Here is a 54708-nt window from a genome sequence, read left to right on the forward strand (position 1 = left end):
ATTTCGACAAGGCCCGCCCCTATCTGAGGGATCACTGATGGCGCTGGATGTGCTGTATTTCGCCTGGCTGCGCGAACGCATCGGCCAGCCCCGCGAACGCATCGAAACCCGGGCCGCCACCGTGCGCGAGCTGGTGGACGAACTGGCCGCGCTGGATGAATGGCACGCGGCGGCGCTGGCGGACCTGTCGGCGGTGCGCGTCGCCGTCGATCAGGAACTGGCCGATCTGGACGCGCCGCTGGCCGGCGCGCGCGAGGTCGCCTTTTTCCCGCCGATGACCGGGGGCTAGCGCAGACCATGCAGGTGCGTGTCGAGACCCGGCCCTTTGACCTGGCGGCGGAACTGGACGGCTTCGGCCGCGGCGCCGGCGCCGTCGTCACCTTCACCGGCCTGGTTCGCGACGAAGGCGGCCGGCTGCTGGCGCTGGAAATCGAACATTACCCCGGCATGACCGAAAAGGCTCTGCTGGCCTATGGCCAGGCCGCCGCCGCCCGCTTCGATCTGGACGACTGGCGCATCATCCACCGCCATGGCCGGCTGCAGGCGGGCGAGGCGATCATGATGGTCGCCACCGCCGCCCGCCACCGCAAGGCCGCCTTCGAGGCCGCCGAATATCTGATGGACTGGCTGAAATCGCGTGCCCCGTTCTGGAAGCGCGAGATCGGCCCCGACGGCCCCGGCGCCTGGGTCGATGCCCGCGACGAGGATGAGGACGCGCTGCGCCGCTGGTAAGGCAAAAGTTGCAATCCCGCCGCACGGCGATCATATAGACGCCGAAACCGGACCGATGACACAGCGGAGCCCTGCATGACCTACCTCGAGTTCGAGAAACCCCTTGCCGACCTGGAAGGCAAGGCCGAAGAACTGCGCGCCCTGGCGCGGCAGGGCGAAGGGGTCGATCTGGAAAAAGAGGCGGCGGCCCTGGACAAGAAGGCCGAGGACATGCTGCGCGATCTTTACAAGCAGCTCGATCCCTGGCGCAAGACGCAGGTGGCGCGCCACCCGGAACGGCCGCATTGCCGCGATTACATCGACCAGTTGTTCACCGAATACACGCCCCTGGCCGGCGACCGCGCCTTTGGCGAGGATCACGCCGTCATGGGCGGGCTGGCGCGGTTCCGCGATCAGCCCTGCGTGGTCATCGGCCATGAAAAGGGCAATGACACCAAGTCGCGCATCTTTCACAATTTCGGCATGGCCCGGCCCGAAGGCTATCGCAAGGCGATCCGGCTGATGGACCTGGCACATCGCTTTCGCTTGCCGGTCATCACCCTGGTCGACACCCCCGGCGCATACCCCGGCAAGGGCGCCGAAGAACGCGGCCAGTCCGAGGCCATCGCCCGCTCGACCGAGAAATGCCTGCAGATCGGGGTGCCGCTGGTGTCGGTCATCATCGGCGAGGGCGGCTCGGGCGGCGCGGTCGCCTTTGCCACCGCCAACCGCATCGCCATGCTGGAACATTCGATCTATTCGGTGATCTCGCCCGAAGGCTGCGCCTCGATCCTGTGGAAGGATGCCGAAAAGATGCGCGAGGCCGCGCATGCGCTGAAACTGACCGCGCAGGATCTGAAGAAGCTGGGCGTGATCGACGAAATCATCCTGGAACCGGTGGGCGGGGCCCAGCGCGCGCCCGGCGAGGCGATCGCCGCAGTGGGCGAGGCCATCGCCGTCATGCTGGCCGAACTCAAGGATCGCAAGCCCGCGGAACTGATCCGCGAACGGCGGCAGAAATTCCTGGACATGGGCGCCAAGGCGCTGGCCTGAAGCGGCATCAACGGGCGCCGGCCGACCGGCGCCCGGTTGGATCTAGCGCGCGGCGCGGATCGAGTCCTCGAGCTTGTCCAGCGCCTCGTCAAACACCGCGTCGGGGATGGTCAGCGGCGCCAGAAAGCGGATGACATTGCCGTAAACGCCGCAGGTCAGCAGGATCAGGTTGCGTTTCAGCGCCTCTTCGCGGACCCGGTTGGTCATCTCGGGGTTCGGCTTGTCGCTGCCCGCCTGGTTGAACTCGACCGCATTCATGAAGCCGGGGCCGCGAATATCGGCGATTTCGGGCACCTCGTCGCGCAGGCTGGCCAGGCGCTGTTTCAGCCGCTGGCCCAGGCGGGTGGCGCGGTCGCAAAGCTGTTCATCGGCAATCACGTCCAGGACCGCATGCGCGGCCGCCACCGCCAGCGGATTGCCGGCATAGGTGCCGCCAAGGCCCCCCGGGGCGGGGCTGTCCATCACTTCGGCGCGGCCGGTCACGGCACTGATCGGCAGCCCGCCGCCCAGCCCCTTGGCCATGGTGGTCAGATCGGCGGCAACGCCGTGATGCTCCATGGCGAAGAGCTTGCCGGTGCGGGCAAATCCGGTCTGCACCTCGTCGGCGATCAAAAGGATCGAATACTGGTCGCATATCTGGCGCAGGCGTTGCAGGAAGCCGGCCGGCGCCTCGTAAAAGCCGCCTTCGCCCTGGACCGGCTCGACGATGATGGCGGCGACGCGGGCGGGGTCGACATCGGCCTTGAACAGCCGGTCCAGCGCCGCCAGCGCGTCCTCCTGGCTGATGCCGTGCAGTTCGACCGGGAAGGGCAGGTGCCAGACATCGTTCATCATCGGGCCGAAACCCGCCTTGTAGGGCTGAACCTTGCCGGTCAGCGACATGCCCAGGAAGGTGCGGCCGTGAAAGCCGCCGGAAAAGGCCACCACCCCGGCGCGGCCGGTATAATGGCGGGCGATCTTGATGGCGTTTTCCACCGCCTCGGCGCCGGTGGTGTAAAAGGCGGTCTTTTTCGGCCAGTCGCCCGGCACGCTGTCGTTCAGCCGCTCGGCCAGGGCGACATAGTTTTCATAGGGCACGACCTGGTGGCAGGTATGGGTAAAGCGGTCCAGCTGCGCCTTGACCGCCGCGATCACCCGCGGATGGCGATGGCCGGTGTTCACCACCGCGATGCCGGCGGCGAAATCGATGTAACGGTTGCCCTCGCCATCCCATATTTCGGCGTTCTCGGCGCGTTCGGCATAGATCTGCGTGGTCATGCCGACGCCGCGGGAAATGGCGGCATTCTTGCGGTCGGTCAGGCTGGTCATGGCCCCTCCTCGAGACGATTCGCCGCCGATGCTATACGGCGGCTGCCGTGTCGAACAGGCCGCTTGCGCGCAGCCGGCACATGCTTCACGCTGGCCCGACAGCCCCGAGGCCAGAGATGTTCCCGATCCGTGACCACAATCCGTCCGAGCGCACGCCGCATGTGCGCAATGCCCTGATCCTGCTGAACCTGGCGATGTTCCTGCTGACCATGCCCTGGGCCGGGGGGCAGGTCCAGCTGTGGGACCGGCTGGCGCTGTATCCGGTGGCGATCAGCCACGGCCAATGGCTGTGGGGGCTGGTCACGCATATGTTCCTGCACGCCGGCATCCTGCATATCGCCGGCAACATGCTGTTCCTGTGGGTGTTTGGCGACAATCTGGAAGACCAGATGGGCCATGCGGGATTTCTGGTATTCTATCTGGCCTGCGGTCTGGCGGCGGCCGCCGGGCAGATCGCCATGGACCCCGCCAGCGGCATCCCGATGGTCGGGGCCTCGGGCGCGATCGCCGGGGTGATGGGCGGCTATCTGCTGCTGTTTCCGCGTGCCCGCGTCGATGTCATCGCCATCATCATCGTCATCATCAAGCGCTTTACCATACCGGCCTGGGTGCTGCTGATGGTCTGGTTCGGGCTGCAGATATTCTCGGGGCTCAGCGGGGTCGACGACGGCGTGGCCTATGTCGCCCATGCGGCGGGGTTCGTGGCCGGGGTGGTGCTGGCGCTGCCGCTGTTCCTGCGCCGCGGCGGCCCCGCCTTCTGGAGTCGCACCCACGGCCAGCCCCCGCACAAGCCCATCGACTACGCGCCTTCGCGGATTCCGCCGGTCAGGCGCTGACCGCGGCTCATGTGGCGCTTGCCGGCAAAGCCGGGGGCGCGGCTCACCGCAAATCCCGCCTCGGCCAGCGCGCGGCGCACATGGCCGGCGGCGGTATAGGTGGCAAAGCTGCCGCCCGGGCGGGTGTGGCGCCCGACCTCGGCCATCAGCTCGGGCCCCCACATCTCGGGGTTGCGGGCGGGCGAGAAGCCGTCGAGAAACCAGGCATCGGCGCTGTCCTGCCACAGCGGCAGCGCCTGGCGGGCGTCGGCGCGGATCACCCGCGCCTCGACCAGACCGACGCGAAAGCGTTCTGCGGGCCAGCCGGCGCGCAGTTCGGCCGCCAGATCGGCCAGCTCGGGAAAGGCGGCATGGGCGCGTGCCAGTTCCTCGCCGCTCATCGGAAAGGCCTCGAAACTGGTGAAGCGGACCGGCACCCGCGCCACCTGGGCCAGCGCCAGCAGGTTCAACCCGGTGCCAAAGCCCAGTTCGGCGACGTGAAATCCGGCGACCAGCCGCGCCGGCAGGTCGTTTCCGGCCAGAAACACATGCCGGGTTTCCGCAAGGCCGCCGTTCAGGCTGAAATAGGGATCGTCAAAGCGGCGCGACACCGGAATGGCGCCATCGCGCCAATCGAGGTCCGCCGCGCTCTGGTCTGGCTGGCCCATCCGCGCTAACTCCTGTCCGTCGACGGGCAGATGCGGCAGGGACAAGGCAATGGCAAGCGCGAATCCGGGGGAAATCACCGTGGCGGGCGCCGGCATCTTCGGCCTTGCCTGCGCCTGGGAACTGACCCGCCGCGGCCGGCGGGTGCGGGTGGTGGAACGGGCGCGGATCGCGGCCGGCGCCTCGGGCGGGCATGTGGGGGCGCTGGCGCCGCATGCGCCGGAAAACTGGAACGACAAGAAACAGGTGCAGTTGCAGGCGCTGATTACCGCCGCGGACTGGTGGGCCGAGGTGGCGCTGACCGGTGGTATCGATCCGGGCTATGCCCGCACCGGTCGCATCCAGCCGCTGCCGCAAGGCGCCCGGGATCGCATCCAGGACCGCATCGCGGCGGCGCGCGCGCATTGGCCCGACTGGGCGCGGATGGAACTGACCGACGCGCCGGACACGCCCTTGCCGCCCGAATCGCCCTCGGGCCTGTGGCTGGTCGATCGGCTGACGGCGCGCATCAACCCGCGGCAGGCCTGCGCGGCGCTGGCGGCGGCGATCCGCGCCGGCGGCGGCCGGATCGAGGAAGGCGCGACCACCGAAGGCCCGGCGATCTGGGCCACCGGGGTCGCTGGCCTGGCGGCCTTTGGCGGCGGCGGGGTCAAGGGCCAGTCGGCGCTGCTGGCCCATGACGCCGCCACGGCCCCGCAGGTCTTTGCCGAGGGGCTGCACATCGTGCCCCATGCCGATGGCACCGTCGCCATCGGCTCGACCTCGGAGCCGGGGGTGCAGGACACCGCCACCGACGCCCAGATCGAGGCGTTGATCGAGCGGGCGCGACGGCTGTGCCCGGCGCTGGCCACGGCGACGGTGATCGACCGCTGGGCCGGCATCCGCCCCCGCGCCCGGTCAAGGGCGCCGCTTGTGGGGCCCTGGCCGGGTCGGCCGGGCGACTATGTGGCCAATGGCGGCTTCAAGATCGGGCTGGCGATGGCGCCCGCCTGCGCCGGGATGCTGGCCGACCTGATCCTGGACGGCCGCGACCGCATCCCCGCGGGCTTCAGGGTGCCGGGCTGACGCCGGCGAACCACGGGTGCAGATGGTAAAGCGCGGCCCAGATCGCCAGCGCCGCCAGCCCCGACCGCCAACCCGGCCGCAGCCGCAATGGCCGCTGCAGCCGCGCAAGGCCCAGACCGGCATAGCCGCCCAGGCCCCCGAACAGGATCGCATGCGCCAGATCGCCATTGGCCAGCAGATGTGCCCCCGCCCAGGCCAGAAACGCCAGCAGCAGGCCCGCCATGCCGCCCCACAGTGCCACCAGCACCGCCAGCGGCATCACCAGGTTGACCAGCCAGCGCATCCATGGCTCTTGCGGCCACAAGGGGATATGGGGCGCGCGCCCCGCCGCCACGATCAGCCACAACAGCAGCGCAAACGACAGCAGGCTGAACCCGGCGATATAGCCGCGCCGGCCCAGTCGCGCCACCAGCGGCGCGCGGGCGCGCGCGGGGATCACATGCGCGGCGACAAACACCGCCAGCGCCAGCAGAAATTCCACCCAGGCCATGCATCCAGGCTAACCCCGCAGCCTGGCGGCGGCAATCGCATTGACCCCGGCCCGGCCTGCGGCATGATGGCGCAAAGCACAAGGACCAGCCCATGACCCGCCTTCAAACCGCCTTCGACGCCATCGACCGCGCCAACAGCGCCGACCCGCATCTGGACCCCCAGGGCCGCCCCGAGGCGCTGCTATACGGCCAGCGCATGAGCGCCGAACAGCAGGCGCTGTATCCCGATGCCTCGGAGGTGCTGCGCATCGCCTGCCGTGGCCAGCATATCGAACGCTGGCTGCTGCCGCGCGATGCCTATCCGATGGACCGCGCCGGCTATCTGGCCTGGCGCAGCGAACAGGGCCGCCGCCACGCCGCCCGCATCGCCGGCATCATGCGCGACGCCGGCTATGATGATGACCAGATCGCGCAGGCCGGCAAGATGCTGACGAAACAGGGGATCAAGCGCGACCCCGAGGTGCAGGCGCTCGAGGACGTGATCTGTTTCACCTTCATCCGCTGGTATATGGGCCCCTTTGCCGCCGGCCGCGACCCGCAGGAAATGCAGCGCATCGTCGAAAAGACCGCGCGCAAGATGTCGGCCCGGGCACGCGCGCTGGCCTTGCAGGAATTCGAGATTCCCGAACCCTATGCCGCAGCCTTCCGTGACTAGGGCGCTGATCGTCGGCCATGGCCAGCCCGGCGATCCCGGCCCGCAGCAACGGGCGATCGAGGATCTGGCCCGGCGCGTCGCTGCCGAATTGCCCGGGATGAGCGTGCGCGGCGCGACGCTGGCCATGCCGGGGGCGCTGGACATCGCCGATGACGCCACGCTGATCTATCCGATGTTCATGGCCACCGGCTGGTTCACCCGCAGCGAATTGCCGCGCCGTCTGGCACTGGCCGGGGCGGGCGGGGCGCGCATCCTGCCGCCCTTTGGCAGCGATGCCGGCCTGCCGGACCTGTGTCTTGAGCTGCTGCGGGCGGCGGCCTTGGCGCAGGGCTGGCGGCTGGCCGACTGTCATCTGATGATCGCCGCGCATGGCTCGGGGCGGTCGCGCGCTCCGGCACAGGCCGCGCAGGACATGGCCCGAGCCCTGGCGCCGCATCTGGCCGAAGTGCGCTGCGGCTTTGTCGAAGAGGCGCCCTTTCTGGCCGAGGCCGCCCGCGGCCTGCCCGTCCAAAGCCTGTGCCTGCCGCTGTTTGCCAGCCGGGCCGAACATGTGACCGACGACCTGCCGCAGGCCCTGGCCCAGGCCGGCTATGCCGGCATCACCCTGCCGCCGGTGGGGCTTGCCCCCCAGGTGCCGCGGATGATCGCCGCAGCGCTGGCCCGGGCAATCAGGGCTTCATGAACCGGCGGCGCGCCTCGATGGCGATGGCACGCCGCATTTCCAGATCGGCGATCCGGGCCAGGGCGGCATCGCGTGCCGCCCCCTCGGGCAGGCTGGCCAGTTCGGCGCGGGCGGCATCGATGCGTTTCTTCAGCACGATTTCCTCGGGCAGGACGCCGGCACGCGCCATGATTCGATAGCCCACAGCCTCGGCGCTGTCTGGCTCGTGGCGCTGGGGCAAAGGTTTGCCCTCGCCCTCCAGTCCGGACAACTTGCCCTCGGCCCGGGCCTTCAGCATCATGCGTTCCGCGATCCGTTCCAGCCAGCGCATCAGCCCTGTCCCTGCCATGGCAAGGCGAGATGGTCACCCGCCCCGCCTGCCGCATCGCCCCGGTTCACATCGCCGCCAGCTGCTCCAGCGCCCCGCGCAGGCGGGCGATGTCATCGTCCAGCGCCGCCAGCTTGTCGCGGGTTTCGTCGATCACCTCGGCTTCGGCATGTTCGACGAACCGCGGGTTGGCCAGGCGGCCGCGCAGGCCGGCGGCATCCTTTTCGGCCTTGGCGACCGCCTTTTGCAGGCGCGCGGTTTCGGCGGCGACATCGATCATCTCGCCCACCGGTAGCGCCAGGCTGGCGCCCGGCACTGCCACCGCGATCATGCCCTGGCCCATGGCGCCGTCGCGCGGCGGGTTCACGCGCGCCAGGCGCTCGATCAGCGGCGCGTTCGCCGCCAGCGCGTCCCGCGCGGCGGCATCGGCCTGGGTCACGATCAGGTCCGGGCGGGCCCCGGCGGGCACGCCGATCTGCGCCCGGGCCGAGCGGATGTTCTCGATCAGCTGGATCACCCAGTTCATCTGCCGGTCGGCTTCGGCATCGATCAGTTCTTCGCCATATTCGGGCCAGGCGCCATGCACCAGCATGCGGTCGCGCTGGCCGGTCAGCGCCCACAGCTCTTCGGTGACAAAGGGCATGATCGGGTGCAGCAGCGTATAGCACTGATCCAGAACCCAGCCCATGGTGTCGCGGGTTTCCTGGCTGTAATCGCCATCGAACAGCGGCTTGGAAAATTCCACATACCAGTCGCAGACCTTGCCCCAGACAAAGGCGTAAAGCCCGGCGGCGGCATCGTTGAAGCGATAGCCGGCCAGGGCCTCGTCGGTGGCGATACGGATGCGCGCCACCTCGCCGATGATCCAGCGGTTGACGACATGGCGCGGCTGCGGCCGGGCGCCACCGCCCCGCACGCCGTTCATTTCGGCGAATCGGCTGGCGTTCCACAGCTTGGTGACGAAGTTGCGGTTGGCCTCGACATGCTTGGGGCCCAGCTTGGGGTCGCGGCCCATTGCCGCCATGCTGGTCAGGGTAAAGCGCAGCGCATCGGCGCCGTATTGGTCGATCAGCGTCAGCGGGTCGATGACATTGCCTTTCGACTTCGACATCTTGGCGCCTTTTTCGTCGCGCACCAGGCCGTGGACATAGACGTCGCGGAACGGCACCTGCCCGACCACCGCCAGCTGCATCATCATCATCCGCGCCACCCAGAAGAAGATGATGTCAAAGCCGGTGACCAGCGTCGAGGTCGGGAAATAGCGCGCCAGTTCCGGCGTCCTGTCGGGCCAGCCCAGCGTGCCGATCGGCCACAGGCCGGAACTGAACCAGGTGTCCAGCACATCGGGGTCGCGCCAGACCGGATAGACCAGCCGCGTGGGGTCTTGGGTCAGGTTGTATTCGGCCAGCCCCTGGGAAAAGGCGTGGATGGCCGCCGCACGGTCGGCGACCTCGATCACCCGCGCCACCTCCAGCGGCTGCGGCAGTTCGACCATGCTGTCGCGGAACCGGCGCGCCACCTCGGTGAAATTCGCCGCGCAATGCAGGATCTCGTCGCGGTGGACCAGACCTTCCTCGAGCAGGGCAAAGATTTCCACCTCGTCCAGGGCGCCGTCGTGGTCATCATCGACCTGGCCTTCCAGCCGCAAGTCCAGCCCATACCAGACCGGGATCTGATGGCCCCACCACAGTTGGCGCGAGATCGTCCAGGGCTCGATGTTTTCCAGCCAGTTGAAATAGACCTTGCGGTGCTGTTCGGGCAGGATCCGGGTCTGGCCGTTGCGCACGGCATCGATGGCGGGCTGCACGATCCGGGGGGTATCGACGAACCATTGATCGGTCAGCATCGGCTCGATCACCACGCCCGAACGGTCGCCAAAGGGCTGCATGATCGGTTTGTTTTCGATCAGCGGGCGGCGTTCCAGATGTTCGGCGCCCGTCTCGGGGTCGATTTCGCGGTGCAGATAGGTGACGGCCAGCCCCTCGGCGGTGATCGCCTCGATCACGGCCTTGCGCGCCTGATAGCGGTCAAGGCCGCGCAGCTCTTCGGGGACCAGGTTGACCTCGGACACGTCGCCAACATCCTCGCCGCGGGCGGCGCGGCTGGCGATCTCGGCGCTTTCGGCATAGGACAGCCCGTCGGCGCGCATCCGCGCCTTGCCGTCCATCAGCGTATACAGCGGGATGTTGTTGCGGATCGCCACCGCATAATCGTTGAAGTCATGCGCGCCGGTGATCTTGACCGCGCCCGAGCCGAAGTCCGGGTCGGGGTATTCGTCGGTGATGATCGGGATCAGGCGGCGGTATTCGCGCGGCCCGACCGGGATTTCGACCAGCTTGCCCACGATCGGGGCATAGCGGGCATCATCGGGATGCACGGCCACCGCCCCGTCGCCCAGCATGGTTTCGGGCCGGGTGGTGGCGATCGCGATATAGTCGCGGGTCTCGCGCAGCGTCACATTGCCGTCGGCGTCGCGTTCGACATATTCATAGGTTTCCCCCCCGGCGAGCGGATACTTGAAATGCCACATCTGGCCGGGCACCTCGCGGTTTTCCACCTCGAGATCCGAAATCGCGGTTTCGAAATGCGGATCCCAGTTGACCAGCCGCTTGCCGCGATAGATCAGCCCCTTGTCATACATGTCGACAAAGACCTTGATCACCGCATCGTGGAAATTGCCCTCTTCCCCCGCCGGGGCGCCGGGGGCGCCGGACATGGTGAAGGCGTTCCTGGACCAGTCGCAGCTGGCACCCAGCCGCTTGAGCTGGCCGATGATGGTGTCGCCCGACTCCTGCTTCCAGGCCCAGACCTTCTGCAGGAAGGCCTCGCGCCCGATCTCGCGTCGGCCGGGCTCCTGGCGTTCGGCCATCTGGCGTTCCACCACCATCTGGGTGGCGATGCCGGCATGGTCCTGGCCGGGCTGCCACAGCGTGTCAAAGCCGCGCATCCGGTGCCAGCGCACCAGGATATCCTGCAGCGTATTGTTCAGGGCGTGACCGATATGCAGGCTGCCGGTGACATTCGGCGGCGGGATCACCACCGAGAACGCCGGCGCGCCGGGTCTGGCATTGGCGCCCGCCGCAAAGGCGTTCTGCGCAGCCCACAGGGCCGCGATCCGGGCCTCGGCGGCGGTGGCGTCGAAAGTCTTGTCCATGGCCATGTCTGTCACCCCTTGAATTGCCACTGGGGATAGACAAAACGCCGTCAAAGGCCAAGAGGCGCTGAAGCCGGTTCCCCCGCCCGTGACCGGGCGACGGTCGGCGGGGGCCGGCCAGCAGGTCAGGCGCTGTGTTCGGCCGGACCGACCAGGGCGAAATGCGCGCCCTGCGGGTCGCGCACGGCGATGATGACCGCACCGCCCGGCACCTCGGCCGGGCCATAAAGCACCTGCCCGCCGCTCTCGGTGATGCGGGCCATGGCGGCATTGACGCCATTGACCCCGAAATAGGGCAGCCAGCACGGCTGCGGCGCATTACCCAGCCCCATCATGCCGCCGATCTCGGCCCCCTGCCAGCGAAACAGCTGGTAGGTGCCGGCCGCACCCATGTCCAGACTGTCGCCCCGGTCCCAGCCCATGATCGCGGCATAGAAATCAAGGCCTGCCGTCGGGTCGGTGGTCATCAGCTCGATCCAGTTGCCATGGCTTTCGCGGTTCTGGTTCCAGGCGCCGGCATCGGCCGGCGGCTGCGGGTCCATCGGCGAAGGCTGCAACAGGCCAAAGACCGCGCCCTGCGGATCGGCGGCGACGGCAAAACGGCCCGTTCCCGGGATGTCCGCGGGCGATCGCAGCACCTTGCCGCCCAGTTCGGCGACCCGCCGGACGGTGGCGTCGACATCGTCCACGTCCAGATAGATCATCCAGTTCGGCGGCGCCTCGGCGCAGACGGGCGAGGTTTCCATCAACCCCGCCACCGGATGTTCGTCATGGCTGGCCAGATGATAGGTGAACCCTTCCATGCCGGAATCGGCGATGTCCCAGCCCAGCACGCGGTTGTAGAAGGCGCCGGCCGCAGCCAGCTGCCCGGGGGCGGTGGTCAGTTCGAACCAGCAGGGCTTGCCGTGATACATCCCCGGCCCTCACGATACATCGACGATGGGCTCGAAACCGCCCCACATCATCCGCATCCCGTCAAAGGGCATCTCGGGCGGTCTGGGCGTGTCGGGATCGGCCATCATGCGTTCAAAGGCGGCATCGGCGGTGGCCCGGTCGGGCCATTCGATCCAGGAAAAGACGATGGTTTCGTCCTCCTTGGCCTGGGTGGACATGTAGAAATCCGTGACCTTGCCATGCGGCACGTCCACCCCCCAGGCCTCGACCATCCGCAGCGCACCGTATTGCTTGAACATGGGCCAGTGATCGCGCGCCAGTTCGATGTATTTCTGCTTGTTGGCGGTCGGCACCGCCAGCAGGAAGCCGGAATAGTAGCTCATCGCTTGCTCCTTATGGGCGCGAAAGGCGCCGGCGACTCGCAGCCTGTCGCTTGCAGTAGCAAAAAGCAACCAATATTCTGCCGCCATGAAACACATCGGCCAGAACCCGCGCCTGCGCTATGACGAAGGCTGCCTTGGCGCCCATGCGCTGAACCTGGTGGGTGATCGCTGGGCGCTGCTGGTGGCGCGCGAACTGATGTTCCAGCCCAAACGCTTCCAGATGCTGCGCGCCGGGCTGCCGGGGGTGACGGCCAGCGTGCTGAGCCAGCGGCTGGCACAAATGATCGCGGCCGGTGTGGTGCAGCACGCGCCCGAGCCGGGGCTATACGCGCTGACACCGGCCGGGCGGGCGCTGCACCCGGTGCTGCGCGAGCTGTGCCGATGGGCGCTGCTGATGCCGGGGCACGATCCGCAACGGTTCATCAGTATTTCGGCGCTGATGATCTCGATTTCGGCCACGGTCGATGCCGGACGCGCGGCCGGATCGCCGCTGCGCGGCGGTTTCGTCAGCGGGCCGGAAGGGTTCGTGGTCACGCTGGACGCCGCCGGCGCGCCACTGGTGCGCGCCGATCCGGCGCCGCGGGCCGATTTCGTGCTGACCGGCAGCGGCAATGCCCTGGCCGCCGCGATCTATGGCCCCGGTCCGGCGGTGCTGGCGCAATCCGGACGCATCGCTCTGCACGGCGACAGTGCCGCCGCGCAGGATTTCGCCGCGCTGTTCAGCCTGCGGCCTCAGAGCCGCGACAGAAGCGCATCGCCGGACGAGACCGAGCAGCTGCCGGGCGATTCCTCGACCTCCAGCTCGGTCACCACGCCATCCTCGGCCAGCAGCGCATAGCGTTTCGAGCGGCCGTTGACCCAGCCATCGGCCTGGATGTCCATGCCCAGCGCCTTGGTATAGCTGCCATCGGCATCGGCCAGCACCTCGATGCCGGCGGCATCGGCGCCGGTATCCTTGGCCCATTGCCCGGCCACGAAGGGGTCGTTGACGGCGATGCAGACCACGCGCGCCACGCCCTTGCCGCGGATCTGGTCGGCATTTCGCACAAAGCTGGGCATATGGGCATTGTTGCAGGTGGGCGTATAGGCACCCGGCACGGCAAAGATCACCACCTTGCCCTGCGACAGGCCGGCGGCATCGACCGGCTCGGGGCCGCTGGCGCCCAGTTTCGTCAGCGTGCCTGCGGGCAGCTTGTCTCCCTTTGCGATGGACATGCACGATCCTCCGTCAATTGCATCGTTCCGGTGCCGACTATAGGCTGCGCGCCGCAGGCAAACCAGCGAGGGTGTTAGATGAACATCGTGATCCTTGGCGCAGGACAGGCGGCGGCGTCGCTGGCGGCGCGGTTGCGGGCGCTGGGACATGCGGGCGCCATCACCATCATCGGCGACGAACCCGCCCCGCCTTATCAGCGCCCGCCGCTGTCCAAGGCCTATCTGCTGGGCGAGATGGACCTGGAGCGGCTGACGCTGCGCGCCCCCGACTGGTGGCAGGATCAGCACATCACCCTGCACCTCAGCGAGACCGCGACCGCCATCGACCGCCCGCAGCGCCGCGTGCTGACCGACCGCGGCGCCTATGATTACGACGCGCTGGTGCTGACGCTGGGCGCGCGGCCGCGCCGTCTGCCCGCGGCCATGGGCGGCGCGCTGCCCGGGGTGCATGTGCTGCGCAACCTGGCCGATATCGACGGGCTGCGTCCGGCGCTGCGCGCGGGGCGGCGGCTGGTGGTGATCGGCGGCGGCTATATCGGGCTCGAGGCGGCGGCGGTCGCGCGCAAGCTGGGCCTTGATGTCACCCTGATCGAGGCGGCGCCGCGCATCCTTGGGCGCGTGGCCGCTGCCGAGACCGCGGACATGATCCGCGACCTGCACCGCGGCCATGGCGTCACCATTCTGGAAGGCACCGCCATCGCCCGCATCACCGGCGAGGCGGCGGCTGACGGCGTGCTGCTGGCCGATGGCCGCCACCTGCCCGCCGACATGGTGATCTGCGGCATCGGCATCCAGCCGGAAACCGCGCTGGCCGAGGCGGCGGGACTGGCCATCGACAATGGCATCGCCGTCGATGCCCGTGGCCGCAGCAGCGATCCCGCGATCTGGGCGGCGGGCGATTGCGCCAGCTTTCCCACGGCGCAGGGGCGGCTGCGTCTGGAAAGCGTGGGCAATGCCATCGACATGGCCGAGACGGTCGCCGCCAATATCCTGGGCGCCGAACAGGATTATCAGCCCAAGCCCTGGTTCTGGTCGGACCAGTTCGACGCCAAGCTGCAGATCGCCGGCCTGAACCTGGGCCATGACAGCATCGTCACCCGGCCCGGTTCGGTCTGGTATTACCGTGGCGGACAGCTGGTCGCGGTCGATGCGCTGAACGATCCGCGCGCCTACATGATCGGCAAGCGCCTGATCGAGGCCGGCCGCAGCCCCGACCCCGCCGCCCTGGCCGCGGCCCCGGACCTGAAGGCGCTGCTGTGAGGATCGTCGGCGGCAGCCTGCGCGGGCTGAAGCTGGCCGATGTCGGTGCCGGCGATCCGGCCGCGCATCTGCGCCCTACCACCGACCGCGTGCGCGAGGCGATCTTCAACCTGCTGGTCAACGGCAACCACGGCAATCCCCTGCCCGGGGCGCGGGTGCTTGACCTGTTTGCCGGCACCGGGGCGCTGGGGCTCGAGGCGCTGTCGCGCGGCGCGGCGCGGGTGGCCTTTGTCGATGACGGGGTGGCGGCGCGGGGGCTGCTGCGGGCCAATATCGAAAAGGCCCGCGCCATGGGCGTCACCGATGTCTGGCGCCGCGATGCCACGCGGCTGGGCGACAATCGCGGCGCCCCCTATGATCTGGTATTCCTGGACCCGCCCTATGGTCTTGGCCTGGGCGAACGCGCGGTCGAATCGGCGCTGGCCGGCGGCTGGCTGGCCGAAGGCGCGATTCTTGTCTGGGAGGAGTCGCGCCCGCCACCCGCCATCGCCGGGCTGGCGCGCCTGGATCAGCGCAGATACGGCGACACCATTGTCACAATGTTGCGCCGCGAACACGACTAGCTGCCGCGGTCCAGCTTGGTGGACAGGTGAATCAGACTTTCGCTTGAGCGCACACCGGTCAGACCGCCGATCTGATCCAGCACATCGTCCAGCTGACTGGTCGAACTGGCGGCCAGTTGCAGCAAAAGATCGACGCGGCCGCTGGTGGTGTGGATGCGCTCGACCTCGGGCAGGCTGCGCAACCGGGTCAGGATCGCCGCCTGCGCCCGTGGCTCGATCGTCAGCAGGCAGGTGGCGCGGATGCGATGCTCGCGCGCCGCATCGCCCAGCCGCAGGGTGTATCCGGCAATCGCCCCCGAGGTTTCCAGCCGTTCCAGCCGCGCCTGCACCGTCGAACGCGCCACTTTCAGCCGCCGTGCCAGCACCGCCACCGACATGCGCGCATCCTGCGCCAGATGGGTCAGAATCCCCCGGTCAAGCTCGTCCACGGCCACCTCTGTCATTTTGACGAAATACTCGTCATATTAACGACGCCGAGGCATATTTCCACCCTTTTCATTGCAGCAATCGGAACCCATAGGGCGCAGACTTGTTTCACCCCCTCACGCGCACAGGAAGGACATGCCGATGGGACTGACCGAGGGCCGCGGCCCCAAGACCGTCTGGAGCAATCCCGCCGAGATCATCCGCACGCTGGCCCCCGAGAACCCGGTGATGGCCTTTGCCCCCGCCGTGCTGCAGGCGACCGCGCGGCGCTTTCTCAAGGGCTTTCCCGGACTGGTCACCTATGCGGTGAAATCGAACCCCGACGAGGCGGTGATCCGCACCCTGACCGCGGCGGGCGTCACCGGCTTTGACGTGGCCTCGCCCTATGAAATCGACCTGATCGGCCGCCTGGCGCCGCAGGCGGCGCGCCACTATCACAACCCGGTGCGCTCGCAGGCGGAAATTGCCCATGCGGTGCAGGCGGGGATCAAGGCGTGGTCGGTGGACAGCCGGTCGGAACTGGACAAGCTGCTGGCCCGTGTCCCGGCCGAGGGCTGCGAAATCTCGCCCCGCTTCAAGCTGCCGGTGCTGGGCGCGGCCTATGACTTCGGCTCGAAATTCGGGGCCAGCCCGGAACTGGCGGCGGAACTGCTGCGCGTCGTGGCCGATCGCGGCTATATCCCGTCGCTGACCTTCCATCCCGGCACACAATGCGTCGATCCTCATGCCTGGGAAAGCTATATCCGCACCGCCCGCGACATCTGCGACATGGCCGGGGTGCGGGCGCGGCGTCTGAACGTGGGCGGCGGCTTTCCATCGCATCGCGTGAACGGCATCGAGCCCGATCTCGAGGCGATCTTCGAGCTGATCGGCCGGGTGACCGCCGAAGCCTTCGGCGCCGAGGCGCCGGAACTGGTCTGCGAACCCGGCCGTGGCCTTTGCGCCGATGCCTTTGCGCTGATCGCCCGGGTCAAGGCCGTCCGCGACGGTCAGGGCGTGTTCCTGAACGACGGCGTCTATGGCGGGCTGTTCGAACTGCCCATCATCGGCAACCTCGATCGAATCGAGGTGCTGACACCGCAGGGGCAACCGCGTCAGGGCGAGGGTCAGCCGCGGGTGCTGTTCGGCCCCACCTGCGATTCGGTCGACCGGTTGCCGGGCGAACTGTCGCTGCCTGCCGAGATTGCCGAAGGGGATTATGTCGTCTTTCATGGCGCAGGTGCCTATTCCACCGTCACCAACACCCGCTTCAACGGGTTCGGTCAGATGGCACACATGACCGTGAACGCGCTTGAATAGGCATTAATCGACGCTTCGCAATTCCGTGCTAGCGTCGGGCCATGGAATCGACGCCACCACCCGTTTGCCAGGTCGTGCTGATGGACGGCACCTTTGCCTCGCTGGCCGAGGGGCAGAGGTCGTCCATCGCCCGTATTCATGGCCTGCTGTCCGGCCGGCGCGGCCCGCTGCCGGCGCCGGTCAGGCTGCATTACGCACCCGGTCAGCAATGGGACGCCTGGCGCACCTTGCCACGGCTGGCGATGGGATCGGCGCTGGAACATCAGATCTGCCAGGCCTATGCCTGGCTTGCACGGGAATGGCGTCCCGGCAATCCTCTGTTCTTTTTCGGCTATTCTCGCGGGGCATTCGCCGTGCGCTCGCTTGCGGGGATGATCGGGCGCGTCGGCCTTCTGACACCGGCCCATGCCAGCGCAGCAAATGTTGCCCGCGCCTGGGATCTGTATCGCAATGGCGCCAGCCTGACAGTCGAGCGTCTGGACCCCGCGATCTGCCACCCGCTGGTCCCGATCCGCATGATCGGGGTCTTTGACACGGTGATGGCATTGGGCTTGCGGCTGCCATTGCTGTGGATGTTGACCGAGCCGCGGTTTCGCTTTCACGACGAGCATCTCGGCCCCGAGGTCGAACATGGCCTGCAGGCGCTGGCCCTGGACGAGACCCGCGCCGCCTTCCGTCCCATCATCTGGGACAGTCGCGATGCCGCCGGCCGGGTCGAGCAGATGTGGTTTCGCGGCTGCCATCCCGACATCGGCGGCCAGCTTTCGGGCATGGAATATGCCCGGCCGCTGGCGAACATCCCGCTGGTCTGGATGCTGTCGCGGGCCGAAAGCCATGGCCTGCCCCTGCCATCGGGTTGGCACAAACATTTTCCCTGCGATGCGACGGCGCCCTCCGTGGGCTCGTGGCGCGCCTGGGGCAAGGCATTTCTGGCCCGGGCGCCGCGGCTGGCAGGCGCCGACCCGTCCGAGGCGCTGCACCCCTCGGTTCCCCGACCCTATACCGGTCCCGCGCTGCTGACGGGCGCGCTGGCGCAGTTCGGCCCACCCCGCCCGCACCGGCGGCTGCGCCCCTTTGGCAAATCCGCCGTCGCAGGCACGGCCGCGCCGCCGTCCCCCGAACCTGCACGCCCGCAGGACCAGGGCCGCGACGATGCCCAGGTCAACGACGCCGAACAGTTCCAGAAATAAGCGGCGCGGCTCAGGCGACGCGCGGGAACTCGGCCCGGGGCTCGATGCCCAGGGCGGCGCAGACCTGGCCGACCAGTTCGGGTTTGTTCAACGTATAGAAATGCAGCCGGTCAACGCCGCCCTGGATCAGCTGCTGGCACAGCCGCACGCAGATATCCAGCGCCAGCTGCCCCTCGCCCTCCTTGCCGGCGGCCTCGAAGGCATCGCAGGCCCATTGCGGCACCGAAGTGCCGCAGCGCTCGGCAAATCGGCGGGTGCCGCTCCAGCTTTGGATCGGCAGGATGCCGGGAATGATCGGCGCCGATATCCCCGCGGCAACGCAGGCGTCCCGAAAACGGAAGAAGGTTTCGGCATCGAAAAAGAACTGGGTCATCGCCGAACTGGCGCCGGCATCGACCTTGCGCTTGAGCCAGGCGACATCGGCGGCGGTATCGGGGCTTTCAGGATGCGGTTCGGGATAGGCACCGCAGCGGATGGTCATGTCGCCGCGCGCCGCGATCGCCTCGATCAGTTCGACCGAATTGGCAAAGCCCTCGGGGTGCGGCACGAAACGGTCCTGCCCCTGCGGCGCATCGCCCCGCAGCGCCACGATTTCATGCACGCCCGCGGCGGCATAATCGGAAACGATCTGCAGGGTTTCCTCGCGCGTGGCATCGACACAGGTCAGATGCGCGGCGACATTCAGCCCGTAATGGCTGGCCAGGGCGGTCACGGCCTCATGCGTCAGCTGCCGGGTGGTGCCGCCGGCGCCATAGGTGACCGAGACGAAATCCGGCCCCAGCGGCGCCAGAGCGCGCGCGGTTTCCCACAGCCGGAACGACTGGTCCAGGTTGCGGGGCGGAAAGAATTCAAAGCTGATCGCCGGTGTCGTCATGGCACTATCCTTTTGTCGCAAGCCTTTTGACACGCCCCGCGATGTGAGACAAATTCATAATCCTCAAGATCGTCATGAGCAGAAATCAACATGCACCTGGAGCTTCGCCACCTGCGCAGCCTGCGCGCGATCCATGAACAAGGGGGGTTGGCGCGCGCCGCCGAGGTGCTGCATCTGACGCAATCGGCGCTGTCGCATCAGATCAAGGCGCTGGAAGAACAGGCCGGGGTCGAGCTGTTCCTGCGCAAGACCAAGCCGCTGCGGCTGTCGGCGGCGGGGATGCGACTGCTGCGCACCGCCCAGCAGGTGCTGCCGCTGATCGACGCCGCCGAGGCCGAGTTCCGCGCGGTCGAACTGGGCCGGGCCGGGCGGCTGCATGTGGCGATGGAATGCCACCATTGTTTTGACTGGCTGCTGCCGGTGCTGGACCAGTTTCGCCGCGCCTGGCCCGAGGTCGATCTGGACATCCGCTCGAGCCTGGCGCTGAAGGCGCTGCCCGCCCTGGAACGCGGCCAGGTGGACCTGGTGATTTCCTCGGACCCGGAAACCCTGCCCGGCATCAGCTTTCAGCCGCTGTTCGACTATGCGCCGACGCTGGTGGTCCCGGCGGGGCATCCGCTGGTCGCCAAGGGCCACGCCGAACCCGCCGATCTGGCCGGCGAGACCCTGATCACCTATCCGATGGAGCGGGCACGGCTGGATGTGTTTTCGCAGTTCCTTGATCCGGCGGGGGTCGAGCCCGCCCATCATCGGCAGGTGGAACAGACGGCGGTGGCGCTGATGCTGATCGCCTCGGGTCGGGGGGTGGCGGTGATGCCCGACTGGGTGCTGCGGGCGCAGGCAGCGAACCCGGAACTGGCGCTGCTGGCTTTGGGGCCGCGTGGAATGCTGCGCAGGCTTTACGCCGGGGTGCGCAGCGACGATCTGGGGCAGCCCTACATGGCGCATGTGCTGCGGCTGGCGCGGACCGAACCCCTGCGCATGCTGCGCGCGGGACCGTCGATCTGACCGCCTGAAACTGCGCCTTGCATGATCAACAGGGCCGGGCCGGCCAGGCCATCATGAACCCGACACCCTGAAACCATGGCTTGCGCGGCCGGCCCGCCCCCGCCACGGACACCCCCCCGTTCCGGGTGTGGCGATCCCCGGGACGTTACCATTCACCACCCTGCAGGAACGTGTGCCGGGCACCGTCTTCGGCCCCCAGCCCTGCACAGGGAAATTGGTCTTGATCTTCACGCCGCTCATAAATCACCGGCCAAGCGGCCGTCAACGCCTGAACATGTAGAATAAATGGCAAAATCGCGCAAAATCCTTGCCCGAGCCATCCGGGCAGCGCGAGATGTTTGACATTCTGCCGCAATCGCCGGATGAAATTGCAGAGCAGCCTGCAAACGGGATCAGAAATGACCGCGCCGCCGCTGGATCAACGGCTGAATGTCGCCCTCTCGGACGGGGTCTTGCGGCTCTCTGGGGCGCTGACCGTCTGGACCTTGGCGGATCTGCCCGACGGGGCCAGCCGCGCCGCGCAAATCGACCTGGGCGGCATCACCCATATGGATACGGCCGCCGCCTGGTATCTGGACAGCCGCGCGCGCGCCGGGGCCGAACTGATCGACCTGCCCGCACCCCAGGCGCGGCTGCTCGAGGCGGTGCGCGCCCGCGCCCCCGTCCCGGAGCCAGCCCCTTTGCCCGAACGCGGCTGGCGGGCCGGGCTGGAACGGGTCGGCCGCCGGGTGGTGTCGGGGCTGAACTATGGCCGCGAACTGGCCGAATATCTGGGCCGCTTCCTGGCGGCCATCGCGCGCAGTATCCGCCATCCGCGCGATTTCCGCCTGACCTCCCTTGTCTGGCACTGTCATGAAACCGGGCTGCGGGCGGTGCCGATCGTGGCGCTGATGTCCTTCCTGATCGGGGTGGTGCTGGCGTTTCAGGGCGCCGCACAGCTGCGCCAGTTCGGGGCCGAGGTGTTTGTCGTCGACCTGATCGCCATTTCGATCCTGCGGGAACTGGGGATTTTGCTGACGGCGATCATCGTTGCCGGGCGCACCGCCTCGGCGCTGACCGCCTCGATCGGGTCGATGAAGATGAACGAGGAAATCGACGCCATGCGCACCCTGGGGCTGGATCCCGACATGGTGCTGGTGCTGCCGCGGGTGCTTGCCCTGGTCATCACCCTGCCGATCCTTGGGTTGATCGCCAATATTGCGGGTCTGGTCGGCGGAGCGCTGATGTCCTGGATCGAGCTGGGGATCTCGCCGTCGATGTTCCGCTATCGGTTGCTCAGCGAAACCAGTGTCGACCATGTCATCGTCGGCCTGTCCAAGGCGCCGGTCTTTGCGCTGATCATCGGCATCATCGGCTGCCACGCCGGGATGAAGGTGGGCAAGGACGCCGAATCGCTGGGCGCCCAGACCTCGCGCGCGGTGGTGAATGCGATCTTTGCGGTCATCGTCGCCGATGCGCTGTTCTCGATCTTCTTCGCCGAGGTGGGGCTATGACCGCGCCGAATGTCATCGAGGTGCGCGGCCTGCGCACCCAGTTCGGCAGCCATGTGGTGCATGACGGGCTGGACCTGGACCTGCGCCGCGGCGAAATCCTGGGCGTGGTCGGCGGCTCGGGCACGGGCAAGTCGGTGCTGCTGCGCACCATCGTCGGGCTGATCACCCCGGCCGCCGGCACGGTGCGGGTGCTGGGCCAGGATGTCGCGCGCCTGGCAGGCCCCGCGCGCGAGGCGCTGGAACGCCGCTGGGGAGTGATGTTCCAGAACGGAGCGCTGTTTTCGGCGCTGACCGTCTGCGAGAATGTCGAGGTGCCGCTGCGCGCCGTGCCGGGCCTGTCGCCGCAAAGCCGCCGCGCTCTGGCCGAGCTGAAGGTGTCCATGGCCGGCCTGCCCTGGAACGCCAACGACAAATACCCCTCGGACCTGTCGGGGGGTATGCGCAAGCGCGCGGGCCTGGCGCGGGCGCTGGCGCTGGACCCCGAAATCCTGTTTCTGGACGAGCCTACCGCGGGGCTGGACCCGATAGGCGCCGATGCCTTCGACCGGCTGATCGTCGAATTGCGCGATGCGCTGGACCTGTCGGTGTTCCTGGTCACGCATGATCTGGACACGCTGCACGCCTGCTGCGACCGCATCGCCGTGCTGGCGGAACGCAAGGTGCTGGTCAGCGGCACCATGACGCAGATGCTGGCGGTCGACCATCCCTGGGTGCGCGAATATTTTCACGGACCGCGGGCGCGCGCCGCCATAGCCACCGGCCGCGCCAAGGAGTAATCTTATGGAAACCAAGGCAAACTATGTGCTGATCGGGGCCTTTACCATCGCCGGCTTCCTGGGGTTGCTGCTGTTTCTGATGTGGTTCGCCAAGCTGGAACTGGACCGCCGCTATGCCTATTACGACATCTATTTCCCCGAAGTCTCGGGGCTCGGGGTGTCCTCGGGGGTGACCTTCGCCGGCCTGTCGGTGGGCAAGGTGGTGGACATGCAGCTGTCGTCGGGACCGAATGGCGCGGTGCGGGTGCGGGTGGAACTGGCCGAGGACACGCCGGTGCGCACCGATTCGAGGGCCTCGATCGAAATCCAGGGCGTGACCGGCGTGGCCAATGTCGCCATCACCGCCGGCAGTCCCGGTGCGCCGCTGCTGCGCCAGGCCCAGGCCGACGGCGTGCCGGTGATCGCGGCCAACCGTTCGGCGCTGCAGACCCTGTCCGACCAGGGCCCCGAGATGATCTCGCGCCTGAATACCGTGGCCGAACAGATGACGGAACTGCTGGGGGCGGAAAACCAGACGCGGGTGCGCAACATCCTGGGCAATGTCGAACGCTCCAGCGCCAATCTGGACAAGGCGCTGGCGGATGTGACCAAGGCCACCGATTCGATCGCCGCCGCCGCCGCCGACATCTCGGCCTTTGGCACCAAGCTGGACAGCCTGGGCGCGGCGGCCGAGGTGACGCTGGGCCATGCCGATACGGCGCTGACCAAATTCACCGACACCGCCGGCAAGGCCGATGCCACGCTGCAGGCCGGGACCGAGGCGCTGGCCGGGCTGCGTGATTATGTCGCCAGCGATCTCAAGGGGCTGACGCAGCGGCTGGACCAGACCGCCGCCAGCCTGCAGGCCGATCTGACCCGGCTGACCGACCGCGCCGATACCAGCCTAGACAGCCTGGATCAGGCGTTGGCCATCGGCACCCGCACCCTGGCGGCCGCCGAACGCACCTTTGACGGCGCCGATCGGGTCATCAACAGCAATGTCGAACCCGTGGTCGCCGATCTGCGGGTGACGCTGGGCAAGGCCAACCAGGCCATCGATCGCGTCGTCGCCGACCTGCCGCAAATCACCGGCCGCCTGCGCGAAGCCGCCGACAGCGCCAACGCCGCCTTTGCCAGCCTGCGCGGCATGCTGGACAGCGCCCGCGGCCCGGTGCAGGCTTTCACGCGCGAGGGCTTGCCGCAATTCACCCGCATGGCCAGCGACCTGCGCGGGTTGGTGGCCAATGTCAACCAGCTGGTGTCGGCGCTGCGCCGCAACCCGTCGCAAATCCTGTCGGGGCCGAAAACCCCTGAGTTCCGCCGCTAGGGAGTCCGCCATGCGCCTGACCGTGACCGCCGCCGTTCTTGCCGCCCTGACCCTGACCCTGCCCGGTTGCGCCGCGCTGAAGGCGCTCGAGGGCGAGCCCGAACGCGACGTGTTCGAGCTGCGCCCGCCCTCGGACACGCCCCGGACCTGCGGCCGGGGCCGGCTGGCCGAACTGGTGATCGAGCCGCCCAAGGCTCGCGGCACGCTGGACACCGACCGCATCATGATCCGCCCCAACGCGCTTCAGACGCAATATCTGCCCGATGCCCGCTGGGGCGATACCGTGCCGGTCACGCTGCAGACGCTGCTGGTCCGCGCCTTCGGGGTCTATGACAGTTTTACCCATGTCGGCCGCGCGCCGCTGGGCACGGCGGGCGATTACGCGCTGATTTCGGAAATCCAGGACTTCAACGCCGAGGTGGCAGGCAAGGGCGCGGTGGTCAAGTTGACGGTCGATGCGCAGATGGTGCGGGAAATGGACGCCAAGGTGGTGGCGCGCGGCCGCTTTGCCGCCACCGCCCCGGCGCAAACCACCCGGACCGCGGATCTGGTGCCGGCCTTCGACGCGGCCGGCCAGCAACTGGTCGGACAGATGACCGATTGGGGGTTGCGGGCGCTGGGGGTAAACCCGGCCCGCTGCCGCTAGACGCCGGCGGTCCCGACTGCACCGGATCGGACATGCTGAACCGCTATGGCAAGCTTGCCTCCTGGGTCTATGACCTCGACAAACCCGTCGGCACCTCGTTCGGCGATGTGGAATTCTATCGCAACCGGCTGGCCGATTGCGATGGCCCGGTGCTGGAGCCGGCGGTCGGCAATGGCCGCATCCTGATCCCGCTGGCGCAGGCGGGGCTGGAGGTCGAGGGGTTCGACACCTCGGCCGAGATGCTGGCGCTCTGTGCGGCCGAATGTGCCCGGCGGGGGCTGCGGGCCGGGCTCAGCCGCCAGGGTTTTGCCGATTTCGGCTATGACCGGCGGTTTGCGGCCATCATCCTGCCGGCGGGATCGTTCCAGCTGATCGGCGACACCGCCACCGCCATCGCAGTGCTGCGCCGCTTCCACGACCACCTGGCACCCGGCGGGCGGCTGATCGTCGATCTGGACCCGATCGGCGACATCATCCAGGGCGGGTCATCGCAGCGCAGCTGGCAGACCGAGGCGGGCGACCTGCTGGTGCTGGCCGAGCAGCGTGTCGAAACCCGGTATATCGACCAGACCACCCTGTCGCATCTGCGCTATGAACACTGGCGCGACGGCAGGCTGCTGGCGAGCGAGCTTGAACTGTTCGGGCTGCGCTGGTGGGGGGTGGCGGAATTTGCCATGGCCCTGCGCGCCGCCGGCTTTGCCACGCCCGAGATTTCGGGCAATCACCAGCCCGGCCGCCCCCCGCGCGAAGGCGACGCCGTCATCAGCTTCGAGGCGCGCCGGGCGCGGGATTGAACGCCCGCGGCCCGAAATCGGGCCGGATCAGGCGTTGAACAGGAAATGCAGCACGTCGCCGTCCTGCACCTGATAGGACTTGCCCTCGACCCGGAACTTGCCGGCCTCGCGCGCGCCGGCCTCGCCCTTGTAGGTGATGTAATCTTCGTAGGAAATCGTCTCGGCGCGGATGAAGCCGCGTTCGAAATCGCCATGGATGACGCCGGCGGCCTGCGGCGCCAGCGTGCCCTTGTGGATGGTCCAGGCGCGGGCTTCCTTGGGACCGACGGTGAAATAGGTCTCCAGCCCCAGCAGCCGGTAAGCTTCGCGGATGAGCCGGTCCAGGCCCGGCTCGTGCAGGCCCATTTCCTCAAGGAACATCGCGGCCTCGTCCGCGGGAAGCTGGCTGATCTCTTCCTCGATCCGGGCCGAGATCACCACATGGCCCGCGCCCTGCGCGCGCGCCATCTCGGCCACGCGCTGGGACTGGGCATTGCCGGTGGCGGCCTTGTCCTCTTCGACATTGCAGACGAACAGCACCGGCTTGGCGGTCAGCAGCTGCAGCATCGCCCAGGCCTTCCGGTCATCGTCATCGACCTTGACCGTGCGGGCCGGCTGACCCGATTCCAGCGCCGCCTGCGCCGCCTTCAGCAGCCGTTCCTGGGCAACCGCCTCCTTGTCGCCGCCCTTCAGCTTGCGCTGGATATTGGCGAGCCGGCGTTCGATCGATTCCAGATCGGCGATCATCAGCTCGGTCTCGATGGTCTCGGCATCGGCGATGGGATCGACGCGGCCTTCGACATGGGTGACGTCGCCATCCTCGAAACAGCGCAGCACATGGGCGATGGCGTCAACCTCGCGGATATTGGCCAGGAACTGGTTGCCCAGCCCCTCGCCCTTGCTGGCGCCCTTGACCAGTCCGGCGATGTCCACAAAGGTGATGCGGGTGGGGATGATCTGCCGGCTGCCGGCGATTTCGGCCAGCCTGTCCAGCCGGCTGTCGGGCACCGCCACCTCGCCCACATTGGGTTCGATGGTGCAAAAAGGGAAATTGGCGGCCTGTGCGGCGGCGGTTTTCGTCAGCGCGTTGAACAGCGTCGACTTGCCGACATTCGGCAGCCCGACGATCCCCATCCGAAAACCCATGATGCACCCCTTGTTGCAGATTTGCGCGCCTTTTATGGGCGGCTGACGCGCGAGTCCAGTGGCGGGGCGTTGATCTTGGCCCGCACGCGGGCTAGGGCTGGGCGGTTATCACGGGGGACGCGGCACGGATGAGCAGAATCGACGACACTTTCGCACGGCTGGCCCAGACCGGCGACAAGGCCTTCGTCGCCTACATGATGGGCTGCGACCCGGATTTCGACACCTCGCTGCAGATCATGCGCGGCCTGCCGCAGGCCGGGGTGGACATCATCGAACTGGGCATGCCCTTCACCGACCCGATGGCCGATGGTGCCACCATCCAGGCCGCGGGCCAGCGCGCGCTGGCCGCCGGCGGCAGCGTCAGCCGCGTGTTCGAGATGGTGCGCGCCTTTCGCGAACAGGATGATCGCACCCCCATCGTTCTGATGGGCTATTACAACCCGATCTATGCCCGCGACGGCGGCGTCGCACGTTTCATCGCCGAGGCGGTGGCGGCCGGGGTGGACGGGCTGATCGTGGTCGACCTGCCCCCGGAGGAGGACGCCGAGCTGTGCCTGCCGGCGCGGGCGGCGGGGCTGAACTTCATCCGTCTGGCCACGCCGACGACCGATGACCGCCGGCTGCCGGCTGTGGTGCGCAACACCTCGGGCTTTGTCTATTACGTCAGCGTCACCGGCATCACCGGTGGCCCGGCCGCCGATGCCGCCGAGGTCGCCCCCGAGGTGGCGCGCATCCGCGCCGCGGCCAATCTGCCGGTGGTGGTGGGCTTCGGCATCTCGACCCCCGAGGCGGCGCGCAACGTGGCGGCGGTCGCCGACGGCTGCGTGGTGGGCAGCGCCATCGTCAAGCTGATCGGCGAAGGCCGCCCGGTGGACGAGATCCATCGCTTCGTTGCCGATCTGGCGCGGGGCGCCCATCAGGGCTGAAGGCCGCGCCAGCCCCCTCGGCCAAGGCCGCGTTCGCGCTCGGCTAACGCCGTTTCCGTCCCCGCCGCGCTGTCCTGCGCCGCCCGGGGTGCTATGATGCGGACAGGACAGGCGCCTGCGGGATTGCCGCGGGTCCAGCAGGGGCTATCGCATGACCACCGGCATCCATCATGTCACCGGCATCACCCGCCGCGTTCAGGCCAATGTCGATTTCTACGCCGGCTTTCTGGGGCTGCGGCTGGTCAAGCGCAGCGCCGGTCTTGCCGATGGCGAACAGCTGCACCTGTTCTATGGCGACGCCCTGGGATCGCCCGGCTCGATCGTCACCTTTCTGGTGTGGCAGGACGGCGCCCCAGGTCGGGTCGGCCATGGCCAGGTGGCGGAAATCGCGCTGGCGGTGCCGCCCGCGAGCCTTGGCAACTGGCTGACCCGCGCCATGACCGCCGGCATCCCGGCCGAGCCGCCGCAGCGCGAACTGGGCGAAACCGTGCTGCGGCTGAAGGATCCCGACGGCATCATCGTCAAGCTGGTCGCCGTCGATCTGCCCGCCACCGCCCCGCTGCCCGACCCGATCGCGCCCACGCGGCTGCGCGCCGTCACCATCCTCAGCGAACGGCCGCAGGCCAGCGCCGATTTCATCGCCCGCTTCGGCTATCGGCCCGGCCCGGCCGAAGGGACGCTGCGGCGGCAGCTGTCGGACAGCGACGCGGTGGACATCCGCGATGCCACCGGCTTCTTTCCCGGCATCCCCGGCACCGGCATCCTAGATCACGTCGCCTTTCGCGCCGCCGATGCGGCCGAACTGGCGCGGATGCGGCAGGCCCTGGCCGATCAGGACGCAACGCCGGTGCATGACCGCAGGTATTTCCAGTCGATCTATGTGCGCGAGCCGGCCGGCACGCTGCTGGAACATGCCACCGACGCGCCCGGATTTGCCGTGGACGAAGCCCCCGAGCACCTCGGCCAGGCCCTGTTCGTGCCCGCCCATGACGCCGCCCGCGCCGAGGATCTGCGCGTGATGCTGCCCCAGTTCGCCCTGCCCGGCCAGGAAAGGATTCCCATGCGCGAGCTTGCCTTCATTCACCGCTTTCATCGCCCGCAGGATGGCGATGGCCGCACCCTGGTCTTGCTGCACGGCACCGGCGGCAACGAGGCCGACCTGATGCCGCTGGCGGCACGGATGGCGCCGCGCACCACCCTGCTGGGCCTGCGCGGCCGCTCGACCGAGGAAGGCGTCAACCGCTGGTTCCGCCGCCTGGACCCCATGACCTACGACCAGGCCGACATCCGCGCCGAGGCCGAGGCCTTGGCCGGATTTGTCGCCGATGCCAGCCGCGCCTATGGGCTGGACCCGGCGGCGCTGACCTGGCTGGGCTATTCCAATGGCGCCAACCTGCTGGGGGCGGCGCTGCAACTGCACCCCGGGCTGATCCGCAGCGCGCTGCTGCTGCGGCCGGTACAGGCGCTCGAGGATCCGCCGCCGCTGGCCGCGGATGCGCTGCGGGGCAGCCGAGTGCTGATGCTGTCGGGCGCCCGCGATCCCTATGCGGTGCAGGCCCCGGCGCTGGAACGGGCCCTGCGCGCCGGCGGCGCCGATCTGACCGCCGCCACCCTGGACGCGGGCCATGAACTGGCCGCCGCCGATCTGGACCGGGGCCGCGCCTGGCTGGCGCAGGACCAGCGCCCGACGCGGCCCAGCGGGCCATGACAGGCAAGGGGGCGGTCCTGCGGCCGCCCCCCCCTGTGCGTCCGGTGCGGCCTTGGACCTAATCCAAGGGGCGCAGACCCGCCTCGATCTGGGCGCGGCGCGGCTCCAGGAACGGCGGCAGCGACAGGGTTTCGCCCAGCTGCGCCAGGGGCTCGTCCACGGTGAAACCCGGATCGTCGCTGGCGATCTCGAACAGGTTGCCGCCCGGTTCGCGGAAATACAGCGAGCGGAAATAATACCGCTCGACCTCGCCCGAGTTGGGCAGGCCCAGTTGCCGCAGATGCGTGGCCCAGCCGCGCAGGGCCGCCTTGTCGGGGACGCGGAAGGCGACGTGATGCACGCCGCCCGCACCCTGACGCGCCACCGGCAGTTGCGGCTGCACCGCGACATGCAGTTCCGCCGCCGGCCCGCCGGCGCCCATTTCAAAGACATGCACCACCCCATGGCCGTCCGGGCTGGCATAGTCGCGGACCAGGCGCAGACCCATGGCCTGTTCCAGCATCGCCTGCGTCGGCGCCAGTTCGGGCACAGAAATCGTGATCGGCCCCAGGCCGTGGATCTGATGGCGGGCCGGGACCGGGCTTTGGTCCCAAGGGTTGGCGGCGTTGTCGGCCGGATCCTCGATCAGGCGAAAGCGCTGGCCTTCGGGATCCTCGAAATCCAGGCTCTGGCGGCCGTCCAGGGTGGTTATCCGGCCCTGGCTCAAGCCGGCATCGGCAAGGCGTCCGGCCCAATAGTCGAAACTGTCGGCGGCGATGCGCAGCCCGGTGCGGCTGATCGAGCGCGTGCCCCGGCTTTCGCGCGCCACCGGCCAGTCAAAGAAGGTCAGGTCGGTCCCGGGCGAGGCCAGCCCGTCGGCATAGAACAGGTGATAGGCGCTGATATCGTCCTGGTTGACGGTTTTCTTGACCAGCCGCAGCCCCAGGGTGCCGGTATAGAACTGCTTGTTCTGCGGCGCCTGGGCGGTGATGGCGGTCAGGTGGTGAATTCCGGTCAGCGGCTGCATGGCGGTCTCCTGTGGCTTTGGTGACGATATCGGCCCCGCGCGGCGTTTGCGCCAGCGCCCGTTGCGTGAACATGGCGTTCGGTGCTTGCGAACGGTCGCGCGCAGGCTAGGCTTGGGCCATGCGCTATCAGCTGGACGATCTGGAAACCTTTCTGACGGTGATGGAACTGGGCACCATCACCGCCGCCGCCGCCCGGCTGAACCTGTCGAAATCGGTGGTCAGCAAGCGCATCGCCGATCTGGAAACCGCGCTGGGGGCGGCGCTGTTTCGACGCAACGCCGGCCGCATCACCCCGACCGAGGCGGCGCTGCACCTGGCCGAGCGTTTGCGCCCGGCGCTGAACGAACTGGCCGCCGCGACCGAGGGCGCCGCCTGGCAGATGGACGGGCTGGCGCCGCTGCGCGGCCGGCTGTCGATTTCGGCCCCCATGAGCTTCGGCCTGCTGCATCTGGGCCCGATCATCGCCAGTTTCGCCGCACAGAACCCGCAGCTGGAAATCCTTGTCGATTACGATGACCGCAGCCGCGACCTCGTCCGCGACGGTTTCGACATCGCCCTGCGCATCGGCGATATCCGCGACCGGGCGCTGATGCAACGCAAGCTGTGCCAGGATGAAAGCATCGCCTGCGCCAGCCCCGAATATCTGCGCCAGCACGGCCAGCCGCGCAGCCTGGCCGATCTGCGCCAGCATCAGGTCATCGCCTACAGCCATGTCCCGAACAGCCTGCTGTGGCAGTTTCGCGACCGCGACCGTTTCGTGTCGCCCCCGGTCAGTGGCAGATTGACCCTGAACAATGGCGAGGCGATCCGCTGCATGGCGGTGGCCGGACTGGGGTTGGCGATGCTGCCGGGCTTTATCGCCGCGCCGGCCCTGGCGCGGGGCGAGCTGCTGCGCATCCTGCCCGATCATCCCACGCGGCCCATGCCCATCGTGGCGCTGTGGCCGCCGGTCAACCCGATGCCGGCCAAGCTGCGCCGCTTTGTCGATCATCTGGCGGCGGCGCTGAAGCAGCCGCCCTGGCAATCGGCCCCTCAAAAGCCGTCGTGACAGGGCGCGGCCTTGAACCTTGGGGGCTGGCCTCTACGTGCCCAGGCAGGGGCTTATCCGCGCCACCCACAGCCCGGCGACCGGCCCGGGGTCCAGATGCGCCAGCGCATCGGTGCAGATCACCGCATCCAGCGGCCCCAGTTCCAGCCGCCGACCCGCCAGATGCGCCACCACCGGCCGGGTGGCCAGCATCAGCGTCACCGCGCCGGCCCGTTCCCCCGCCGGTGGCAGCCCGTGGTCGGCGCGCAGCAGCACATGGGAAAAAACACCCCGCCGCGTCATCACGTTCAGGTCGCTGACCGGCCCCGCCAGCAGACGTGCCGAACTGGGAATATCGGCGGCAAAGGTCAGCGCCGGCCCGTCCATCACCACGCGCTGCGGCGGCAGGTCTGGAAGCTGCATTTCCAGCCCGGCGCCGCTCAGCACCGCCAGGCTGCGATCGATGCCCGGAAACAGCGAAAAGGCGCCATCCTCGGTCACGCCGGCCATGCTGACGCGCCAGTCGAAATCGTCCAGCCCGGCGCCGGGCGGACCGACCGCTACCTCGAGCGTTTCGCCGCGGCCGTTCTTCCACGGCATGCGGCGGTGATCGACGGCGCGCAGGATGCGCAGGGTCATGGGGCGGCCTCCTCGGGCGGGGCCCAGCGATAGCCGACGCCGGGCTCGGTCAGGATCAGTTCGGGGCGGGCGGGGTCGCGTTCAAGTTTCTGGCGCAGCTGGCCGATGAACACCCGCAGATAGGGCACGTCATCGACATGCGCCGGCCCCCAGACCAGTTGCAGCAGGCGATGATGGGTCATCACCCGGCCCGCATTGCCGACCAGCGCCGCCAGCAGGTCGAATTCCTTGGGCGTCAGCCGCAGCGCCACGCCATCGCGGCTGACCTGATGCCCGGCAAGGTCGATCACCAGCCCGCCATGACGCAGCACTTGCGCCGTCACCCCACGGCGCGGGCGCAGGCTGACGCGCAACCGGGCCAGCAACTCGCCGATGCCGAAGGGCTTGGCCACGAAATCGTCCGCCCCCATGTCCAGCGCCATGATCCGTTCCATTTCCTGGTCATGCGCCGACAGCACGATCACCGGCAGGTCCGAGCGCAGGCGCAGCCGCTCGATCACCTCCTTGCCGTTGATGTCGGGCAGGCCCAGGTCCAGAATCATCAGGTCGGGCTGGCGCGCCTGGGCCTGGGCCAGCGCCTCGGCCCCCGTCGCGGCCATGCAGATGTCATAGCCGGCGGCGACCAGCGCATGACCCAGGAAACGCTGGATCTGCGGTTCGTCATCGACGATCAGGATCAGCTGGCGGGCGCGCATCAGCCCGTCCCCGTCGAGGCTGCGGCACGTGCCTGCGCCGGCGGCGCGACGGGCAGCGGCAGGTGCAGCTCGACCAGCCCGCCGCCGGCGCTGCTGCGCGCCGCGCGTATCCGTCCGCCCAGAGCCCGCGCCATGCCCTTGCAGATCGGCAGGCCCAGCCCGGTTCCGGGTGGCGCCCCGGCCATATCGGCGGCATTGATCCATTCCGCCAGCCGCGGCGGCAGGCCGGGGCCGGCGTCCTGCACCGCCAGCACCAGTTCGTCGCCATCGGCGCGACCGGAAAGGCGGATGGGATCCTGGCCGTATTTGGCGGCATTTTCCAGCAGGTTGAACAACGCCTGCTCCAGCAAGCCGGCTTCGGCGCGGATCATCGGCAGGCCCGCCGCCTCGGCCTGGATGCGCAGGCGCGGCCAGGTCCGGCGCGCGCGTGTCACCGCCGCCTGGGCCACGTCGCCAGCATCGACCCAGGCCAGTTGCGCGGCGATGCCGGTTTGCAGCCGGGTCAGCTGCAACAGCTTTTCGACATAACGCGCCAGACGCTGGGCATCCTCCTCGATGGCGGCCAGCAGATCGACTTGCGAGGCCGGCGGCAGCGTTTCGCCCAGTTCGCGCAGCGTGGTCACCGCGCCCAGGATGGTGGCCAGCGGCGTGCGCAGGTCATGCGACAACGAGGCCAGCAGCGCCGCCCGGGTTTCCTCGGCCGCGGCGCGGCGGCGCTCGGCCTCGGCCTCTTCGGCCAGCGTCAGACGGGCCAGCGCCTGTTCGGTCTGGCCCAGCACAAGCTGGATCGCCTGTTCGCGCCATTCGCGGTCGCGCCGGTCGGGCGACAGGCGGGCATGGCCCAGCACCAGCCGGTTCTGTCCCGCCTCGCCCAGCGGATAGAAACTCAGGCGCGAGCCGCTCCAGCCCTGGGCAGCGGCGATTTCGGGGCGGCCGCGGCGCAGGGCAATGTCGGCGGCATCAAGATCGCGCGGATCGGGCACGAAATCCGTCGGCAGCGCTGACAGCGCCTGCAACCCCTCGGCGCCGGGGGCAAGCGCGATCACCGGCCCGGCCACCAGCCGGTGCAGGTGGTGCAGCGCCACCGCGGTCACCTGATCGGCCGCGCGGACGCCGGCCAGGTCGGTGCTGACCCGCGACAGCACCTCAAGCGCGGCGGCTCGACCTTGCGCGGCATCGACCTGTTCGCGCAGCCGCCCGGCCAGAAGCCCGGTCAGGCTGGCGGTCAGCAGGAACACCGCCACCGTGACCACATCATGGGGCTGCTCGATATGCAGGGTGAAATGCGGCTCGACGAACAGGAAATTGAAGGCCGCGATCGCGCCCAGAGCGCTGGCCAGACCTACCCAGAAGCCAAAGGCCGCGGCGCTGATGAGCACGCTGGCCAGAAACAGCAGGATCGAGACGTTTTCGGGCAGCCAGTCGTGCAGAACCCGCGCCGCCCAGGTGACCGAGGCCAAGAGCAGCCCGGCCCCGACCAGCCCGGCCAGGCTGGGGGCGGTGCTCCAGCGGCGGGGCGGCAAGGGGGGTGGCGGGTTCTGATCCGGGCTCATGCGGCGATCTGGCGCGATGGCGGCGGCCTTGTCCATGGTCTTTACGAAATCCTTACGCCGGGGGCGCAGTTCCCTGTCGATCCCTTATGCCGACAGGGCGCATCCTGCCTGCCTGCGCCGGCGGGTCCGGCAAAAGGGAATCACATGGCAAGTCTGGAAACCGAACTGCACACAATTCCGCCACGCCGGGCCGGGCTGGCGCAGCTTTCGCTGGCCGCGATCGGGGTGGTCTATGGCGACATCGGCACCTCGCCGCTTTATGCCTTTCGCGAGGCGATGCATGCCGCCGGCGCCAGCCACGGCCAGGTGCTGCGCGCCGATGTGCTGGGGGTGCTGTCGCTGATCGTCTGGGCGCTGGTGCTGATCGTGACGGTGAAATACGTGCTGATCCTGATGCGCGCCGACAACGAGGGCGAAGGCGGCACGCTGTCGCTGCTGGCGCTGGCCCAGCGCGCCCTGGGCCGGCCGAACCGCGCCATCCTGGTGCTGGGCATGCTGGGGGCGGCGCTGTTTTACGGCGATGCCGCCATCACCCCGGCGATTTCGGTGCTGTCCGCGGTCGAGGGGCTGAAGCTGGTGACCCATCAGGTCGAACCCTTCATCCAGCCCATCGCCATCGCCATCATCGTCGGCCTGTTCCTGGTCCAGCAGCGCGGCACCCAGGCGGTGGCGCGGTTCTTCGGGCCCATCACGCTGCTGTGGTTTCTGGTCATGGCCGCGGCGGGAACGCATTGGATGCTGCGCGACCCCGAGGTTCTGGCGGCGCTGAACCCGCTCTACGCGCTGCATTTCATGCTGCAGAACGGCCGGTTGGGGCTGATGGTGCTGGGGGCGGTCTTTCTGGCGGTGACCGGGGCCGAGGCGCTTTATGCCGACATGGGCCATTTCGGCCGCCGCCCGATCCAGGTCGCCTGGCTGTTCGTGGCCTTTCCGGCGCTGCTGCTGACCTATTTCGGTCAGGGGGCGCTGGTGCTGTCCAACCCCTCGGCCATGGCCAACCCGTTTTACCTGATGTTTCCGTCCTGGGCGCTGCTGCCGGTGGTGATCCTGGCCACGCTGGCGACGATCATCGCCAGCCAGGCGGTGATCACCGGCGCCTATTCGCTGACCCGGCAGGCGGTGCAGCTGCGCATGTTCCCGCGCATGAAGATCCGCCACACCTCGGACGAACATCAGGGCCAGATCTACATGCCCGGGGTCAACCGCTGGCTGATGGTGGCGGTGCTGGCGCTGGTGGTAATCTTCGGCTCGTCCTCGCGGCTGGCCTCGGCCTATGGCATCGCGGTGACCGGCACCATGGTCATCACCGCCACGCTGGCCATGGTGGTGGCGCATAGGCACTGGCGGCTGCCGCTGTGGCTGTCGGTGGCGATGATGCTGCCGTTCCTGGCGCTGGACCTGACCTTTCTGGGCGCCAACCTGATGAAGATCCACGACGGCGGCTATGTGCCGCTGGGCCTGGCGGCGCTGGTGCTGATCGTCATGGCCAGCTGGATGCGCGGCAGCGCCGTGGTCACCGCCAAGGACCGCGAACTGGAACTGCCGCTGGACGTGCTGCTGGCGCAGCTGGCGCGATCCGACAGCATCGCCACCGTGCCGGGGACGGCGGTGTTCCTGACCTCGACCCCCGACCTGGCGCCCTCGGCGCTGCTGCACAGTCTCAAGCATTTCAAGTCGCTGCACGAACAGAACGTGATCCTGACCATCACCACCGCCGAGGTGCCGCGCCTGCCCGACAGCCAGCGGGTGAGGATCGAGGACATCAACGACCGCTTCCGCCGGGTCGAACTGTGCTATGGCTATGCCGAGGAACCCGACGTGCCGCAGGCGCTGCTGCTGTGCCGGCGCCAGGGCTGGAAATTCGACATCATGGCGACATCCTTCATCCTGTCGCGGCGGCGCATCCGAATCGCTGCCCGCAGCCGGGTGCCGGCCTGGCAGGGCAAGCTGTTCATCGCGCTGTCGCGCAATGCCGCCGGCGCCTCGGATTATTTCCGCATCCCCGCCGGCCGCGTGGTCGAGATCGGGGCGCAGATGAACATCTAGCCCCCCTCGCGCTGGCGCCGGCGCGCCCAGGCGGCAACCACCGGCGCCAGCACGATCACCAGGATCATGCGCAACAGGTGATGGCATACGACATAGGCCAGATCGGCGCCGGCAATGATGGCGATCACCACCATTTCCGCCTGCCCGCCGGGCACAAAGGCCAGAAACGCCTCGAGCCCCGGCGCCAGACCCAGGGCCACGATGACCTCGATCATCACCAGACTCAGCCCGGCCAGCGCCAGCGCATGGACTGCTCCGGCAGCGACATGGCGACGCAGTTCGCGCAGGGTTATGCCTGCGTATTTCACCCCCACCGCGATGCCGATGAAAAGCTGCGCGGCCTGGATCATCGCCGCCGGGGGGCGCTGCGTGATCAGACCGGCCAGCGACAGCGCGGCGGTCAGGATCATCGGCCCCAGGATCGAGGCGCCGAACATGCCCATGCGCTGCGCGCCCAGCCAGCCCAGGATCCCCGCGCCGATCATCAGCAGGATTTCCCCCAGCCCAACCGCCGCCAGCGGCGCGCCGGGCGCCTGCGACAGATCGACCGCCCAGCCCGCGTGCAGGATCAGTGGCGCGGCGGTGACGATGACCAGCACCCGGGTGGCATGGATCAGCGACAGCGCCCTTATGTCGCCTCCGGCCTCTTCGCCGAACACCAGCATGTCCTGCAGCCCGCCGGGCATGGCGCCATACCAGGCCGTGGCCGGATCGAAACCGAAGCCGCGGCGCAGCAGCGGATAACCGACCAGCGCGATCGCCGCCACAAAGACGGGCACCAGGGCCAGAGACATGGCCATGCCGGGCATTTGCGCCAGCACCTGCGGCGTGATTGCCGCTCCGACAGCCACGCCCAGAAAGCTGCGCATGGCGGTGCCCAGACGCCCCGCCCCGGTCAGCGGCAGCCCCACAAGCGCCGCCAGCAGACAGGCCAGCATCGGCCCCAGCAGCAGCGGCAGCGGCAGGCCAAGCGCGACGAAGCCGGTCGCGCCCAGCGCGGCCACGCCAAATGTCAGCACCCTGCGCCCGAACAGTCCCATCTCGCGCCCCATACCCGCTGCCTGCCATGGCCGTGCCGGCCTGTCCATGGTGCGGCTGACAATCCTTGTCGTCTGCGCCATAACGACACCCTCGCCAGCACAGGAGATTCGCATGGCCCGCGCCATTCACAGCATGATTCGCGTTCTCGACGAAGCGCGCTCGGTCGGCTTCTATCGCGAAGCCTTCGGGCTAGAGGTGGCCGACCGGCTGGATTTTCCCGATTTCACCCTGGTCTATCTGGCCAATGCGGAAAACGATTTCGAACTGGAACTGACCATCAACAAGGGCCGCAGCCAGCCCTATGACCTGGGCGACGGTTATGGGCATCTGGCGCTGTCGGTCGACGATCTCGAGGCCGAGCATGCAAGGTTGACCGCTGCCGGGCTGGCGCCGCGCAAGATCGTCGATTTCGCCCCGGCCGGCGAGGTTGTCGCACGCTTCTTCTTCATCGCCGATCCGGACGGCTACCAGATCGAGGTTCTTCAGCGCGGCGGCCGCTACCGCTAGGCGGCCGGCGTCGGGCGAATCCGGGCTTGCATGTGCGGCGCTGCTGCGACATTGACCCCGGGTAACCCCCTTTGCCCGACAGGCGGATCGCGCATGAAATCCTTGACCATCGGCGGCCGGCTGCGGTGGCTGGCGCGGGCCCTTGGCCCGGCCATCGGGCGCGGCTCGGCGCAGGAGGCGTTGCGCGCCGCCCTGGGGGCGGTGGTCGGACTGGCGGTGGCGGGGCTGTTTCTGCTGTCGCCCTCGGCCGATCTGCGGCTGGGGCTGGCGATGATCGCCCCCTTCGGTGCCACCTCGGTCCTGGTATTCGCAGTGCCGAACAGCCCGCTGGCACAGCCCTGGTCGGCGGTGGTGGGCAATGGCGCGGCGGCGCTGGTCGGGCTGGGCGCCTGCCTTTGGGTGCCCGACCCGCTGTGGCGCATCGCGCTGGCCGTCGGGCTGTCGATCGCGGCGATGATCCCCCTGCGCGCCGTGCATCCGCCGGCGGGGGCGGTGGCGATGACGGCGGCGATGAACCCCGATGCCCTGCGCGAGATGGGCCTGCGCTTCGTGCTGACGCCGGTGCTGGCGGGCACGGTGGCGCTGGTGCTGATCGCCATGGCCTATGCGCGGCTGACCGGCCGGCGCTATCCGTTTCGCCAGTTCGACGAGCCCGGCCCGCATGGCACCGCCGATCACCCGGCGATCGAGCGGCTGGGCCTGTCGCGCGACGAGCTTTCCGACATCCTGCAACGCTATCGCCAATCGCTGAACCTGGGGGTCGAGGATCTGGCACGGCTGATCGGCGCGGCGGAATTGCAGGCGGCCACTCACCTGACCGGGCCGATGACCGCGGCCGACATGATGTCGCGCGACCTGATCACCGTCGCCCCCGACAGCCGCCTGTCCGAGGTCGCCGACCTGTTCCGGCACCACGGCTTCACGGCCCTGCCGGTGGTCGAAGGCGATGACCGCTATTGCGGCATCATTTTCCAGCTGCATCTGATCCGCCGCGCGCGCGAGGATGCGTTTCGTCATGACAGGCGGCTTCTTGCGGCGCTGGAACATCTGCTGGGCCGGAACGGGCCGGCAGTGCGTGCCGCCCAGGTGATGCAGACCGATGCGCCGCGCGCCGCCCCCGACACGCCCATCGCCGCCCTGCTGCCGCTGCTGGCCTCGGGCGATTGCGATGCCGTGCCGGTGCTGGAAGGTGATCGCATCGTCGGCATCGTCACCCAGACCGACCTGATTTCGGCGCTGGCGCGCCACAGCCTGCGCCGTGAACTGGTTGCCGAGGGATGACGGTCACGGCCTGCCGGCGCCAGCCGCATTGCAGAACCGCGAAGGGCGGGGCAATCTGGCGCGGTGCCACAACCTGCACGAGGAATCATGACCCCCACCCGGCTTGGTGCCGTGGCCATCGGCCGCAACGAAGGCGAACGGCTGAAGGCCTGCCTGCGCTCGCTGGTCGGGCACTGCGATCCCGTCGTCTATGTCGACAGCGGCTCGGCCGATGACAGCGTGGCCTTTGCCCGCGACCTTGGCGTGATCGTGGTCGAACTGGACAGCGCCATCCCCTTTACCGCCGCCCGCGCCCGCAACGCCGGGTTTCAGGCGCTGGAACAGGCCGGCAGCCCCGAGCTGGTGCAATTCGTCGATGGCGATTGCCGGGTCGAGCCGGAATGGTTGCAGGCCGGCATGGCGGCGCTGCACGACGATCCCCGGCTGGGCCTGGTCACCGGCTGGCGCGGGGAAATCCACCCCACCGCCACCGTCTACAACCAGATGTGCGAGGTGGACTGGCGCCGCCCCGCCGGGCCGATCACCGCCTGCGGCGGCGACATGATGGTGCGCGCCGCAGCCTTTCGCCAGATCGGCGGCTTCGACCCTGTCGTGATCGCGGCCGAGGATGACGAATTCTGCCTGCGACTGGCCCGCGCCGGCTGGCGCCTGCTGCGGCTGCCGGTGCAGATGACCTGGCACGACGCCGACATGACCCGCTTTGGCCAGTGGTGGCAGCGCACGATCCGCAACGGCCACGGCTTTGCCCAGGTCGGCGCCATGCACCCGCCCTATTTCCGGCGCGAACGGCTGCGGGTCTGGGTCTATGGGCTGGTGCTGCCGCTGCTGGGCCTTTTGGGGCTGCTTGTCAGCCGCTGGCTGCTGCTGGCGGTGCTGGCGGCCTATGCGCTGTCGTGGTGGAAAACCGCGCGCGGCCTGTCCGGGCGGCCAATGGCCTGGCGGCAGGCGGGACTGCTGACGCTGGCCAAGATCCCCAACCTGATCGGGATGCTGACATTTTATCGCCGCCGGTGGCTGGGGCGGGACATGCGTATTATCGAGTATAAATAGGAGTTTTCCATGACCAGCGACTTGCGCGTCGGCATCATCGGCGCCGGCTATATCGCGCCCTGGCACGCCGATGCCATCCGCGCCACCCCCGGCGCGCGGCTGGTCGCGGTCTGCGATCCCGCCCGCGACGCGGCCGAGGCGCTGGCCCACAGCCATGGCATCGCCGCCTTTGCCGATCTGGACCAGATGATCGCGGCCGGGGTCTGCGATGTGGTCCATATCCTGACGCCGCCGAACCTGCACCGCGATCTGGCGATCCGCTGCCTGAACGCCGGGCTGCATGTGCTGGTCGAAAAGCCGGTGGCGCTGTCGGTGGCCGAGCTGGACGAGATGGCCGCCGCCGCCCAGGCCGCCGGGCGCCAGCTGGGCGCCTGTCACAATTTCCTGGGCCTGCCCGCCTATGGCCGGCTGAAATCGGCGCTGCAGGCGGGGGATCTGGGGCTGGTGTCATCGGCCCAGATCAACTGGGCCTTGCCGCTGGTGCCGCTGCGCTCGGGGCCCTATGGGCTGTGGATGCTGCGCGAGACGCCGAACCTGCTGCTGGAACTGGGGGCGCATCCGTTCTCGCTGGCCACGGACCTGTTCGGCCCGCTCGAGATCGAGCACGTCAGCCTGGGCCAATGGGTGCCGCTGCCCGGGGGCGAGCAGCGCCCGCAAAGCTGGCGCATCCTGGCGCGCGCCGGCCGGGTCGATGTCAGCATCGCGCTGTCGCTGGTCGAAACCTTCGACGACCGCTCGGTGACGCTGCGCGGATCCTCGGGGCTGGCACGGCTGGATTACGGCGCCGATACGCTGGTGATCGCCCGCGACAACACCGCCGATCTGGTGCTGAACCCGCTGCTGAAGGAGCTGGGACGCGCCGGCGGCCATCTGCGCGAAGGGCTGCGCAACGCCGTCCGGCAGGCCGCGTCGCTGAACCAGAAAAGCCCCTATGGGCTCAGCTTTCGCGCCACGGTCGCGGCCTTTCATGCCGGGCTGCGCGAGGGCCGTCCGGACCCGCGCCTGGCGCCGCCGGCCGCGCGCATGGTCATGCAGGGCATCGAGGACAGCCTGGCGCGGCTGCCGGAACTGCCCGCCGTGCCGGCCCGGCCGGCGGGCCGGCCCGCGCCGCGGGTGCTGGTGATCGGCGGCACCGGCTTCATCGGCCGCAACCTGACCCGGCGCCTGGTCGAACAGGGCCATGACGTGCGCGTGGTCTCGCGCGGGCGGCAAGGGCCGTTTCCCGATCTGGCCGACCGGGTGGACACGGTGGGCGTCTCGATGCGGGACGAGGACGGGCTGGTCGCCGCCATGCAGGGGATGGATTGCGTCATCAACCTGGCGAAATCGACCGACAAGAACTGGCAGGCGGCGCTGGAAAACGACGTCGCCACCACCGAGCGCATCGGCCGCGCCGCGATCCGCGCCGGCATCGGTCGGCTGATCCACACCGGCACCATCGCCTCATACGACATGTCGGACCCCGGCCGGAGCATCACCGAGGCCACCGATTTCGGCGCGATGGAACAGCGCAACATCTATGCCCGCGCCAAGGCCGAGGGCGAGCGCCGGCTGCTGGCCTTGCAGGCGCAGGGCTTGCGGCTGGTGATCGCGCGCCCGGGCATCGTGCTGGGCGACGGCGGGCCGTTGCAGCATTGGGGCATCGGCCGCTGGCATGGCGCGGGAGCGGTGCGGCTGTGGGGCAGCGGGCGCAACATCCTGCCCTTCGTGCTGGCCGATGACGTCTCGGACGGGATCATCGCCATGATGGACAGCCCGCGCGCCCTGGGCGAAAGCTTCAACCTGGTCGGCGAGCCGCTGTTTTCGGGACGCGACTATTTCGCCGCCATCCACCGCCGCACCGGCGCCCGGCTGAGGGTCAGCGGCTCGAACCTGACCGCATTGTGGGCGGCGGATGTGCTGAAGCAAGGTTTGAAGCGATACGCGCTGCGCCGGCGCGACGCGGCGCCGGCATCATTGTCCGACTGGAAGTCGCGCGGACATCTGTCGCCCTTCGATAACCGCAAGCCCAAGGAGCTGCTGGGCTGGCGCCCCGAGGCCGATCCCGACGCCTTCTGGCGCCGGGCCATCGATCAGGCGCATCTGTTCTGGTGATCAGAGCCAGCCTTCCAGCATCAGAAAGCCCGGCAGCCAGCCGGTCAGGATGCCACAGAACAGCGTGAACCAGGCCGTCGGCCGCAGGATCGGCCGGCCCAGCGCCAGAAGCAGGAAATACAGAAACCACAGCACCGCCCAGGCCGCCCAGTTCAGCGCCATCCAGTAATCGGCAAGGCTTGTCGCGGTGGCCAACGCCCGCAGCGTCACCGGCACCGCGGTCACGGCGACGAACAGGCTGAACCAGCCCAGCCCGCGGCCATCGACGCCGCTCAGCCGATTATGCGCCACCCACAGATAGGTGGTGGCGAACAAAAGCCCCAGCGCGCCATTGCGGATGCTGGCGGCATCGGCCCCGGCGCCAAAGACATCGTGCAGCACCACCGCCCCCGACACCAGCGCCGTGACCAGGTTGATGACCACGATTTCCCGGTCGCTGATACGACCCATCAGCCACAGCCCGTTCAGAAACAGCACCGCGCCCACGTAAAACAGCACCAATCCCGTCAGCATCCTGCACCCTACCAGCCAAAGCGACCCATCCGGCCGCCAGAAGCGGCGAAACCGCGCCAAGGTCAATGCCGCGATTTTCAACGGACGGGCAATTCAGAATGTGCCGGCGCAAGGGGGCTGGCACGGGTGGGTCGCGATCAGGGCGCGCGCACCCCGGTCAGGGCGTTGGCGCGCACCACCTCCCAGACGATCTCCTGCATCCGCCGCGCCAGTTCCGGCGAAGGCGCCTGCGCCGGGCTGCCGTCGGCATGATGCAGCTGCGCCGGCAACCCGACGGGCGAGCGGCCGTAAAGCACGGCGTAATGGGTCAGCGCCACCAGATACAGACCCAGATCGCCGGGATGGATCGGGTCCAGCGCACCTTCGGCGTCGCGGCCGAACAGCTGTTCGCGCCGGGTCAGTTCGGCGATGCCCTTGGCTTCGGCCTCGGCCACGACCGCGGCCATGACCTGCCCCGCCGGAATCAGCCAGACCGGCCGGCCCGCCGCCCGCGCCGCCGGCCACAGCAGATCGGGCTTCCACTGGGTTTCCAGGTCCAGCGGCAGGCGGGACAGCCATTCGGGCTGATCGTCCAGCGCGTGCCAGGTTTCATACAGGAATATCTGACCGTCGGGGTTGCCTGCTGCCGCCCGCGCCGCCCATTGCGCAACCGCCTTGCGGCTGTCCTTGTAGGCGATGGCATCCTTCAGCCGCACCATTTCGGTCATCACGAAGGCGTCGTAGTCGCCGCTGTCCAGCGCCTGCCCGGCGTCGCGGTAGCGGGGCGTGGCGTTTTCGGCCTGAAAGCCGTTGATCGCCTCGGGGCCCTGCCAATGTTCGCTCAGCGCCGTGCCCCAGCCCAGTTGCAGCGCGTAATCATGCCCGGCCCCGGCCAGTTCCGCCAGCATCGCCGGCATGTCGCGCCCGACCAGGCTGTGGCCCAGGTGATAGACCCGCAGCGGCCCCTGGGGCAGCGGCCGAGGCGCGGCGTAAAGCGCCTGGACATCGGCGCCGTCATCGCGACCGCCGCCGCCCGCCCCGCGCCCCAGCACCAGCCACAGCGCCGCCAGCGCCAGCGCGACCAGAACCCCCGCCACCAGATACCGCACCGAACCCTCCGTCTCTGCCTGCCCTTGGGGTATAGCAGCCCCCCGCCGCGCGCGCAGCAAAAAGGCCGCCCCGCAAGGGACGGCCCCTTACGATAAATGATGAAGCCGCCGAAGACCCTTTCGGCGGCTTTTCCAATTTCTTGGGCCCTCCTATCTGGCTTGTAGAGCAACGGGAAATACTGATGAGCAACAAGCCTGACGGACGCAAGAAGCTGAAAAGAACCGACTGGAACGCCATCGTGGCCGCCGTAATCTTTACCATCATCGCGCTTGCTGTCATGGCAACCGCGGGGCTGTGGGCCGGAGGCTGGGGAGTATCCTTTGGTTCTTCACCTTCATTTTGCTGACCGCGAGCCGTAACATCGGCACTGCGATCGGGAAGGCAGTGTAACGCTCTGCCAACCAAGACTAAAGCAAATCCCGTTCAGAGATGCGCCCGCGTGCCAGCCCCAGGCGCATCGTGGGCGTTTTCTTGTCGGCAGCCCGGCGCGCAGCAGTTGTGGTAAAAACGGTAGATCTCGGCGATCTTCGTGATCAGCTCGGGCTTGTGGAGGTAGTGCCTGTCCCAAGTGTGTCCGACCGAGCCGGACAAGATAGAGGGCCGGGACGCAAAGCGGATATTGCTCCGGAAGCAATGAAAGTAGGAGTCGACGCTGCGCAGCGTAGTCCTCGTCCGAGAGGGTGCGGATCAGGCCCAGGCTCCCCCCGGACATCTCCGCGCGCCTGACCTGGCCATCAGCGACGACCTGGTTGTGCTTGTCATTGGTCATCCCCTTGTCGAAGCTGACCACCGCGATGTCGCACACCGCTGCGCGAATCTCCGCTGCGAAGGCCTGTTGAAGGCCGCGATCATCGTCCATCACCAGAAAGATCGGACAATTGGCTGACGAGACCATCTCGCGGATCCGCAGGGCGTGCGCGTATTGCAGGATGTCGTAGCGAACAAGAACGCCTTGGTGGGGCAGCTGATAGAGGTCTGTTTCCTTGACCCGCTTCTGCTTCTGCAGGCGCGCAAGGTAGGCCTCGAATTCGGTCTTCGTCCAAACGCGTGCATGTGTGCGGAAAGCGACCGAGAGATGATCCTCGCTGGCGGCCACGGCCCGCGCCTCGGCATCGTCCATGCTCATCGAGGGATCGAACTGGAGGGCGGCTTCCATGATGAAGCCCAAGCGGGCATGTGCGGTGCAGAGATGCTGGACGGCCACGGACGTCCGCTTCCGCTTTGTGGGCCAGTTGATGATCAGGGTCTGGCTGTCGGTCGCGAAGCGCGATCCCGCCTCACAGAAATCGACCTTGGAGAAATCCTGCCGCTCGGCCGTGAAGGCGCGAAAACGGTCATGAAAGTAGGCGATCTTCGCGTAGAGATACCGATAGGAGATGTCCGCGATCTTGCCGATCTTTGACAGCGAGGTGTCGTTGCAGAGCATCTGGAAGATCAGCGGTTCTTGTCGGATCGCTTATGGCGGCGGGCGGGCTTGCCGATGAAAAAGGTCTTCGCGCACAGGCGGCTCTGCCAGCGCGGATCACGCTTCGCCGTCTTGCCGAAGCGACGATGGAAACCGGGATTCTTTTCCGGCTCCATCCCGTGCGCGAAGCACTTCTGATCCGGGCACGAGGGGGCAGCCGGATTGAACTCGTGAAGTCGCTTGAGCCGATGGTGTTCCTCGGCTATCGCCCTGTTGTTCTTGAGCCGCGAGGTTCTGCCGCAAGTCTGGCTCTGGAAGAAATCCTCGTGCTTCTTGCCGGCCACCACTCCGCGGATGGTTCCTTTCGGAGCGGGTGGAGCGCCCCGCTGGCGCTTGAAGGGATCAGGCGGGATGCCGAAAGTTGCGCAAAGCGGATTGCGGCAGAAGTTCAGACCTACCCCATCGCAGGGGAGAGACAACCGGCGCGCGAGCGGCTTGCCGGCTGTCGAAGATATTTTCGAGACCTGATTCACCTGACACCTCCATCGGACCTCAGTCAAGCGCAGTCAGGTAAAGAAAAGATTGGCCGCAGAGCGGCCAACCGAAGGGGTGTATCAACATTTACCGTAAGGGGCCGCCCCGCAAGGGACGGCCTCAGGATCGGGCAAAGAGGGCGCGGTGCTAGCCCAGCGCCTCGCCGTTGCGGCGGTTCCAGCGCAGCGACGACCAGAAGGAAATGCCGATCAGCGTGGCGCCGCCCAGGCCGGTGATGACCTCGGGGATATGCACCAGCGGCTGGACGAACATGATCACCGACAGCGCGATGATGGCATAGAAGGCGCCGTGTTCCAGATAGCGGTATTCCGACAGCGTGCCGCGTTCGACCAGCATGATGGTCATCGAACGCACATACATGGCACCGATGCCCAGGCCGATGGCGATGACGAACAGGTTGTGGGTCAGCGCAAAGGCCCCGATCACCCCGTCGAAGCTGAACGAGGCATCCAGCACCTCGAGATACAGGAACGCGCCCAGCCCGCCCTTGGCGCCGGCATGCAGGGCCTCTTGCGAACTGTCCAGCAGCCCGCCCAGCACCTCGACCAGCAGAAAGGTCAGCAGCCCCCAGATGGCCGAGCTGAAGAAGATCTGCGCATCGGCCCCGTCCAGAAAGCGCGAAAACACCAGCACCGTGACCAGGACGATGGCGACCTCGATGCCGCGGATGGTGGCATAGCGGGTCATGCGCTTTTCCAGCCACTTGACCCAATGCACGTCCTTTTCATGGTCGAAAAAGAAGCTCAGCCCGACCATCATCAGGAAGGTGCCGCCAAAGGCCGCGATGGGCAGATGCGCGTCATGCATGATGCGCGAATATTCGTCGGGCTGGCTGGCGGCCAGCACCATCGCCTGCCAGGGACCGATCTTGGCGGCGATCACCACGATCAGCAGCGGGAACACGATCCTCATGCCGAACACCGCGATCAGGATGCCCCAGGTCAGGAACCGGCGCTGCCATTTCGGGGTCATGTCCTTGAGCTTGTTGGCGTTGACGATGGCATTGTCGAAGGACAACGAGATTTCCAGCACCGCCAGCACCGCACAGATGAAGAACACCGACAGCGTGCCGCCGAGCGTGCCGGTGGTCTGCCAGCCCAGCACACCGCCCAGCATCAAACCCAGCACGGTCACGATGAAGGCCCAGGTGAAATATTTCATGGTCGGGCGACGCGCCCCGTCCACCACGCCACTCCCCGCCAGGGGGTTGCCATTTTGCGACATGTAAAGAAATTCCAGGCGGCTGGTCAAAGTTCGATGCCGACATCACGAACGTGCCGCCACGTTCGCCAGAGGGGCCCGGACATCAAGCTGTTCGCGTGTCGCCGCATGCCGGCGATCACGAATGCGCGAAACATGCCGATTCGGCGGTGATTTTTCAAGCCCCTTGTTGCGGTGCAAACCGGCCTGTGCGGATTTCAGCCCGCGTCCGTCGGAAGGGTGATGCGCGCCAGCAACCCCTGCCCGGCGGCGGCTTCGACCAGTTCGAGGCGCCCACCGAACAGGCGGGCGATTTCATCCACCACCGACAGGCCCAGACCCAGGCCCGGACGCGCCGGAACCGAATCACCGCTGGCGGCGCGGTTGAAGCGGCCGATCACGGCATGGCGCTGCGCAGCCGGGATGCCGGGGCCGTTATCCTCGACCTCCAAGAGCGCCTGCGCACCCGCGCGGCGCACGCGAATGGTGACCTCGACCGCCGGACCGGCATGGTTCAGCGCATTGGACAGCAGATTGGTCAGCGCCTCGCCCAGCAAGAGCGGCTCGGCCCGCACGAAAACCGGCTCGTCGCCCTCGAAGCCCAGGTCGATGCCGGCCTCGGCCGCCTGCGGGATATGATCGGCGGTAAGGTCGCGGGCCAGGGCGGTCAGGTCCAGGCGCTGCAATTCGCCGCCACCGCCGGCATCGACCCGCGCCAGCAGCAGCAATTGCGCCAGGATGCGTTCGGCATGGGCGACGCCGGCATCGCCCTTGCCGGCGGCGGCCTGCGCCTCGGGCAGGCTGGGGGCGCGGGCCGCCAGCGCCAGCTGCGTGCGCACCACCGCCAGCGGCGTGCGCAGCTGATGGGCGGCATTGCCGGTGAAATTCCGCATCGCCTCCAGCGCCGCGCCCAGCCGGTGCATGAAGCCGTTGACGGTAGCCACAAGCCCCGCGATCTCGGTCGGGACCGGGGTGGTGATCGGGCTGAGATCGCCCGGGCTGCGGGCGGCGATTTCCTCGCCCAGCCGATACAGCGGCCGCAACGACACCGACACCGCGATCCAGACGATCAGCGCGGCGCCGCCGATCATCAGCGCCAGCCGCAGCGCCGAGCGCATCAGGATGGCGCGGGTCAGCGCGTCGCGGGCATTGGTGGTTTCGGCGACGGTGACGACAAAGGGCACCTCGTCGATCCCGGTCGAGGCGGCGCGCGCAAGGCTGGCCACCCGCACCGGCGCGCCGCGGAACTGGCTGTCGGCAAAGGCGGGTTCCGCCCCCGGTCGCGCCGGCGCCACCGGCAGGTCGTCATAGCCGGTCACCAGCCGCCCCGGCGGGCCATCGACGCGATAGAACACCCGGTCCTGCGCCGCCGAACTGAGCATTTCCAGCGCGCCATAGGGGATGTCGATGGCGATCAACCCCTGATCGTCCAGCGAGGCGCGTTCGGCGATGACCAGGGCCGATCCGGCCAGCACCCGGTCGGCCAGGGCATTGGCCATGCGCTGCGCCTCGCGCCAGGTATCGATCAATGCCGCCGCCCCCAGCACCGCGGTGGCCAGCAGCAGCCAGGCCAGCAGCCGCCGGCGCAGGGAATGGCGGCGCAGGGACGGCCAGACGCTCACGGCGGCGCGGCCCGATCAAGGAAATAGCCGATGCCGCGCGCCGTGCGCACGGTCAGCCCGGCCGGGGCCAGCCGCTTGCGCAGGCGGCTGACATATTGTTCGATGGCATTGGCGCTGAGCTCGTCCTCGAGCGAGGTCAGCGATTGCACGATCGCCTCGCGCGCCACCACCTTGCCCGCGCGCATCACCAGCAGTTCCAGCAACCCGCGTTCGCGCGCCGGCAGGTCCAGCGGTTGCCCGGCCAGGAAAAAGCTGCGCGCCGTCTGGTCCAGCACCAGATCGCCGAAACTGACGGTCGAGTTGCGCAAGCCCGCCTGCCGGCGCAGCAGCGAACGGATCCGGGCCTCGAACTCGCCGATGTCGAAGGGCTTGATCAGATAGTCGTCGGCGCCCAGATCCAGCCCGCGCACCCGTTCCTCGGGTGCGCCGCGCGCGGTCAGGATCATGACCGCCGCCGGATTGCGCCGGGCGCGCATGGCGCGCAGCACCTCAAGCCCGTCCATCTGCGGCAGGTTCAGGTCCAGGATCACCAGATCAAAGCTTTCCGCCGCCGCCAGCGCCTCGGCCGAGGCGCCGTCATGGACCACGTCCAGCGCATAGCCCGCCTGCCGCAGCAGGCTGGCCAGCCCCTCGGCCAGCGACAGGTTGTCCTCGACCAGCAGGATGCGCATGATGTCCTCCCTTGCGGCGCAGGTTAGCCAGCGGCAGCGCTATTGTGAACGGGCCTCGGCTTTGGCAGGCTGGCGCGCATGATGCTGCTGCGCCGACTACCCTGCCTGATCGCCGCCCTGGTTCTGGGCGCGGGCGCGCTGTCGGCGCAGGTCAGCGAATTTCCCGCCCCGCAGGGTGGGACGCGGGTGCTGTCGATCTATTCCTCGCTGGACGACGATCTGGCCGCGCCGTTGATCGCCGCCTTCCAGGCCGAATATCCGCAGATCACGGTGCATTATGAAAACCTGCTGACCACCGAATTGCACGACCGTATCGTTGCCGAAACCCTGGCCGGCGGCGGCACGGCGGACCTGGCATTTTCCTCGGCCATGGACCTGCAGGTCAAGCTGGCAAACGACGGCTTTGCCCAAAGCGTGCGCACGCCCCAGACCGACGACTGGCCAGCCTGGGCCAACTGGCGCGACACCGCCTATGCGCTGACCTTCGAGCCGGCGGTCTTTGCCTATCACAAGCCCAGTTTCGCCGGGCGCGAGCCGCCGGCGACCCGCGCCGACCTGATGCGCTGGTTGGCCGATCACCCCGATCAGGCGAAGGGCCGTATCGGTACCTATGATGTGGCGCGATCGGGCGTTGGCTATCTGTTCCTGGCCCGCGATCAGGAACTGTATCCGGCGATCTGGTCGGTGGTCGCGGCCATGGGCCGGGCGGGGGTGCAGCAATTCGCCACCTCGGCCGAGTTGCTCGAACGCATCGGCGACGGTCGGCTGGCCCTGGGCTACAACCTCTTGGGATCCTATGCGGCGGAATGGTCGCGCCGCAATCCCGATGTGGGCGTGATCCTGCCGCGCGACTTCACCGTGGTGGTGTCGCGGGTGGCTGTGGTGCCGACGGCGGCGCGCGAACCGGACCTTGGCGCGGCATTCCTGGGCTTTCTGATGTCCGCGCCCGGTCAGCGGCTGCTGTCACAGACGCTGCGCCTGTCGGCCGTCAGCCTCGAGGTCGCCGGCCAGTCCGATCCAGCCGGCGGCATGCAGGACCTGGCCGGGCTGCGGCTGAAGCCGGTGCCGGTCAGCCCCGGGCTGCTGGCCTATCTGGACCAGGCGACGCGGGCGCGGCTGTTGGCGCGCTGGAACCGGGCCCTGGCCGGCCGCTAAGCCCGCCCCGCAGCGCCGCCCCCCGCCGCAGAATTTCCCCCGACATGTCAGGTCCGCGTCAGCTTTCTGTGCTGGAAATGGCGCAGGGACCGTTACCGGCCCAAGGAGGAGCGCCCGAGATCCCCCCGATCCGGGCCGAGGACACGATCACAACAAGACCCGGACCGCATTGCCGGTCCCTGCGGAGGAGCATCATGAAACATCTGATTCTGGCCAGCCTGTTCGCCGGCGCCATCGCCCTGCCGGCCATGGCCGATTACACCATCATCGCCCCGGCCAACCCCGGCGGCGGCTGGGACCAGACCGCCCGCACCATGCAGACGGTGATGCAAGAGGAAGGCATCTCGAAATCGGTGCAGGTCCAGAACGTGCCCGGCGCCGGCGGCACCATCGGCCTGGCGCAGTTCGCCAGCCAGAACAAGGGCAATCCCGATGCGCTGATCGTCGGCGGCTATGTCATGGTCGGCGCCATCCTGACCAACAATTCGCCCGTCTCGCTGAAGGATGTGACCCCGATTGCCCGCCTGACCGGCGAATACGAGGCGATCGTGGTGCCGGCCGCTTCGCCGATCAAGGACATTCAGGGGCTGATCGATGCGCTCAAGGCCGATCCGGGCGCGGTCAGCTGGGCCGGCGGTTCGGCCGGCGGCACCGATCATATCGCGGTCGGGCTGATCGCCAAGGCCGCGGGCGTCGATCCGACCAAGATCAACTATATCGCCTATTCCGGCGGCGGCGAGGCGCTGGCCGCGATCCTGGGCAACCAGGTCACCGCCGGCGTGTCGTCGCTGGGCGAATTCGAGGCCCAGGTCAAGGCCGGCACCCTGCGGCTGCTGGCCACCACCGCCCCCGCCCCGATCGAGGGCGTCGAGGCCCCGACCCTGAAAGAGGCCGGGCTGGATGTCGAACTGCAGAACTGGCGCATGGTCGCCGCCGCGCCCGGCCTTAGCGACGAACAAAAGGCCAAGATCAGCGCCGACATCGAAAAGATGGTGAAGTCCGAGGCCTGGCAGAAGCAGCTGGCCGACAAGGGCTGGATGGACACCTATCTGGCCGGGCCGGAGTTCGACGCCCAGCTTGAGGAAGATGTCGAGGCCACCAGCGCCATCCTCAAGGACATCGGACTGGTGAAATGAACCAGCCGCAACCGCAATCCCGGCGCCGCCCCGATGTGGCGGCGCTGGCCGTGGCGCTGGGGCTGCTGGCGATCGGCGGGCTGATGCTTTGGGACAGCGCGCGGCTGGCCGATCTGGGCGGCTATTCCGGCGTCGGACCGGCCAGCGTGCCCCGCGTCGTGGGCCTTGGCCTGATGGCACTGGCGGCCTGGACCGCGCTCGAGGCCTGGCGCGGCGAGTTTCCCGAACGCCCGGCGCAAGACCCGGTGCCGGTGCTGTGGATCGTCGCCGGGCTGGCGCTGCAACTGATGCTGCTGAAGCTGGCGGGGTTCTCGATCGCCACCGGCATCCTGTTCGCGCTGACCGCGCGCGCCTTTGGCAAGCGCAACCTGGCACTGACCCTGCCCTTGGGCATCCTTTTCGCCTTTGCGGTCTGGGTGGTGTTCTCGCAACTGCTGATGCTGCATCTGCCCGCAGGGCCGCTCGAGCAGCTGTTCTTTGCCGGGGGCTAGGTCATGGGCGCAGTGGATTTCCTGATGCAGGGCCTGGCCACCGCGGCCGAGCCGATGATGCTGCTTTATGCGCTGATCGGGGTGACGCTGGGCACCGCGGTCGGGGTTCTGCCCGGCATCGGCCCGGCGCTGACGGTGGCGCTGCTGTTGCCGGTGACCTACCGGCTGGACCCGGCCGGCTCGCTCATCATGTTCGCCGGCATCTATTACGGCGGCATGTATGGCGGCTCGACCACCTCGATCCTGCTGAACACGCCGGGCGAAAGCGCCTCGATCATCACCGCGCTGGAAGGCAACAAGATGGCCCGCAAGGGCCGCGGCGGCCCGGCACTGGCGACGGCGGCCATCGGCAGTTTCGTGGCCGGGCTGATCGCCACCTTGCTGCTGGCGTTCCTGGCGCCCTGGATCGTGCGGGTCGCGCTGGTCTTTGGCCCGCGCGAATATTTCGCGCTGATGGTGCTGGCCTTCGTCACCGTCTCTGCCGCCTTCGGCGATTCGGCGCTGCGCGGGTTGACATCGTTGTTCCTGGGGCTGGCGCTGGCCTGCGTGGGCATCGACCAGCTTTCGGGCCAGGCGCGGCTGTCCTTTGGCGTGCCCGATCTGCTGGACGGGATCGAGGTGACGACCATGGCCGTCGCCATGTTCGCCGTGGGCGAGGCGCTGTTCATCGCCGGCCAGCGCGGTGCGCCCGAGGGCGAGGTGACGGCGGTCAAGGGCTCGGTCTGGATGACCCGCCGCGACTGGGCGCGGTCGTGGAAGCCCTGGCTGCGCGGCACCGCCATCGGCTTTCCCATCGGCGCCATGCCGGCGGGCGGCGCCGAAATCGGCACCTTCCTGTCCTATGCCACTGAAAAGAAGCTGAGCCAGCACCCCGAGGAGTTCGGCCATGGCGCCATCGAGGGCGTCGCCGGACCCGAGGCCGCCAACAACGCCAGCGCCGCCGGCACGCTGGTGCCGCTGTTGACGTTGGGGCTGCCGACATCCGCCACTGCGGCGATCATGCTGGCAGGGTTCCAGCAGTTCGGCCTGCAACCGGGGCCGCTGCTGTTTGCCACCAACCCCACCCTGGTCTGGGGGCTGATCGCTTCGCTGCTGATCGCCAATGCCATGCTGCTGGTGCTGAACCTGCCGCTGATCGGGTTGTGGGTGAAGCTGCTCACGGTGCCCAAGCCCTGGCTTTATGCCGGCATCCTGCTGTTCGCGACCCTGGGCACCATCGGCGCCAATCCTTCGGCCTTTGAACTGGGGATGCTGCTGGGCTTTGGCGTCTTGGGCTATGGGATGCGGCTTTTCGGCTATCCGATCGCGCCGATCGTCGTCGGGCTGATCCTGGGGCCAATGGCCGAACAGCAGCTGCGCCGGGCCTTGTCGATCAGCCAGGGCGACTGGACCACCCTGGTGCAATCGCCGCTGGCGGCAGCATTGCTGGGTCTGGCGGCGCTGGCGCTGATCGTGCCGCTGATCCTGCGCGCCCGCGGCAAGGGCGAGGTGCTGAGCCAACTGGCCGGCGACGAGGACTGAGCCGACCCGACCCGCCACCTGCGGCCGCCATGTCCCCGGGGCATGGCGGCCTTGCCATCTTTGGCGGTTGTGCGGCGGCCACCTGTTACCAGATTCAGGGCAGAAGAAAGGGGCCGGATCGCCCGGCCCGAAGCCAAGGAACCTGCCATGACCCGCGCCTATCGCCGCATCGTTTCGACCATCGGCCTGATGCAGTCCGCCATTGCCGCCGCCGCGGCCACCCGCGCCCACCGCATGCCGCGCCGCGACGATCTGGCCCGGCTGGGCATCGACGCCGAGCGTTTCGCCAGCATCCGCCTGTAAACATTCGGCCGGTTCAGGCGGCGGCAGGGGCCATCTGCACGCCGCTGATTTCGGCTGTCGCCACCAACCCGGCCACGAATTGCCGGCTGGCCGCAACCCAGGCCGCCTTTTCCCGCGCCGCGCGCAATTGCGGCAGCACGGCGGCAAAGGGCAGAACCTCGCCCGCAGCCCGCGCATCCAGCCGGATCAGGTGCAGCCCGTAGCGGGTTTCGACCGGCTGGGAAATCTCGCCCTCGGTCAGGCTGGCCAGGGCCGCCTCGAATTCCGGCACCGTATCGCCCGAGGACAGTTGCCCCAGCAGCCCGCCCTGGCTGCGGGACGAACAGGCGCTGTGTCGCGCCGCCAGTTGCGCCCAGCGCCCGGGATCCTTTCGCAACTCCTCCAACACCCGCATCGCCGCCGCGCGCGCGCGCTGCTGGGCAGCGGCATCGTCGGGTGCGGCCGCGAACAGGATATGCGCGGCCTCGTAAAGCGCGGGGGCGCGAAAGCGCTCGGGATGGGCCTGGTAATGCGCCAGCAGCGCCGCCTCGTCCACGGGTTCGGGAATCACCGCCTGTTCCAGCAATTGCCGGATCAATGCCTCGTCCTCGGTTTCCCATTGCCCGGGTGCAAGTTCGGCGGGCTCGGGCGCGATGCCGCGCGCCCGGGCCTGTTGCAAAAGGATCTCGCGCAGCACCAGGGCGCGGGCCGCCGCGCGCCAGGCCAGGCCCGGCTTGCCCGGCGGCGCGGGATGGTTCTGCGCCTCGGCGGCGATGCGTTCGGGGGCGATGGCGATGCCATTGACGCTGACCGGCGGCAGCAGCGGTTGCGGGGTCTGCATGGTCATTCCCCCGGGCCGCGCGTCAGCGCCAGATCATGGGCCGCGACCCGCTGCGCCAGCGCCTCGCGCGCCGCCACGTCCCCCGGCAGCGGGTTCAGACCCACCCCGGCCCTGGCCCCGCGCTTGCTGCGCACGATCTGATAGCCGGGCCGCCACAGATAGCGCAGCGGCGCCGACAGCATGTGCACCAGCCGGGTAAAGGGAAACAGCAGGAAGATGGTCAGACCCAGCACCAGATGCAGCTTGAATATCCAGTGCACGCCCTGAAGATGCCCGGCCGGATCGGGACCGAAATAGGCGATCGCCTGCGCCCAGTTCATCAGCCGGATCATCTCGTGCCCGTCCAGATGCCCGGCGGAAACCGGAATGGTCAGAAGCCCCAGCACCAGCTGGACCATCAGCAGGATCAGGATGCCGGTATCGGCCAGGGTGGAATTGGCGCGGATGCGCGGATCGACCAGACGGCGATGCAGCAGGATCGCCCCGCCCACCAG

At 68.4% G+C, this 54708-nt stretch carries 58 protein-coding genes (2 of these 58 only partly in view); 33 read left to right on the forward strand and 25 right to left on the reverse strand.

Annotation, left to right across the window (positions count from 1 at the left end; genetic code table 11):
• The 4 genes from pgsA to GB880_RS03635 all read left to right on the forward strand — a co-directional run.
• A protein-coding gene (gene pgsA, locus GB880_RS03620; RefSeq protein ID WP_154493625.1) for a CDP-diacylglycerol--glycerol-3-phosphate 3-phosphatidyltransferase crosses the window boundary here: on the forward strand, positions 1-38 show its 3' portion. Its footprint begins 583 nt before the window's first position; 38 of the gene's 621 nt are visible here — the last part of the coding sequence; its start codon lies beyond the left edge, outside the window; its stop codon occupies positions 36-38.
• Positions 39-43: 5 nt separating this feature from the next.
• Positions 44-289 carry a molybdopterin converting factor subunit 1 gene (moaD, locus tag GB880_RS03625; protein ID WP_195840857.1) on the forward strand — a complete coding sequence of 82 codons (246 nt, stop codon included), beginning with the start codon at positions 44-46 and terminating at the stop codon, positions 287-289.
• An 8-nt stretch (positions 290-297) separates the two neighbouring features.
• Positions 298-732 (forward strand): molybdenum cofactor biosynthesis protein MoaE, encoded by a 435-nt coding sequence (locus GB880_RS03630; RefSeq protein WP_154493623.1) that lies wholly within the window; start codon positions 298-300, stop codon positions 730-732.
• A gap of 75 nt (positions 733-807) precedes the next feature.
• Entirely contained in the window at positions 808-1764 is a 957-nt protein-coding gene (locus GB880_RS03635; RefSeq protein ID WP_154493622.1) for an acetyl-CoA carboxylase carboxyltransferase subunit alpha, read from the forward strand.
• Positions 1765-1806: 42 nt separating this feature from the next.
• On the opposite strand, the gene GB880_RS03640 is transcribed toward GB880_RS03635, so the two are convergent.
• Complete coding sequence (locus GB880_RS03640) at positions 1807-3072, reverse strand: 4-aminobutyrate--2-oxoglutarate transaminase (RefSeq protein ID WP_154493621.1); 1266 nt, start codon at positions 3070-3072, stop codon at positions 1807-1809.
• A 116-nt stretch (positions 3073-3188) separates the two neighbouring features.
• On the opposite strand from GB880_RS03640, the gene GB880_RS03645 reads away from it, so the two are divergent.
• The gene (locus GB880_RS03645) at positions 3189-3908 is read left to right on the forward strand and encodes a rhomboid family intramembrane serine protease (RefSeq protein ID WP_154493620.1); all 720 of its coding nucleotides are present in this window, start codon (positions 3189-3191) and stop codon (positions 3906-3908) included.
• Here the strand turns inward: GB880_RS03645 and mnmD are convergent.
• On the reverse strand, positions 3872-4555 hold the full coding sequence (mnmD, locus tag GB880_RS03650; protein ID WP_154493619.1) for a tRNA (5-methylaminomethyl-2-thiouridine)(34)-methyltransferase MnmD: 684 nt from the start codon (positions 4553-4555) through the stop codon (positions 3872-3874). The two genes, GB880_RS03645 and mnmD, sit on opposite strands and share 37 nt — an antisense overlap.
• Positions 4556-4604: 49 nt before the next feature.
• Here mnmD and GB880_RS03655 point away from each other — a divergent pair, with 49 nt between their 5' ends.
• Positions 4605-5618: an NAD(P)/FAD-dependent oxidoreductase gene (locus GB880_RS03655; RefSeq protein WP_263467295.1), complete on the forward strand. Its 1014-nt coding sequence runs from the start codon at positions 4605-4607 to the stop codon at positions 5616-5618.
• Here GB880_RS03655 and GB880_RS03660 read toward each other — a convergent pair.
• Positions 5602-6108, reverse strand: coding sequence for an NnrU family protein (locus GB880_RS03660; protein WP_154494586.1), 507 nt, complete (start codon positions 6106-6108; stop codon positions 5602-5604). The genes GB880_RS03655 and GB880_RS03660 overlap by 17 nt on opposite strands.
• Before the next feature lie 92 nt (positions 6109-6200).
• On the opposite strand from GB880_RS03660, the gene GB880_RS03665 reads away from it, so the two are divergent.
• Together GB880_RS03665 and GB880_RS03670 are read left to right on the forward strand one after the other, a co-directional pair.
• Positions 6201-6764 carry a DUF4202 domain-containing protein gene (locus GB880_RS03665; protein WP_154494587.1) on the forward strand — a complete coding sequence of 188 codons (564 nt, stop codon included), beginning with the start codon at positions 6201-6203 and terminating at the stop codon, positions 6762-6764.
• Positions 6757-7446: a CbiX/SirB N-terminal domain-containing protein gene (locus GB880_RS03670; RefSeq protein WP_263467296.1), complete on the forward strand. Its 690-nt coding sequence runs from the start codon at positions 6757-6759 to the stop codon at positions 7444-7446. Before GB880_RS03665 ends, GB880_RS03670 begins: the two co-directional genes overlap by 8 nt.
• Here the strand turns inward: GB880_RS03670 and GB880_RS03675 are convergent.
• The 4 genes from GB880_RS03675 to GB880_RS03690 form a co-directional block, all read right to left on the reverse strand.
• Positions 7433-7756, reverse strand: a complete 324-nt coding sequence (locus tag GB880_RS03675; RefSeq protein WP_154494589.1) for a J-domain-containing protein — start codon at positions 7754-7756, stop codon at positions 7433-7435. The two genes, GB880_RS03670 and GB880_RS03675, sit on opposite strands and share 14 nt — an antisense overlap.
• Positions 7757-7820: 64 nt before the next feature.
• The gene (locus tag GB880_RS03680; RefSeq protein WP_263467297.1) at positions 7821-10913 is read right to left on the reverse strand and encodes a valine--tRNA ligase; all 3093 of its coding nucleotides are present in this window, start codon (positions 10911-10913) and stop codon (positions 7821-7823) included.
• Positions 10914-11032: 119 nt separating this feature from the next.
• Positions 11033-11821, reverse strand: coding sequence for a VOC family protein (locus tag GB880_RS03685; protein WP_154494437.1), 789 nt, complete (start codon positions 11819-11821; stop codon positions 11033-11035).
• A gap of 9 nt (positions 11822-11830) precedes the next feature.
• The gene (locus GB880_RS03690) at positions 11831-12184 is read right to left on the reverse strand and encodes a DUF1428 domain-containing protein (RefSeq protein WP_154494438.1); all 354 of its coding nucleotides are present in this window, start codon (positions 12182-12184) and stop codon (positions 11831-11833) included.
• An 85-nt stretch (positions 12185-12269) separates the two neighbouring features.
• Between GB880_RS03690 and GB880_RS03695 the strand changes: the two genes are divergently transcribed.
• Positions 12270-13022 carry a winged helix-turn-helix transcriptional regulator gene (locus GB880_RS03695; RefSeq protein WP_154494439.1) on the forward strand — a complete coding sequence of 251 codons (753 nt, stop codon included), beginning with the start codon at positions 12270-12272 and terminating at the stop codon, positions 13020-13022.
• Here the strand turns inward: GB880_RS03695 and GB880_RS03700 are convergent.
• On the reverse strand, positions 12917-13399 hold the full coding sequence (locus GB880_RS03700) for a peroxiredoxin (protein WP_154494440.1): 483 nt from the start codon (positions 13397-13399) through the stop codon (positions 12917-12919). The two genes, GB880_RS03695 and GB880_RS03700, sit on opposite strands and share 106 nt — an antisense overlap.
• Positions 13400-13477: 78 nt before the next feature.
• On the opposite strand from GB880_RS03700, the gene GB880_RS03705 reads away from it, so the two are divergent.
• Positions 13478-14659, forward strand: a complete 1182-nt coding sequence (locus GB880_RS03705; RefSeq protein ID WP_263467298.1) for an NAD(P)/FAD-dependent oxidoreductase — start codon at positions 13478-13480, stop codon at positions 14657-14659.
• Positions 14656-15222, forward strand: coding sequence for a 16S rRNA (guanine(966)-N(2))-methyltransferase RsmD (gene rsmD / locus GB880_RS03710; RefSeq protein WP_263467299.1), 567 nt, complete (start codon positions 14656-14658; stop codon positions 15220-15222). The genes GB880_RS03705 and rsmD overlap by 4 nt, the downstream gene beginning before the upstream one ends.
• Here the strand turns inward: rsmD and GB880_RS03715 are convergent.
• Complete coding sequence (locus GB880_RS03715; protein WP_263467300.1) at positions 15219-15650, reverse strand: Lrp/AsnC family transcriptional regulator; 432 nt, start codon at positions 15648-15650, stop codon at positions 15219-15221. The genes rsmD and GB880_RS03715 overlap by 4 nt on opposite strands.
• Positions 15651-15789: 139 nt before the next feature.
• Between GB880_RS03715 and GB880_RS03720 the strand changes: the two genes are divergently transcribed.
• Together GB880_RS03720 and GB880_RS03725 are read left to right on the forward strand one after the other, a co-directional pair.
• Positions 15790-16947, forward strand: a complete 1158-nt coding sequence (locus GB880_RS03720) for a type III PLP-dependent enzyme (RefSeq protein WP_154494509.1) — start codon at positions 15790-15792, stop codon at positions 16945-16947.
• Between the two features lie 41 nt (positions 16948-16988).
• Positions 16989-18137: a DUF2235 domain-containing protein gene (locus GB880_RS03725; protein WP_154550656.1), complete on the forward strand. Its 1149-nt coding sequence runs from the start codon at positions 16989-16991 to the stop codon at positions 18135-18137.
• Between the two features lie 10 nt (positions 18138-18147).
• Here GB880_RS03725 and metF read toward each other — a convergent pair whose 3' ends face one another.
• On the reverse strand, positions 18148-19011 hold the full coding sequence (metF, locus tag GB880_RS03730; protein ID WP_154494195.1) for a methylenetetrahydrofolate reductase [NAD(P)H]: 864 nt from the start codon (positions 19009-19011) through the stop codon (positions 18148-18150).
• 90 nt (positions 19012-19101) lie between these two features.
• Here metF and GB880_RS03735 point away from each other — a divergent pair, with 90 nt between their 5' ends.
• The 6 genes from GB880_RS03735 (at position 19102) to GB880_RS03760 (ending at position 25034) form a co-directional block, all read left to right on the forward strand.
• Complete coding sequence (locus tag GB880_RS03735; protein ID WP_154494196.1) at positions 19102-20019, forward strand: LysR family transcriptional regulator; 918 nt, start codon at positions 19102-19104, stop codon at positions 20017-20019.
• Between the two features lie 398 nt (positions 20020-20417).
• Positions 20418-21512: an MlaE family ABC transporter permease gene (locus GB880_RS03740; RefSeq protein ID WP_154494197.1), complete on the forward strand. Its 1095-nt coding sequence runs from the start codon at positions 20418-20420 to the stop codon at positions 21510-21512.
• Positions 21509-22288, forward strand: coding sequence for an ABC transporter ATP-binding protein (locus GB880_RS03745; protein WP_154494198.1), 780 nt, complete (start codon positions 21509-21511; stop codon positions 22286-22288). The genes GB880_RS03740 and GB880_RS03745 overlap by 4 nt, the downstream gene beginning before the upstream one ends.
• A gap of 4 nt (positions 22289-22292) precedes the next feature.
• On the forward strand, positions 22293-23594 hold the full coding sequence (locus tag GB880_RS03750) for an MlaD family protein (RefSeq protein ID WP_154494199.1): 1302 nt from the start codon (positions 22293-22295) through the stop codon (positions 23592-23594).
• 10 nt (positions 23595-23604) lie between these two features.
• On the forward strand, positions 23605-24240 hold the full coding sequence (locus GB880_RS03755) for an ABC-type transport auxiliary lipoprotein family protein (protein WP_154494200.1): 636 nt from the start codon (positions 23605-23607) through the stop codon (positions 24238-24240).
• Positions 24241-24272: 32 nt separating this feature from the next.
• Positions 24273-25034 carry a class I SAM-dependent methyltransferase gene (locus GB880_RS03760; protein ID WP_154494201.1) on the forward strand — a complete coding sequence of 254 codons (762 nt, stop codon included), beginning with the start codon at positions 24273-24275 and terminating at the stop codon, positions 25032-25034.
• Positions 25035-25061: 27 nt separating this feature from the next.
• On the opposite strand, the gene ychF is transcribed toward GB880_RS03760, so the two are convergent.
• Positions 25062-26159 carry a redox-regulated ATPase YchF gene (gene ychF / locus GB880_RS03765; RefSeq protein ID WP_154494202.1) on the reverse strand — a complete coding sequence of 366 codons (1098 nt, stop codon included), beginning with the start codon at positions 26157-26159 and terminating at the stop codon, positions 25062-25064.
• Between the two features lie 128 nt (positions 26160-26287).
• Between ychF and trpA the strand changes: the two genes are divergently transcribed.
• Both trpA and GB880_RS03775 read left to right on the forward strand, forming a co-directional pair.
• Positions 26288-27085 (forward strand): tryptophan synthase subunit alpha, encoded by a 798-nt coding sequence (gene trpA / locus GB880_RS03770; protein WP_154494203.1) that lies wholly within the window; start codon positions 26288-26290, stop codon positions 27083-27085.
• Positions 27086-27236: 151 nt separating this feature from the next.
• Positions 27237-28793 (forward strand): VOC family protein, encoded by a 1557-nt coding sequence (locus tag GB880_RS03775; RefSeq protein ID WP_263467301.1) that lies wholly within the window; start codon positions 27237-27239, stop codon positions 28791-28793.
• Between the two features lie 58 nt (positions 28794-28851).
• On the opposite strand, the gene GB880_RS03780 is transcribed toward GB880_RS03775, so the two are convergent.
• Positions 28852-29799, reverse strand: coding sequence for a ring-cleaving dioxygenase (locus GB880_RS03780; RefSeq protein WP_154494550.1), 948 nt, complete (start codon positions 29797-29799; stop codon positions 28852-28854).
• Positions 29800-29918: 119 nt separating this feature from the next.
• Here GB880_RS03780 and GB880_RS03785 point away from each other — a divergent pair, with 119 nt between their 5' ends.
• Entirely contained in the window at positions 29919-30848 is a 930-nt protein-coding gene (locus GB880_RS03785; RefSeq protein WP_154494549.1) for a LysR family transcriptional regulator, read from the forward strand.
• A gap of 33 nt (positions 30849-30881) precedes the next feature.
• Here GB880_RS03785 and GB880_RS03790 read toward each other — a convergent pair whose 3' ends face one another.
• From GB880_RS03790 to GB880_RS03800, 3 genes are read right to left on the reverse strand one after another with little or no spacing between them, the layout of a single operon-like run.
• Positions 30882-31466 carry a HutD/Ves family protein gene (locus GB880_RS03790; protein ID WP_229774499.1) on the reverse strand — a complete coding sequence of 195 codons (585 nt, stop codon included), beginning with the start codon at positions 31464-31466 and terminating at the stop codon, positions 30882-30884.
• The gene (locus GB880_RS03795; protein ID WP_154494548.1) at positions 31463-32161 is read right to left on the reverse strand and encodes a response regulator; all 699 of its coding nucleotides are present in this window, start codon (positions 32159-32161) and stop codon (positions 31463-31465) included. Before GB880_RS03795 ends, GB880_RS03790 begins: the two co-directional genes overlap by 4 nt.
• Positions 32161-33750, reverse strand: a complete 1590-nt coding sequence (locus GB880_RS03800; RefSeq protein WP_263467302.1) for a DUF4118 domain-containing protein — start codon at positions 33748-33750, stop codon at positions 32161-32163. The genes GB880_RS03795 and GB880_RS03800 overlap by 1 nt, the downstream gene beginning before the upstream one ends.
• A gap of 108 nt (positions 33751-33858) precedes the next feature.
• Between GB880_RS03800 and GB880_RS03805 the strand changes: the two genes are divergently transcribed.
• The gene (locus GB880_RS03805) at positions 33859-35760 is read left to right on the forward strand and encodes a potassium transporter Kup (RefSeq protein ID WP_154494464.1); all 1902 of its coding nucleotides are present in this window, start codon (positions 33859-33861) and stop codon (positions 35758-35760) included.
• Here the strand turns inward: GB880_RS03805 and GB880_RS03810 are convergent.
• Positions 35757-36800 carry an AbrB family transcriptional regulator gene (locus GB880_RS03810; protein ID WP_154494465.1) on the reverse strand — a complete coding sequence of 348 codons (1044 nt, stop codon included), beginning with the start codon at positions 36798-36800 and terminating at the stop codon, positions 35757-35759. The genes GB880_RS03805 and GB880_RS03810 overlap by 4 nt on opposite strands.
• 112 nt (positions 36801-36912) lie before the next feature.
• Between GB880_RS03810 and GB880_RS03815 the strand changes: the two genes are divergently transcribed.
• From GB880_RS03815 to GB880_RS03830, 4 genes are all read left to right on the forward strand, one after another.
• The gene (locus GB880_RS03815; protein ID WP_154494463.1) at positions 36913-37308 is read left to right on the forward strand and encodes a VOC family protein; all 396 of its coding nucleotides are present in this window, start codon (positions 36913-36915) and stop codon (positions 37306-37308) included.
• Positions 37309-37401: 93 nt separating this feature from the next.
• On the forward strand, positions 37402-38589 hold the full coding sequence (locus tag GB880_RS03820; RefSeq protein ID WP_154550673.1) for an HPP family protein: 1188 nt from the start codon (positions 37402-37404) through the stop codon (positions 38587-38589).
• Positions 38590-38676: 87 nt separating this feature from the next.
• The gene (locus tag GB880_RS03825) at positions 38677-39639 is read left to right on the forward strand and encodes a glycosyltransferase (RefSeq protein WP_154494565.1); all 963 of its coding nucleotides are present in this window, start codon (positions 38677-38679) and stop codon (positions 39637-39639) included.
• 9 nt (positions 39640-39648) lie between these two features.
• The gene (locus GB880_RS03830; RefSeq protein ID WP_263467303.1) at positions 39649-41733 is read left to right on the forward strand and encodes an NAD-dependent epimerase/dehydratase family protein; all 2085 of its coding nucleotides are present in this window, start codon (positions 39649-39651) and stop codon (positions 41731-41733) included.
• Here GB880_RS03830 and GB880_RS03835 read toward each other — a convergent pair whose 3' ends face one another.
• Both GB880_RS03835 and GB880_RS03840 read right to left on the reverse strand, forming a co-directional pair.
• A complete protein-coding gene (locus GB880_RS03835; protein WP_154493553.1) occupies positions 41734-42246 on the reverse strand; it encodes an AmiS/UreI family transporter in 513 nt (170 codons plus the stop codon).
• 137 nt (positions 42247-42383) lie between these two features.
• Complete coding sequence (locus GB880_RS03840; RefSeq protein WP_263467304.1) at positions 42384-43334, reverse strand: hypothetical protein; 951 nt, start codon at positions 43332-43334, stop codon at positions 42384-42386.
• A gap of 182 nt (positions 43335-43516) precedes the next feature.
• Here GB880_RS03840 and GB880_RS03845 point away from each other — a divergent pair, with 182 nt between their 5' ends.
• The gene (locus GB880_RS03845; RefSeq protein WP_154493552.1) at positions 43517-43681 is read left to right on the forward strand and encodes a hypothetical protein; all 165 of its coding nucleotides are present in this window, start codon (positions 43517-43519) and stop codon (positions 43679-43681) included.
• Here the strand turns inward: GB880_RS03845 and GB880_RS03850 are convergent.
• The 5 genes from GB880_RS03850 to GB880_RS03870 all read right to left on the reverse strand — a co-directional run bounded on the left by GB880_RS03850 (position 43670) and on the right by GB880_RS03870 (position 48788).
• On the reverse strand, positions 43670-44761 hold the full coding sequence (locus tag GB880_RS03850) for a hypothetical protein (protein WP_154493551.1): 1092 nt from the start codon (positions 44759-44761) through the stop codon (positions 43670-43672). The genes GB880_RS03845 and GB880_RS03850 overlap by 12 nt on opposite strands.
• 8 nt (positions 44762-44769) lie before the next feature.
• Positions 44770-45273, reverse strand: a complete 504-nt coding sequence (locus GB880_RS03855) for a hypothetical protein (protein WP_154493550.1) — start codon at positions 45271-45273, stop codon at positions 44770-44772.
• 148 nt (positions 45274-45421) lie between these two features.
• The gene (locus GB880_RS03860; RefSeq protein WP_154493549.1) at positions 45422-46519 is read right to left on the reverse strand and encodes a DUF475 domain-containing protein; all 1098 of its coding nucleotides are present in this window, start codon (positions 46517-46519) and stop codon (positions 45422-45424) included.
• 194 nt (positions 46520-46713) lie between these two features.
• Positions 46714-48117: a sensor histidine kinase gene (locus GB880_RS03865; RefSeq protein WP_263467305.1), complete on the reverse strand. Its 1404-nt coding sequence runs from the start codon at positions 48115-48117 to the stop codon at positions 46714-46716.
• A complete protein-coding gene (locus GB880_RS03870) occupies positions 48114-48788 on the reverse strand; it encodes a response regulator (RefSeq protein ID WP_154550668.1) in 675 nt (224 codons plus the stop codon). Before GB880_RS03870 ends, GB880_RS03865 begins: the two co-directional genes overlap by 4 nt.
• Before the next feature lie 78 nt (positions 48789-48866).
• Here GB880_RS03870 and GB880_RS03875 point away from each other — a divergent pair, with 78 nt between their 5' ends.
• The 5 genes from GB880_RS03875 (at position 48867) to GB880_RS03895 (ending at position 53394) form a co-directional block, all read left to right on the forward strand.
• A complete protein-coding gene (locus GB880_RS03875) occupies positions 48867-49943 on the forward strand; it encodes an ABC transporter substrate-binding protein (protein WP_154550667.1) in 1077 nt (358 codons plus the stop codon).
• Positions 49944-50137: 194 nt separating this feature from the next.
• The gene (locus tag GB880_RS03880) at positions 50138-51079 is read left to right on the forward strand and encodes a Bug family tripartite tricarboxylate transporter substrate binding protein (RefSeq protein ID WP_154493556.1); all 942 of its coding nucleotides are present in this window, start codon (positions 50138-50140) and stop codon (positions 51077-51079) included.
• Positions 51076-51570, forward strand: a complete 495-nt coding sequence (locus tag GB880_RS03885) for a tripartite tricarboxylate transporter TctB family protein (RefSeq protein WP_154493548.1) — start codon at positions 51076-51078, stop codon at positions 51568-51570. The genes GB880_RS03880 and GB880_RS03885 overlap by 4 nt, the downstream gene beginning before the upstream one ends.
• Before the next feature lie 3 nt (positions 51571-51573).
• Entirely contained in the window at positions 51574-53091 is a 1518-nt protein-coding gene (locus GB880_RS03890) for a tripartite tricarboxylate transporter permease (RefSeq protein WP_154493547.1), read from the forward strand.
• Between the two features lie 147 nt (positions 53092-53238).
• On the forward strand, positions 53239-53394 hold the full coding sequence (locus tag GB880_RS03895) for a hypothetical protein (protein ID WP_195840835.1): 156 nt from the start codon (positions 53239-53241) through the stop codon (positions 53392-53394).
• Positions 53395-53407: 13 nt separating this feature from the next.
• Here the strand turns inward: GB880_RS03895 and GB880_RS03900 are convergent, their stop codons facing one another.
• Positions 53408-54220, reverse strand: a complete 813-nt coding sequence (locus tag GB880_RS03900; RefSeq protein ID WP_229774380.1) for a peptidylprolyl isomerase — start codon at positions 54218-54220, stop codon at positions 53408-53410.
• Positions 54217-54708: the 3' portion of a respiratory nitrate reductase subunit gamma gene (gene narI, locus GB880_RS03905; protein WP_154493546.1), read on the reverse strand. 297 nt of this gene lie beyond the right edge of the window; 492 of the gene's 789 nt are visible here — the last part of the coding sequence; its start codon lies off the right edge, out of view — the gene reads right to left on this strand; it ends in the stop codon at positions 54217-54219. The genes GB880_RS03900 and narI overlap by 4 nt, the downstream gene beginning before the upstream one ends.

The organism is Paracoccus sp. SMMA_5_TC (assembly GCF_009696685.2).
Lineage (GTDB): Bacteria > Pseudomonadota > Alphaproteobacteria > Rhodobacterales > Rhodobacteraceae > Paracoccus.

Bases quoted from the DNA above. Each gene is read 5' to 3' on its own strand.
- GB880_RS03630 (WP_154493623.1), top strand. From the start codon at position 298: ATGCAGGTGCGTGTCGAGACCCGGCCCTTTGACCTGGCGGCGGAACTG.
- GB880_RS03635 (WP_154493622.1), top strand. From the start codon at position 808: ATGACCTACCTCGAGTTCGAGAAACCCCTTGCCGACCTGGAAGGCAAG.
- GB880_RS03640 (WP_154493621.1), bottom strand. From the start codon at position 3,072: ATGACCAGCCTGACCGACCGCAAGAATGCCGCCATTTCCCGCGGCGTC.
- GB880_RS03645 (WP_154493620.1), top strand. From the start codon at position 3,189: ATGTTCCCGATCCGTGACCACAATCCGTCCGAGCGCACGCCGCATGTG.
- mnmD (WP_154493619.1), bottom strand. From the start codon at position 4,555: ATGGGCCAGCCAGACCAGAGCGCGGCGGACCTCGATTGGCGCGATGGC.
- GB880_RS03655 (WP_263467295.1), top strand. From the start codon at position 4,605: ATGGCAAGCGCGAATCCGGGGGAAATCACCGTGGCGGGCGCCGGCATC.
- GB880_RS03660 (WP_154494586.1), bottom strand. From the start codon at position 6,108: ATGGCCTGGGTGGAATTTCTGCTGGCGCTGGCGGTGTTTGTCGCCGCG.
- GB880_RS03665 (WP_154494587.1), top strand. From the start codon at position 6,201: ATGACCCGCCTTCAAACCGCCTTCGACGCCATCGACCGCGCCAACAGC.
- GB880_RS03675 (WP_154494589.1), bottom strand. From the start codon at position 7,756: ATGCGCTGGCTGGAACGGATCGCGGAACGCATGATGCTGAAGGCCCGG.
- GB880_RS03680 (WP_263467297.1), bottom strand. From the start codon at position 10,913: ATGGCCATGGACAAGACTTTCGACGCCACCGCCGCCGAGGCCCGGATC.
- GB880_RS03685 (WP_154494437.1), bottom strand. From the start codon at position 11,821: ATGTATCACGGCAAGCCCTGCTGGTTCGAACTGACCACCGCCCCCGGG.
- GB880_RS03690 (WP_154494438.1), bottom strand. From the start codon at position 12,184: ATGAGCTACTATTCCGGCTTCCTGCTGGCGGTGCCGACCGCCAACAAG.
- GB880_RS03695 (WP_154494439.1), top strand. From the start codon at position 12,270: ATGAAACACATCGGCCAGAACCCGCGCCTGCGCTATGACGAAGGCTGC.
- GB880_RS03700 (WP_154494440.1), bottom strand. From the start codon at position 13,399: ATGTCCATCGCAAAGGGAGACAAGCTGCCCGCAGGCACGCTGACGAAA.
- GB880_RS03705 (WP_263467298.1), top strand. From the start codon at position 13,478: ATGAACATCGTGATCCTTGGCGCAGGACAGGCGGCGGCGTCGCTGGCG.
- GB880_RS03720 (WP_154494509.1), top strand. From the start codon at position 15,790: ATGGGACTGACCGAGGGCCGCGGCCCCAAGACCGTCTGGAGCAATCCC.
- GB880_RS03725 (WP_154550656.1), top strand. From the start codon at position 16,989: ATGGAATCGACGCCACCACCCGTTTGCCAGGTCGTGCTGATGGACGGC.
- metF (WP_154494195.1), bottom strand. From the start codon at position 19,011: ATGACGACACCGGCGATCAGCTTTGAATTCTTTCCGCCCCGCAACCTG.
- GB880_RS03735 (WP_154494196.1), top strand. From the start codon at position 19,102: ATGCACCTGGAGCTTCGCCACCTGCGCAGCCTGCGCGCGATCCATGAA.
- GB880_RS03740 (WP_154494197.1), top strand. From the start codon at position 20,418: ATGACCGCGCCGCCGCTGGATCAACGGCTGAATGTCGCCCTCTCGGAC.
- GB880_RS03745 (WP_154494198.1), top strand. From the start codon at position 21,509: ATGACCGCGCCGAATGTCATCGAGGTGCGCGGCCTGCGCACCCAGTTC.
- GB880_RS03750 (WP_154494199.1), top strand. From the start codon at position 22,293: ATGGAAACCAAGGCAAACTATGTGCTGATCGGGGCCTTTACCATCGCC.
- GB880_RS03755 (WP_154494200.1), top strand. From the start codon at position 23,605: ATGCGCCTGACCGTGACCGCCGCCGTTCTTGCCGCCCTGACCCTGACC.
- GB880_RS03760 (WP_154494201.1), top strand. From the start codon at position 24,273: ATGCTGAACCGCTATGGCAAGCTTGCCTCCTGGGTCTATGACCTCGAC.
- ychF (WP_154494202.1), bottom strand. From the start codon at position 26,159: ATGGGTTTTCGGATGGGGATCGTCGGGCTGCCGAATGTCGGCAAGTCG.
- trpA (WP_154494203.1), top strand. From the start codon at position 26,288: ATGAGCAGAATCGACGACACTTTCGCACGGCTGGCCCAGACCGGCGAC.
- GB880_RS03775 (WP_263467301.1), top strand. From the start codon at position 27,237: ATGACCACCGGCATCCATCATGTCACCGGCATCACCCGCCGCGTTCAG.
- GB880_RS03780 (WP_154494550.1), bottom strand. From the start codon at position 29,799: ATGCAGCCGCTGACCGGAATTCACCACCTGACCGCCATCACCGCCCAG.
- GB880_RS03785 (WP_154494549.1), top strand. From the start codon at position 29,919: ATGCGCTATCAGCTGGACGATCTGGAAACCTTTCTGACGGTGATGGAA.
- GB880_RS03790 (WP_229774499.1), bottom strand. From the start codon at position 31,466: ATGACCCTGCGCATCCTGCGCGCCGTCGATCACCGCCGCATGCCGTGG.
- GB880_RS03795 (WP_154494548.1), bottom strand. From the start codon at position 32,161: ATGCGCGCCCGCCAGCTGATCCTGATCGTCGATGACGAACCGCAGATC.
- GB880_RS03800 (WP_263467302.1), bottom strand. From the start codon at position 33,750: ATGGACAAGGCCGCCGCCATCGCGCCAGATCGCCGCATGAGCCCGGAT.
- GB880_RS03805 (WP_154494464.1), top strand. From the start codon at position 33,859: ATGGCAAGTCTGGAAACCGAACTGCACACAATTCCGCCACGCCGGGCC.
- GB880_RS03810 (WP_154494465.1), bottom strand. From the start codon at position 36,800: ATGGGACTGTTCGGGCGCAGGGTGCTGACATTTGGCGTGGCCGCGCTG.
- GB880_RS03815 (WP_154494463.1), top strand. From the start codon at position 36,913: ATGGCCCGCGCCATTCACAGCATGATTCGCGTTCTCGACGAAGCGCGC.
- GB880_RS03820 (WP_154550673.1), top strand. From the start codon at position 37,402: ATGAAATCCTTGACCATCGGCGGCCGGCTGCGGTGGCTGGCGCGGGCC.
- GB880_RS03825 (WP_154494565.1), top strand. From the start codon at position 38,677: ATGACCCCCACCCGGCTTGGTGCCGTGGCCATCGGCCGCAACGAAGGC.
- GB880_RS03830 (WP_263467303.1), top strand. From the start codon at position 39,649: ATGACCAGCGACTTGCGCGTCGGCATCATCGGCGCCGGCTATATCGCG.
- GB880_RS03835 (WP_154493553.1), bottom strand. From the start codon at position 42,246: ATGCTGACGGGATTGGTGCTGTTTTACGTGGGCGCGGTGCTGTTTCTG.
- GB880_RS03845 (WP_154493552.1), top strand. From the start codon at position 43,517: ATGAGCAACAAGCCTGACGGACGCAAGAAGCTGAAAAGAACCGACTGG.
- GB880_RS03850 (WP_154493551.1), bottom strand. From the start codon at position 44,761: ATGCTCTGCAACGACACCTCGCTGTCAAAGATCGGCAAGATCGCGGAC.
- GB880_RS03860 (WP_154493549.1), bottom strand. From the start codon at position 46,519: ATGTCGCAAAATGGCAACCCCCTGGCGGGGAGTGGCGTGGTGGACGGG.
- GB880_RS03870 (WP_154550668.1), bottom strand. From the start codon at position 48,788: ATGCGCATCCTGCTGGTCGAGGACAACCTGTCGCTGGCCGAGGGGCTG.
- GB880_RS03875 (WP_154550667.1), top strand. From the start codon at position 48,867: ATGATGCTGCTGCGCCGACTACCCTGCCTGATCGCCGCCCTGGTTCTG.
- GB880_RS03880 (WP_154493556.1), top strand. From the start codon at position 50,138: ATGAAACATCTGATTCTGGCCAGCCTGTTCGCCGGCGCCATCGCCCTG.
- GB880_RS03885 (WP_154493548.1), top strand. From the start codon at position 51,076: ATGAACCAGCCGCAACCGCAATCCCGGCGCCGCCCCGATGTGGCGGCG.
- GB880_RS03890 (WP_154493547.1), top strand. From the start codon at position 51,574: ATGGGCGCAGTGGATTTCCTGATGCAGGGCCTGGCCACCGCGGCCGAG.
- GB880_RS03895 (WP_195840835.1), top strand. From the start codon at position 53,239: ATGACCCGCGCCTATCGCCGCATCGTTTCGACCATCGGCCTGATGCAG.
- GB880_RS03900 (WP_229774380.1), bottom strand. From the start codon at position 54,220: ATGACCATGCAGACCCCGCAACCGCTGCTGCCGCCGGTCAGCGTCAAT.